This is a genomic window from Formosa haliotis, assembly GCF_001685485.1.
Taxonomy (GTDB): Bacteria; Bacteroidota; Bacteroidia; order Flavobacteriales; family Flavobacteriaceae; genus Formosa; species Formosa haliotis.
Window position 1 is genome coordinate 3,565,172 of sequence record NZ_BDEL01000001.1, and the last position, 57,671, is coordinate 3,622,842.

A 57,671-nucleotide genomic window follows, 5' to 3' on the forward strand; every position below is an offset into this window, starting at 1 on the left:
ATAAAAAAGGCTTGTCGTGAATGACAAGCCTTGTTATTTTGAGTTTAAAATATACGATAGGTTTAGTTCACGAAGATTGAATTTCGAGCGTTCCACCACCAAGTAAAATTTAAAGTTGAATTCATTTTTTTATTATCTGATTCAAATATAGGAATGTAAATTTAGTTATCAAATTTTTTTTGAAAAAATTACAAAAGAGAATTCCTGTAGGTCAGTAAATTAATACATACACCACAGGAATTTCACTCACTCACACATTGCTATTAATAATAGAATTAGGTCTATTAGAATTTTAAAGTCACATTTAAATCGAAATCATTGTAAATGGCTTTGTCTTTTAAATCGTCGAAGAAACTAGCCGACTTATATTTAATATCGTATTTTGTTCTGTCTATTTTTAAGGCAGCAGTTGCTGTATCTTCGGTTACAACCATTTTAAATGTTACAGGTTTTGTAATATCTTTTATAGTTAAATCGGCATTAATAGTGTAGTCCGTTTCATTTTTTTCGATATCTGTAAAAATTAAAGTTGCTGTTGGATGCTTATCAACTCCAAAAAAATCTTCAGATTTTAAGTGTCCATCTAATTTTCCTTTAGAATCTCCTTTTAAATCTGTGGTATTAATGGTTGTCATATCCATTACAAACGACCCTCCAACTAAGGTTTGTCCTTTAAATTCTAAGCTCCCAGATTTAAGGGTAATCGTACCGTCGTGTTGGCCGGTAACTTTATGTCCAATCCAGTTTATTTGACTTTCTTTTACGTCTACTTGTTTAACTTTTAGGGTTGTAAATGCAGCAAATGCTATGGCTAGAACTAAAATAGCGGTACCTTTAATTGTGTTTTTCATGTTTAAATGTTTAGGGGTTTTTATTATTATATAATTGAAAATAATTCGTGTTCAGGTTTTCTTACTTTTTTGTAATGCTGGGTGTCATCGTCTTCGGCTCTATACCCCAACGTAACCACAACAGCAGCATTTAAATTTTGTTTATCTAGCCCTAAGATGCTATTGTAAGCAGCATGATCAAAACCTTCCATTGGGCAGGCATCTATATGTAGGGAGGCAGCTGCCGATAGCACATTGCCTAAAGCAATATACGCTTGTTTAGCAGTCCAATTGTTTCTAGCTTCTGTTGGTAAAGCGACCACGTTAGTTTTCATCATATCGGAATAGCCCACAAGATTTTCTTTAGGAATATGTCTCGTTTTACTAACATTCTCTATATAATCGTCTACTAAAGTATCGTTAGCATCGGTCATATTCGCTAATACAATCATATGCGAGGCTTCTGTAATTTGTGGCTGATTCCAAGATGCTGCTTTTAATTGCTCGCGGATGCTTTCATCTTCAATAATAAAAACCTTGTAAGGTTGTAAGCCGAAAGATGAAGCCGATAATTGAATGGCTTCTTTCAAAATTTCTAAATCAGACTTAGAGATTTTTTAGAAGTATCAAATTTTTTTGTGGCGTATCTCCATTGTAATTGTTCAATATATGTGTTCATAGGGTATTCTTATTTTTGTGTTAATTGTATATACAAGTGTTATGTTTTAAAAATTACGATCGTAATTTTGTTAAAAGAAGGTTTAATGTTTTTAGTTCGTCCTCTGTTAAGTTACGAGTAATTTCTTGTTCTGCTTGGGTTATTATAGGGTCTATGTCTTTTAAAAGTTTTAAACCTGACTTTGTTATAAAAATTTCGACTTTTCGTCTGTTTTTTTCGCAGGTAAAACGTTCAACCAATCCTTTTAAAATTAGCTTATCTACCAGCCTAGTGGTGTTACTCATTTTATTAATCATGCGATCTTGGATGTCTTGTAAATTAGCAGGACTACCTTTTTTGCCTCTTAAAATGCGAAGTACATTAAATTGTTCGTTAGAAATATCGAATGGTTTTAAAACCGCAGTTACAGTATCTTTAATCCAAATACTTGAGTACGAAATGTTTAATACTGTTTTTGTATTTAAAGGAATAGGCTTTGTTGTTTTTAAGATGTCTTCTAACTGTTTCATGTACAATAATTGTATATACAAATGTATAATGTATTTTTAAACTAGGAACTATGGATTGTATAATATTTTGTTAAATTTTAATGATGAGAAATTGCGTTGATTATTTTTATAACATGAAAAATATTTTAGTATTACTAGTATTATGTTGTTTGGCTTGTAAAAATGAGCCCAAGCAAGGACAAATAAAAGAAGAGAATCATCAGGTTGAAACTGTAGCGAAATCTGTTGCCGATGTTAACTTACCTATTTATAATTTTGATGAATTGGAGCCGCTTTTACATAAAGCAGATGATAAAGTACATGTGATTAATTTTTGGGCAACTTGGTGTGCACCCTGTGTAAAGGAATTACCTCATTTTGAAAAATTAAAGGCAGAGTATGCTTCAAAAAATGTAGAACTACTTTTAGTTAGTCTAGATTTTGAAAAGGCTTACGAAACAAAATTGAAACCTTTTATAATAGAACATAATTTACAATCGAAAGTCGTTGCCTTAAACGATCCAGATTCTAATACATGGATTCCTAAGGTAAACGATATTTGGTCGGGGTCTATACCTGCAACCATTATATATAGTAAAGATAAGCGTGAGTTTTACGAACAATCTTTTACGTACGAAGAATTAGAAAAAGAACTTAAAACATTTTTAAAATAACTACCTATGAAAACACTAAAAACAACTACCGCATTACTATTATTACTAATAGTATCTGCTTTTACTCCAGTAAACACTGCCGCCGGAGGATATAAAGTAGGCGATATTGCAACCGATTTTAAATTGGAAAATATAGACGGCAAGATGGTGTCACTATCAGACTACAAAGATGCCAAAGGTTACATTGTTATTTTTACCTGCAATACTTGCCCGTATGCTGTCGCTTACGAAGATCGTATTGTTGCTCTAGATAAAAAATATGCAGCCCTAGGGTATCCTGTAATTGCTATCATGCCAAATAATACGAGTGTAAAACCTGGAGATAGTATGGATGCTATGAAACAAAGAGCCAAAGAAAAAGGATTTACATTCCCGTATTTAATAGATGCAAAACAAGAAATTTATCCTCAATATGGTGCTACTAAAACGCCTCATGTATACCTTTTACAGAAAACTAAAAAAGGAAACGAAGTAAAATATATTGGTGCCATTGATGATAACTTTCAAGATGCTTCTGATGTAAAAACTAAATATGTAGAACAGGCCGTAGACGCCTTGTTACAAGGGAAAGAAATTAAAGAGAAAGAAACTAAAGCCATTGGATGCTCTATTAAGGCATAACAAAAAAGCATACTTTAAACGAAAAAAAATCCGAATGTGTAAGACTTCGGATTTTTTTTCGTTTAATACCTAAGAAATTATAAATTTGTAAACAAAGTTAATAAGACATGGCAGATTTAACACAAGAAGAGTGGGCAGAGCAATTAGAAAACGATAGCAATGCCGTTATTTTAGATGTAAGAACAGATGAAGAAGTAGATCAAGGCTTTATCCCAAACTCGAAACATATCGATTTTTATTTAGGACAAGAGTTTGTAAATCAGGTTGACGAACTAGATAAAACTAAAAATTATTATGTGTATTGTCGTTCGGGCGTAAGAAGTGGAAAGGCTTGCGATATCATGGATCAATTAGGTATAGAAAATTCATATAATTTACTAGGCGGATTTAACGATTGGACCGGCGAAGTAGAAGAGCGTTAATACCTTATAAATGAAAAAAATCAGTTTTATTTTTTGCATGGTTTTGCTAATGTTTACAGCTTGTAGTGAACCTCATGAAGCGCGTATTGTAACGATATCTCCAGAAGAAATGCAATCTTTAATTAGCGCAGACGATGTACAGATGGTAGATGTTAGATCTCATGAAGAACGTTTGTCTGATGGCTATATTAAAGATTCTCAGCATATTGATTTTAGTTCGGAAACTTTTGAGGAGGATATAGAAAATTTAGATAAAAATAAACCCGTAGCCTTGTATTGCAGTACCGGAAATAGAAGTTCTGAATGTGCCGAAAAACTGAAAGCGGCAGGTTTTGTAAAAATTTTCGATTTAAAAGGAGGTATGTCCGAATGGAAACATCAAGGCAAGGAAGTTATAAAATAACCCAAGAATTTGGTTGAAAAAAGGCATTCATTGAGCACTCAATTAATGCCTTTTTTTAGGTTTATATCTTCATTAAATATCCGGTAAGACTCTCTTTGCGTTGTAAGTTTAGTTTTTTTCGTAATCTGTAGCGCGCTAATTCTACGCCTCCTGTAGAAATATTCATAACCTCTGCAATTTCTTTCGTAGACATATTTAAAAGTAAATAGGTCGATAAATCTAATTCCCGTGGTGAAATATTGGGGTGCTTTTCTTTAAGGCGTTTTAAAAAGTCGAAATGCACATTTTTAATGTGCTTTTCTAATTCCCTCCAACTACTATCATTATTTATTTCCTTTACAACACTGCGTTTTAATTTGCCTAATTGTTGTTTGGTATGGTCGTCTAACCGAGCTTCATCTATCGCTTTAAGTTTAGAAACAATACCATTTAATAGTTTGTTTTTCTTAGCAATTTGCAGAGAGTTATTTACCAACTGCTTATCTTTAGTTAGTATTCTGGTTTGTAGCTTTTCATTTTTTAGTGTCTCAATTTCTTTTTCTAATCTGTGTTGCTGCTTAATAATTTTAGATTCCTTTTCTAAGTAAATCTTACGTTGTTCTATAGTTTCGTAGTATTTATTTTTTCTAATTTTCATTTTTACATTTTGAGATATCAAATAAATTGTAAGTAGAAATAATACCAAATACCCCAAATAAGCTAAAATATTGCGGTACCATGGAGGTGCTATAGTAAATGAAAGGCTGGCTTCGTTAGATAGTATACCATAACTGTTTTTAGCTTTGATTCTCATGTCATACGTGCCTTCTCTAAGATTGGTGTATTCTTTCATGGTCTGTGGGCTCCAGTCGCTCCAATCGCTATCGTAGTTAATTAGTTTATAGCTGTACAGTACATTTTCTCTGTTTTCAAAAATAGATGCAGCGTATAAAATTTTTATGTCATTCCATTTATAAGGGAGGTCGAGGGATTGCGATTCAGAATTCGGATTTCCAAAATGTATGGTTTGATCTCCATAAGAGAAACTTCGGAAATTGATAATGGGTTTGACTTCATAATCTTTCTGAAAATCGAAATCGAAATGTGCTAAACCATCTGTAAGTCCAATAAATACATTGTTTTGGTCTAAAGTGTTTATGGATATGTAGTTAGAAACGAGATTATTGGTTAAGTTAGAAAATGGTGCGGTAATATCTTGAAATTGATTCGCACCGATTTTCTTTAACACGCCTAAAGATTCATTGTAATTGTACCATAAATTGCCTTCAATGTCTTCTTTTAAATAATTTATTAATGGTTTTTTTTCGAAAACTTGGCTTAATTGTTCATTTTTAATAAATGTATCTTGAAGTTTGTTATAGCTATAAAAATGATTTTTATTTTGAAAGTAGATGGTGTCGTTTATTTTTTGAATACTGTGAATACCTTTAATTTCTGGGGTTAATTCCGAAATAACACGTTGTGTGTCTATGTGCTCATGATTGGCAGAAAGTTTTAGCTGATAAACAACCTCGTCTTTATTAACCCACAAATAGGTGTCCGATAACTCAAAATTGGTAGATTCCTTATTGAAGCCCGGAATCTGGTTTATAAATTGTAAGCCGTTATCCGACTTTTGGAATAATGCAAATCCGCCGTAATTAGCTCCAATATAATAGTCATGTTGATTAGGAATTTGTTTAAAACCATAATAGCCTTTGGCGTCTAACGTTTTGGTAACCGCATTCCCCTCAATTATAAGAGCACCACGGTTATTAGAACATACTAATTGATTACCTATAATTTGAATATTCCAACTTTGTGCACTGGTGCCTTCAACTAAGTCAAAATTTTCCTCTTCGTTAAAATTAGTATTCCAAGGGTGATAGAATACACCTTGATTTGTGGCAATATATAAATTGTCATTATAAATAACAGATGCATATACAGTACTAATATTATAACTCATTCCAAAGTAAGACAAGGGAGAGTTTTCGTATATATAAGAAATTCCATTGTCTAGACCTAACCAGATATTTTTTTCGCTATCAATAAATGAACTTAAAATAGTATTGTTTTGTAAACCATTTTTAAGGTTAATATGTTGAAGTATTTCTCCCTTAAAATTAACTATAATCATACCGTTTAACACCGTGTTTAAAACAATACTTTCGCTGTTATAAGCTGTGCCACCCAAGCAGTTATTAGCTTTTAAAAACGTATTTGCTTCAGAGTTCCAGGGCTTAACTTGATTGAAGTCGTAAATAAAAGCACCATTTTTTAAAGTCGAAATGATAAGGTTATTGTTAGGCATTTTAAACATGCCCCATATTTCCATGTCGTTAAATAGTTGAGTGTTTGTGAGTGACTTTAATCTGCCGTTTTCGTATAGTTGTAAGCCTAATTTTGCGTCCTGAAGATATATAAGGCCGTCGATGTTAAACGAAAATTGGAATTGATTTGGAGCTTCAAGATATGTAAGTACCTCGCTATTTTTATTATAGATAAATGCACCTTTAAACGATTGAAAAATAATTTCACTATCTGTATTGTGTATTTTCCATATATGCCCAAATTCTAATTTATTTACATCCTTTATAAGGTCGCTAAGATTTGTAAATTCTAAGTCGCCGGTGTTATTCGTCTTAAAGTAACCAAACTTATTATAGCTTCCTACATAAATCCTACCCGTTTCAGTATCTAAATCTATTGCTCGAATAGAACCATTATTTGGCAGTACATATTTGTTCCAAGATACACCGTCAAATTGAAGTAAGCCTTGATTGTTGGCAAAGTAAATGTTGCGTTCCTGGTCCTGAATAATATTCCAATTTTGAGTGCCTCCTTGGTATTCTGTCTTTTTGTAATTTTTAATATTGGGCACTCCTAGAGTCTTAACCTGACCCTGCAAAACAATAGAATTTAAAATAAGTAGAAGTATAACAAAATGTCGACTACAAGGTTTCATGAGTTTCCTTTTTATGTGAATGTAAGTTGTAAAAACACATGTTTTTGTGTGTTATTTAAACAATATACAGCAAATCTTCATTTTGTAGTAGTATTTAGTGAGTTAATATTTAATTAACATGGTTTTTTAGTTTTTAAGTTTCTGTAAATCAGGAGTTTAAAATTTGTTTGATGTGTTTTTGTAAGTTTTAAAATTTGTTTGATGAGTTTTTGAAAGGGTGTTTTGTTTAAGGATATCTCAAAATTAACCCTATAATTGTTCGAGATTAACAAACATTAACTTGAAAAATTATGAAATTAAGATTACGACAATTAGTGGTACTTGGCATTTTGAGTTTACTTTATTCTAATACATTATGGGCGCAAGCGCTGCATGTAACAGGAGAGGTTTACGACGAAAGCGGTTTGCCCGTAACCGGGGCAACAATCTTAGAAAAAGGAACGTCTAATGGAACGATTGCCGACTTTGATGGGCAATTCGAAATTGATGCTCCCTCTAATGCAGTATTAGTGGTAAGTTCTTTAGGGTACTTAACACAAGAAATTCCTGTTTCAGGACAAAGTAAATTGAAAATTACATTAGTAACAGACATTCAAAACCTAGATGAGGTTGTTGTTGTAGGTTATGGTGTACAGAAGAAAAGTGTGGTTACTGGAGCAATTTCAGGAGTCAAAGAATCCGATCTTGAAAGTTTACCTATTACTAGAGTAGAACAAGCTTTACAAGGTAGGGCATCTGGACTTACTATAGCTGCGAATTCTGGGCAACCTGGTTCGTCTTCTACTATTCGTGTACGTGGTATTACAACTTTCGGTAATAACGAACCGCTTTGGGTTGTAGACGGTGTTGTGGTAGATGCTGGAGGTATTGGATATTTAAACCAGTCCGATATCGAATCTATAGAAGTGCTTAAAGATGCTGCTTCTCAAGCTATTTATGGAGCAAGAGCAGCGGCAGGAGTTATTCTTGTTACAACTAAAAAAGGTAGTAAAGGAAGGTTATCTGTAAATTATAACGGATTTACAGGTGTTTCTGCTCCGGCAAGAAAATTAGATTTATTAAATGGAACACAATATGCCACTTTAATGAACGAGAAATACGCTAATGGCTATAACCAAGCAATACATGGCGATTTCGTTTTACCTTTTCCTAACCCAGAGGCTTATGGTGAAGGTACAGATTGGCAAGATGCCATTTTTAATAAAAGTGCTAGAAGACAAAATCATGAAGTAAGTGTTAGTGGTGGTAATGAAACGTCTTCCTTCTATGCCTCTTTTGGTCTTTTAGAACAAGAAGGTATTGTGTCTTCAGATATTTCAAACTACAACAGAAAAAGTATTCGTCTTAATTCAACTCACAAAATCACCGATAAAATTACTTTCGGGCAAACCTTAGGTTTTTCAAGAGAAAAAAATGTTGGATTAGGAAATACAAACAGTGAATTTGGAGGGCCTTTAAGCTCTGCGATCAACCTAGATCCTTTAACGCCTTTAGTAGAAACAAATCCGGCTTTAGCTAATGCGGCACCTTATAATAGAGCAGAAGGAGGGATTTTTAGAGATGCTAACGGTAACCCTTATGGAATTTCCTCTTTAGTAACTCAAGAAATGTCGAATCCTTTGGCCTATGCACAAACGCGATTAGGAAATTATGGATGGGCAGACAATTTTGTTGGTAATGCTTATGTGCAATTAGAACTTATAGAGGGTTTAAAATTAAAAAGTACTCTTGGTGGTAAACTAGCCTATTGGGGAGAAGAAAATTTTACGCCAGTAGCATATTTAAATTCAACATATATTGTTCCAGTTAATAGCTTGTATAGAAGTTCTAATAAAGGTTTTGGTTGGAATATAGAGAATACCTTGTCTTATACTAAAAGCATAAAGAAACATAATTTTAGTGTTTTATTAGGTCAAGGAACTTATGTAGACAATATTACAGACGGACAAGGTGTAACTTATAATGGCTTACCCGTAGATGATTATCGAGATGCGTCTTTTAATTATGATATTCCTGAAGATCAAATTACTGCCTACGGTTACACAAGTGCAGAACATGTTGTAACCTCTTTATTTTCGAGGTTAACTTACGATTACGATGAGAAATACCTATTTACTGGAATTATTCGTCGCGATGGTTCATCACGATTCGGGTCTAATAATCGTTACGGCGTATTTCCATCGTTCTCATTAGGATGGGTGCCTTCTAAAGAAGCGTTTTGGCCAGAAAATAATGTTGTAAACACCTTGAAGTTTAGAGGAGGTTATGGAGTTACAGGTAGCGATGCTATTGGCGATTTTAGGTATTTAGCAACTATTGGCGATGGTAGAAATTATACCATTGGTAACGGTCATGAAGGTTCTGTAACCATCGGGAATAGTCCAAATGCACCGTCTAATCCAGATTTAAAATGGGAAGAAACCTCGCAAACCAACATTGGTTTGGATGCGCGATTTTTTAATACGCTAAGTTTTAGTTTCGACTGGTATATCAAAGAAACTGTAGGTATTTTACAAGATATCACTTTACCGGGATATGTAGGGTCTGGAAATCCAGCAGGAAATGTGGCCGATATGGAAAACCGTGGTATAGATATGGAGTTGGGTTACGATAAAGTTATTGGTGACTTTAGTATATCATTTAAATCGAATCTTTCTCTTTTAGAAAATGAGGTTACGTATTTAGGTAGAGATGTCGCGTACTTAACCGATGGCGATCAAACCATTCAGTCTAGTAGTTATCCTATTACAAGAACCCAAGTTGGGCAACCATTTAATTCGTTCTTCGGATTTAGAACAGATGGTATTTTTCAAAATCAAGCAGAGATTGATGCCTATGTAGGTGAAAATGGATCACGAATTCAACCAGATGCTGTTCCGGGTGATTTTCGCTGGCAAGATATTGATGGTGATGGAACCATTACTGCCGACGATCGTGATTTTCTGGGAAGTTCTATACCAAAATTCACTTACGGTATGACCTTAAATTTAGCCTATAAAAATTTCGATTTGTTAATCTTTGGTCAAGGTGCTGGCGGCAATAAGATTTTTCAAGGTCTTAGACGTTTAGATATTGGTAATGCCAACTATCAAACAGCTGCCTTAGGACGTTGGACCGGAGAGGGGACTTCTAATACATACCCAAGGTTAACCACTAACGATACCAATAAGAACTTTAATAATCCATCTGATTTCTATTTAGAAGATGGCGATTATTTTAGAATAAAAACGGTTCAAGTAGGTTTTTCAATACCTGAAAATACCATTAAGAAAATCGGGATGCAGCAATTAAGATTTTATATAACCGGAGAAAATCTATTCACATTTACCAAATACACAGGTTACGATCCAGAAATTGGAGGTGGCGTAATGGGAATAGATAGAGGATTTTATCCACAAGCAATTTCAGGATTATTAGGTATAAATGCACAATTTTAAAAACATGAAGATTATGAAACGACAAAATATTATTTTAAGACTAACCGTTTGCATGCTTCTCGTATTAGGAGTGTCTTGTAGCGAAGAATTTTTAGAAGTCGAACCTAAAGGAACGCCTTTAGAAGACAATTATTATAAAAATGAAGATCAGGCCTATTCTGGGTTAGTAGCCGTTTACGATGTTATCGGTAAATTTTCAAGAGGATTTGAAAATATGGTAACATTTTTTAATGCGGGATCAGACGATTTCTTCGCCGCAGGAGGAGGAGCAACCGATGGTGCTGGAATCCATGCTTTCGATGATTATTCTATAGATCAAACAACAATTCCTGGGAGTTATTGGAATGATTATTATGCTGGAATTTTTAGAGCCAATGTGCTATTGCAAAAGCTTCCAGACGTGCCAATGGACGATGATGTAAAGGCGCGTTTTATTGCGGAAACAAAAGCATTAAGAGGGTATTACTATTTTGAATTGGTAAGAATGTTCGGGAATATTCCATTAATTCTAGAGCCAATTCCTACAGCAGATATTTACAATGTATTACAAGCTACACCAAGTGAAGTTTACCAACAAATAGAAGCCGATCTTACAGAGGCTTTACCAGGTTTACCAATGCAAATAACAAATTTAGCCGACGAGGCAGCTCGTTTTAGTCAAGGTGCTGTAAAGGCCTTGTTAGGAAAAGTGTATTTATACCAAGGTAAAAATAGTGAAGCAGCGACACAATTAGCAGACGTTAACGGAACACCGGGAGAGATGAGTGCTTACGGCTATAAATTACTTGATAACTATTCAGATTTGTGGGTGGTAAGCAATAAGTATAATTCAGAATCCATTATCGAAATTGCCCATACCGATAAAAGTAATGCCGATTGGGGCTGGTGGGGAGCAGGTAACGACGAGGGTAATACTGTAAACATTATGGTGGGACCAAGAGGATACTCTAGACCAGATGGTTCGTCAGCACCAGATTATGTGTCTGGTTGGAGTTTTAATACCGTTACACAGAATTTGTACGATACCATGAAAGGAGACCCTAGGTTTGATGCCACTATTTTAGATATGAAAGCATTAAAAGCGGCAGGTCTTGCAGATTGGGCTCCAAACTATCAAGATACTGGGTATTTCTTAAAGAAATTTATGCCTTTAAATTCAGATACTTCTACTGGTGGTGGCGCAACGGCATTAAACTATAAACAAAATATGTATGCCTTACGTTTGGCAGATTCCTATTTAATGGAAGCCGAAGCTTTAGGCGGAACAGGGGCTAGAGCTCAAGCTTTATTAGATGCTGTTCGTGCTCGTGTAAGTCTTCCGTCTACACCAGTGTCATTGCAGGCAATTGCCAAAGAACGCCGTATAGAGTTAGCAGGCGAAGGACATCGTTGGTTCGATTTAGTACGTACAGGAAATGCTGCTAATGTTTTAGGCGATAGAGGGTTTACTGCAGGGAAAAACGAAATTTTGCCAATTCCTTTACGTGAATTAGAAAACACGGCAATTGTTCAAAATCCAAATTATTAATCTTAAAACGTAATCAAATGAAGTTTAAAATCAATTTGAAAAGATATATAATCCTAAGTATTTGTATGGTAGGCGCTCTAGTAGCTGTAAGTTGTCAGCCAGATGAGGTAGGTGAGGGTAACGGATTAACAGATACTAATGTGGATGCTACATTTACGGTTACACCTGTAGAGGGTAAAATAAATACGTATCTATTAGAGGGGGCAAACGATATTATAACCTCGCATTGGAGTGTAGATGGTGTAGATTATTATGGAAAATCTGTTTTAGAAGTATCCTTACCAGATGCAGGCGTATATCCTGTAAGACATATTGCCGTGAGTAGAGGAGGTGCAACAAAAGAAGCTATCGAGGAGATTGTGGTAGAAACATCAGATCCGGTAGCAGGGAATCTCATCGTAGGAGGCCGATTTACATCTGAAGAAGATTATTCTAAATGGACCATTTTAAATATTAGCGATTCTGGAGCTGCTTGGACGTTTAATGAAGGAAGCGCCACCATAAATGCTTCGGGTTGGGCACAGCAAGGAATTTATCAAGCCATAGATATTCAGGCAAATAAAGACTATAAAATAGATATGAAAGTATGGGGAAGCGGATCTACTGATACTTGGTTTGAAGTATACCTATCTAAAACTCCACCTGTTCAAGGGCAAGAATATAATGCCGATGGTCGTCGTATGGGATTAAGCACCTGGGATGGTTGTGCTACAGCACCTTTCGAAGGTAAATTATCGCTTGTGGGCTGTGTTGGATCAGGAAATATCGTTCGGTTTGATGAAGCAGGAACTGTATATCTTGTGGTGAGATGTGGAGGTGCCGATGTTGGAGCAACAGGGATATCGATGACAAACGTGGAAGTTCGAGGAGTAAACTAATTGTGTGTTAGTCTGTGTTTTAATATCCCATTGCCCAAGTGGTAATGGGGTATAATAAACAGGATAAAACGATAAAAAATAAATTATGAAAATTATATTTAATCAACTTTCTAGGCTTGTGTTTTTGTTTTCGTCTGTGGTTTTTGCTCAGCAATCAAAACAAGAATTACCAGGCGTGAAAGCCCAGAGTATTACAGTATATACTACTGCAGAGGACTCTTCGATGCGTCTTAGTAAATCTAAGAGTTTAACATTTACTAAGGCCGTACAACCGGTAGAAACGGAGATTTCGGTTTTTGTAGAACCTAATAAGAAGTTTCAAGAATTTATAGGTATAGGAGGCGCTATTACCGATGCAAGTGCAGAAGTCTTCGCAACCTTAAGCAAAGCAAAACAAGAAGAATTATTAAATGCTTACTACGATAAAGATAAAGGTATTGGATATACTTTATTAAGAACCACAATCCATAGTTCAGATTTTGGGAGTGGAAGTCATACCTATATCGAAGACGGTGATGCCGATTTAAAAACCTTTTCTATCGATCAGGATAAAAAATTGCGCATCCCCATGATAAAACGTGCTACACAAGTTGCTGGTGGAACCTTAATGTTATACGTGTCGCCTTGGAGTCCGCCTGCCTTTATGAAAAGTAATAAAAGTATGCTAAAAGGAGGGAAGTTATTGCCAGAATTTTACCAGTCTTGGGCAAGTTACTACGCTAAATTTATAAAAGCTTACGAAGCAGAAGGCATGCCCATTTGGGGTTTATCGGTTCAAAACGAACCTATGGCGACTCAAACATGGGAATCTTGTTTGTATACGGCAGAAGAGGAACGCGATTTTGTTAAAAATTATTTAGGACCAACTTTAGAAAAGGAAGGTTTGGGTGATAAAAACATTATTGTTTGGGATCATAACAGAGATCTTATGAACCAACGTGCGAATGTAATTTATTCCGATCCTGAAGCCGCAAAATATGTATGGGGTTTAGGATTTCATTGGTATGAAACTTGGGCAGGAGGCGAGCCTATGTATAATAACGTTGGTAAAGTGAATGAGGCCTATCCTGATAAAAAATTAATGTTTACCGAAGGATGTAACGAAAAATTTGATGCTGCGAAATATCAATATTGGCCAAATGCAGAGCGCTATGGTGCATCTATGATACACGATTTTAACAACGGCACCGTAGGTTGGACCGATTGGAATATTTTATTAGACCAAAACGGAGGACCAAACCATGTTGGAAACTTTTGTTTTGCACCAATACATGCCGATACGACGACGGGTGAACTTATATACACACCTTCTTACTATTACATAGGGCATTTTTCAAAGTTTATTAGGTTGAAAGCAAAACGGATTAGCACTGCAGTAAGTAGAAGTAACATTATAAGTACAACATTTCAGAATACAAATGGCGAACTAGTAACGGTGGTGATGAACAAGTCTGATGAACTTGTAAATTATAATTTAATAGTTTCAGAAAAACAGACTAAAGTAACCATTCCGGCTCGTGCCATTCAAACCTTGATTTATTAAAAATGAAATTTAAAATGCAATTATATCCGTGTTTATTTGTTTTGTTTGTTTTGTTACAGGTAGGATGCTCATCGTCTGGCACATCTTCAGATGATATTACAGACGATGACATTGTACCTCCAGTTCAAACAAACGATGTCGATTTTTGGTTAACAACTGGAAATAAAAGTAAATTGTTAGAAAAGCAAACCGATGTTTTGAGTTTTGGAACTTCAGAAAATAATTATCCCACTATTGAGGTAAAACCAAGTGAGGCTTTTCAAGATATTGATGGTTTTGGTTTTACTTTAACAGGAGGAAGCGCCGAGGTTATTAATTCTTTAGATGATTCAAAAAAAGAAGCTTTGCTTCAGGAGTTATTTGGAACTTCAGAATCGTCTATTTCTATAAATTATCTGCGTGTTAGTATTGGGGCTTCCGATTTAAATGCAGCACCTTTCACTTATAATGATTTAGCTGAAGGAGAAACCGATGTAAACTTAGAACAGTTTAGTTTAGAACCTGATCGAGCTGGAGTTATTGCTGTTTTAAAAGACATCTTAAAAATAAATCCGAACATTAAAATATTAGGTTCGCCATGGTCGCCACCTGTTTGGATGAAAGATAATGGAAGTTTTATAGGTGGCGAATTACAGAAAAAATATTATGGGGTTTACGCCCAATATTTTGTAAAATATATTGAGCAGATGCAGGCAGAAGGCATTACTATTGATGCGATTACCATTCAAAACGAACCCTTGCACGATGGAAATAATCCCAGTTTATATATGCCCGCGACCGATCAAGCTGAATTCATAAAAAATAATTTGGGACCCGTGTTTGAAACGGCTGGAATTCAAACAAAAATTATTATTTGGGACCATAATTGCGACAATCCGCAGTATCCCATTACAGTTTTAAATGATGCCGATGCCAATACATACATCGACGGCTCAGCCTTTCATTTGTATAATGGAGATATCAGTGCCTTATCTACGGTAAAGAATGCATTCCCGAATAAAAACTTGTATTTCACAGAGCAATACACCTCTTCAGACGGGAGTTTTTCCGGCGATTTAAAATGGCATTTAAAAAATGTAATTATAGGGGCGACTAGAAATTGGAGCCGTAATGCTTTAGAATGGAATTTAGCTAATAATAGCGATTTTGGTCCGCATACAGATGGGGGTTGTACCACTTGCAAGGGCGGTTTAACTATAAGTAATTCAGGAAATATTACACGAAATGTAGGGTATTATATTGTGGGGCATGCCTCAAAATTTGTGCCTTCAGGATCAAAACGTATAGCGAGCAATATTGCAGGAAATCTTCAAAATGTTGCCTTTCTTACTCCTGAAGGTAAACAGGTTTTAATCGTAGTAAACGATAGTGAAAAGGCTGAATTTTTCAACATTAAAGTCAACGGGAAATGGGTAACAAGTTTCTTAGATGGTGGTGCTGTAGCAACTTATGTCTGGAAATAAATCGTGGATAATATAATGAGGAAAATCTTTTTTATACTTTCAGTTTTGTGCTTAACAAATGTCTTCGGGCAAGGATTTTTGCACCGCGATGGCCAACGTATTGTAGATGGTGGGGGTAAAAATGTGTTGCTGCGCGGTTTAGGACTTGGTGGTTGGATGGTTCAAGAAGGTTATATGCTAAAAACGCAGCCTTTTGCTAGTCCGCAGCACGTTATTAAACAGAAGATTGAAGACGTTATAGGAAAAGAAAATACGGCAGAATTTTATGAGGCCTATCTAAAAAACGGCATTACCAAACGCGATATCGACTCGCTCGCCGCTTGGGGTTTTAATTCGGTGCGTTTACCTATGCATTACAATTTGTATACCCCAGCGATTGAAGATGAAAAAAACGGAGACATTACTTGGTTAGAAAAAGGTTTTAAAATGACCGACGATGTTTTAAAATGGTGTGAAGCTAAAAATATCTATCTCATTCTAGATTTACATGCTGCACCAGGCGGTCAAGGCAAGGACGCTGCTATTTCAGATTACGATGAAAGTAAACCGTCTTTATGGGAAAGCGACGCAAATCAGAAAAAAATGATTGCTTTTTGGAAAAAAATAGCCGAACGCTATAAAGATCATCCTTGGATTGGCGCTTATGATATTATAAACGAACCCAATTGGAATTTTACAGGAACTAATAAAAATGGTTGCGACGAAAAGCAAAATGGGCCGCTAAAAGATTTAATGGTTTCGGTAACAAAAGCCATTCGGGACGTAGATAAAAATCACTTAATTTTTATAGAAGGCAATTGCTGGGGGAATAATTATAGCGGGGTGTTTCCGCTTTGGGATGATAATATGGGGTTGAGTTTTCATAAATATTGGAATTATAATGACACAGCTTCCGTTCAGCAATTTTTAGATTACCGCGAGATGTTAAACGTGCCTATTTGGTTAGGAGAAAGCGGCGAGAATTCTAACGTTTGGTTTACCGATGCAATTGCTTTGGTGGAATCGCATAACATAGGTTGGGCATTTTGGCCTATGAAAAAGATCGCGAATACGGCAGGTGTAACTTCAGTAAACATAACCGAAGATTATAAGGCTTTGCTAAATTATTGGAAAGATGGCGGCGAAAAACAGTCGATTGAAGCTGCTAAAACCACCTTAATGCAAATTGCCGAAAACTACAAAATGGAAAACTTAAGCATCAATAAAGATGTTATAGATGCCATGTTTAGGCAGGTGTACACTAAACAAACCTTGCCGTATGCCAACCACGAATTGCCAGGTAAAATAATTGCATCGGCTTACGATTTAGGGCAACATAACTACGCGTATTTCGATACCGATTTCATTAATTACCACGTGGCTACGGGAAAAGAACGCACGCCATGGAATACAGGACACGTAATGCGTAATGACGGGGTAGACCTTCAGGCGTGTTCAGATAAACATACTAACGGATTTTCTGTAACCGACATCAAAGATGGCGAATGGTTGGTTTTTACAGTTTATGTAAAAAAAGCAGGGCATTATAGTGTGCATGCACGTGTAGCAAGTGAAAATTCTAACGGAATCCTTCATCTAGAAACGGAAGCAAATACGCGTTCAAAGGCCGTCAGTGTTCCAAATACAGGCGGATTAAATTCATGGAAAACCATTGAAATGTCTAATGTAAATCTACAAGAAGGCGCTCAAAAGATTAAGGTAGTTTTTGATAAGGGCGATTTTAATTTGAATTACCTAGAAATTAAATAAGTCAGATTTGTAAATATTTATATCCATTTTTTCTAATAGCAGAAGCCTCGAGATGAAAGTCTACGGGGTTTCATTTTATTTGGAAAATGCAATAGAATCGCCAACTTTTAAATTCCATTTATCTGTTAAGCCATTATGCACTCCATGTGCTAAATGGTTATAGTATTAAAATGGCTACCCGGAGTGTCTGTAAATTCTAGATTTATAGTGCAGGTTTTATTTAGTAATTAATTATTTTTAAAGCATATTAAAAATTATGCTGAGATTTCTATACTGTTTTTTTCTAATTTTTACCTGCAATTTTATAGCGGCTCAAACTTCGCCTGAATCTTTAATAGATAGCTTAAATGTTGTAAAAGAGCCTTCTAAAAAAGTAGCTTTATGTAACAAAATAGCATCGACTTTGCAAAGTACAGATTGGGATAGAGCGCTACACTATTTAGAGTTAGGAGAAAACGAAGCGTTGAAAATTTCAAAAAAAGGAGAAGATTTAGCTTCGGTTTATGAAACTGCGGGACGAATATACAGCGCTAAAGATGCTTACGATATTGGCTTAGATTACTATTTGGAAGCATACGATATTTATAAAGAGCTAGGAGCGAAAGATAAACTAACCGATGTGGAAATAAATTTAGCCATTCTGTATGCTCAAGGTAAGAATCATAAAGAAGCCTTTCAATATTTTAATAAAGCATATGTCTATCAAAAGGAACAAAAAGATTCTTTAGCATTGGTTAGAATATTAAATAATATGGGAACCTTATTCTTGAAAAAGGATAAAGATTCTGCGATTTATTATTATAAAAAAGCCATTGCAATAAATAACAAGATTCAGAATAAAAAATTACAAGGGTATATCACTACAAATTTAGGTAGAGCGTATAGTTTAAAGCAAGATACGATGAGCGCGAATCGCTTTTTTAATGTGTCTAAAAATATGTTGGGTACAGAAAACTTAGATCAGGACTTAACTATTTTTATTAATCAGTCGCTTGCTAAATACAACCTCTCAAATAAACATTATCAAAAAGCGATTACTTGGGCGCAACAAGGATTAGAATTAAGTAAGCATTATCCGAACAGTTTTGTAAATCAGGACTTAAACAAGGTGCTTTATGAATCTTATATTCAATTAGAAGATTATAAGCATGCGGTTCATTATTTTCAGCAGTATAAAACCATTAGCGATACCATAAATATTGAAGAAAAGGCGGTAAATCTAGAACGGGTAAAGTTAGAAGAAGAATATAACAACCGCATTAAAATTAAGGATTTAGTAGAGGAAAAGAAGCGTTTAACGCTTTATTCTTATGGGTTAATTTTAATTGTTGGTATTTTAATCCTCGTAATTTCTTTAATTAAAATTAGAAATAAGAACATAAAAATTGCTTTAGAACAAGAACGCTTACAAAGACGTCAGCAAGAATTACAACAGAGTTTAGAGACTAAAAATAAAGTGCTTATAGGGAAAGCTATGACCGAGATTCATCGTACAGATGTTATTAATGATATTTTAAACGATTTAAAGCAAATTAAATTAAAGGCCGTTAAAAAAGAAACACAACAAGCCATTGACTTTATCTTAAAACGCTTACAAAAAGATATGAATTCTGATATTTGGCAAGAATTTGAAGTTAGTTTCGAGCAAGTCCATCAATCGTTTTACGACGACCTCTCTAAATATCATCCAGATTTAACGCCAAAAGATCGCCGTTTATGTGCCCTTTTATATCTCGATTTAACGACAAAAGAAATTTCTCAAATTACCGGGCAATCCTTTAAATCGGTTGAAAATGCCCGTACAAGACTTCGTAAAAAGTTGGATTTAACCAACGGAAAAGTAAATTTATCTACCTATTTAAATAGCTTCGCTTCAAATTAATTAAAATTAGCTCTTGTTGTTAATTGGTTTTGTGTCAATCAATTATCTATTTATGAGTGGTAAAAAAAGGGTGTTTTTTTTACTGTAAGTGTTTTTACAATAGTCTAATATTTTTAGAAGCCTACCTCTTCAATTAGTTTCGTAAACAGATTTTATAAATAGCTGTTTTGAACAAATCAAAAAAAAACAAACAGGAAACTTTAAACGTAGAACAATTGTTAGATCGTGCACAAATTAAAAAGAGTGCACTAATTAAAATTGTAGACAAGCTTAAAGCCGAACAAACGAAACATTCCAAAAAAGGATGACTAGTTTGTCATTGATTTATTCGCATGGTATTTATCGAAATCACTGTTACCAATCTTATATATTAACTTAATTAATTTCTACAATGAAACACGATTACAGTAAACTGAAGTCTTTGTGGTTTGTACTAGGATGTCTTATTTCTGTCACGGGAATGGCACAGTCTCCTTTTCAAATTAAACAAAAAACGAATGTGAGTACAGCTGTTACAGCACCAGTCTCCCCTTCACAAAAAAATAGTGCAACGACAACTAAGGGAGCAAAAACATTGGCTTCTGCTAATGCCAATTCTGGATTTAACCCAAGTATGTTACTTACAGAGCCAAGTGTGCCTGCACATGCAAAGCAAATTTCGGAGGAAGAAGGGCGTTTAATTAGTTCGATAGCCGAGCAGACTATGCAGTTAGCACAAAATGATTCTAATTATTATACTAATACGACTCAAGATTCTACAAAAACAAAAGTGAAGACATTTGCTAAAACTGCTAATGTTACAGCAAGGAATTTATTTGTTGCTAAAAAAGAAGCTTTTACTTTAAAGGAGGCCGACAATATGGAGTTGAGATCGACTTCTACCAAATATGGTCGTGTTCTGGCAACTTACCAACAACGCCATAATAATGTGCCTGTAGAAGGTGCTGTTTATAAAGTAAAGGAAAGTCAGGATAAAATAGAAGCTTTTGGTTTTATTGCTGACAAACTTACTATTTCTAGTAATTATCAAGTTAATGCAGAACGTGCCCTTGATGTTGCTTTAAATAAAGTGAATGCAAAGGAATATTTATGGCAATCTGAAAAATTATCAAGTTTAGTTCATAAAAACATCAGCGAAAAACCAACGGGAGAATTGGTGTATGTTGGTCCTAATTTCTCTAGCCAACTTAAAACGTTTCATTTAGCATGGAAATTTAATGTTTACGCTACAAATCCACAGTCAAGTCAAGTTATATATGTAGACGCCAATACGTCAAAAATTATTTTAACTATCGATTTACAGCGAGATACTCAAGGACATGGTGAAGGAAAGGGAAGATATTCTGGAGAAGTTACTTTTAATACAGAACAATACGAAGATGGGTTTAGGTTAGAGGCCTTACAAGGTAAATTTCAAGTCCCTGTGTATACTTTAAACATGAATCATGCTAGTTTTCCTAGCGATGAGGTTATTTCAGATTTTATTGATGAAGATAATATTTGGAATGATTTGCATAACGAGAACCGAGATGAATCGGCTATCGATATCCACTGGGGTATGCAAAAAACTATAGATTATTATACCGATAAATTTGACAGAAATAGTGTCGATGATAATGGAATGGTTGTTTTTGGTTTAGCTCATTTAGGTGAAAATGTAAACAATGCCTCTTGGACAGGAGGATGGGCTCAGTTTGGAGATGGAGACAATGCCCCTTATGTGGGATTAGGAATTACGGCTCACGAATTAACGCATGCGGTAACTCAGTTTTCAGCTAATTTAATATATCAAGGAGAATCAGGAGCTTTAAATGAATCGTTTAGCGATATGCTTGGAGTTGCTGTAGAGTTTTATGTAGGAAAGGATTCTGAAGAAGATATTTGGTTATTAGGAGATGAACTGTATGCACATGGTTCTATGAGAAATATGAAAGATCCTAAGGCAGAAGGCCAGCCAGATACTTATGGTGGAGAATATTGGGTAAATCCAACATCTTCTTACGATTATGGAGGCGTACATTTTAACAGTGGCGTATCAAATTATTGGTTTTATCTTTTAAGCGTTGGTGGCGAAGGTGTTAACGATAATAATAATGCGTATAATATTTCTGCTATTGGGCTAGAAAAGGCAGAGCGAATTGCGTATACTACTTTAACAGAGTATTTGTCGCCTGCTTCTAACTTCTCAGATATGCGTCAGGCCACTTTAATGGCTACAGAAGATTTATTCGGTTTAGTTTCCGAAGAATATAAACAAGTTACCAATGCGTGGTATGCCGTTGGAGTAGGATCTGCATATAGCGAAAAACAAATCGCGATTACTTCGGTAGAAGATCCTGTGGCAGCATGTGGTTCGCTAACAGGAACAGAACCGTTTAAAGTTACAATAAGAAATACAGGGACTAGTACTTTAAAAGCAGACGAGCCTTTGCATTATAAACTTAGAGTGTTAATACTTGTAAGAGGACGTTATTACGAGGTTTATACTAATGCCGATATGCTTAGCCTTGAAAAAGATTTAGCCATAGGTGAAGAAGGTGTGTTAACGATTGCAGATAATTTAGAGTTTTTTGAAAACCCTACCGTTATTAATTATGTAGAGGTGAAAATAGATACCGAGCCTGTTGAGACCTTCGATTCCACATCTGGAGTATCATTTGTATCAAATTTTACTATTTCAGAAAACCCATTAGCGTTTGACTTAGCAGTAGCAAGTGTTAACTTGCCAAAGTCAAATGGCGAATTGCAATCTGCTAATGCTCCTTTATCGGTGACTATAGAAAATATAGGGTGTACCGAAATACCTTCAGGTTCTGTTTTAAAAGTAGGATATGCGCTTATAGAAAAACAAACAGACTCTATTTGGAAGAACATAACTTTAGCCGAAAACTTAGCTGGAGGCGCATCTTTACTAGTTAATTTAGATGAAACCATAGACTTATCTACACACGGATTACATACTGTTGAAGCGTATGTAGAATACGAGAACGATACCAATGAATTAAACAATACGAATTCGGGAGCTGTGTATAGTGGAGAAATAAATCAATTCCCTTATACAGAAACTTTTGAAAAAACTCCAGGAGGATGGACTACAGAAAGTTTAAAAGGAAACCAAAAATGGTATTGGCAAAAAATCCCATATTTTGAATTTAGAGATATACCATCAGAATATATGTGGACTTCTAGGATAAATGAAAATTTAGCTGTCATGGAGCCATCATCAGATTTTACGCTACAATCTCCTATCTTAGATTTTACCAATGTAGAATCGCCTTTTATGCAGTTTGATTTGGTTTGGGTTTTCTTTAGAGGAACCGATGGATTGATTGTAGAATACTCAGAAGATTTAGGAACAACATGGCATACCGCACCTGATATGCAAGGCGCTGTAGATTTTCATTATAATGATTTAGTAGAAGGACCTTGGTACACTGGTATTAATAACCAGACAAATAAAGATCCATTAGTTTTACCATTACACCATTTGGCAGGTAAAAAAGGGATGGTTCGTTTTCGTGTTTTAACCGATGAAGATGTAGATAAATATATTGGTGCCTTTGTAGATAATATTATTATAGGCGAAGCACCTTACGATATCAATCTTTTAGAAGCGAATCTTAGTGCAGGAACCTGCGATAAAGATTATACAAATGGAACTCTTAATGTAAGTATAGCTAACAACTTCCCAACAACTACTGAAAAATTAGTGTTTACAACTCAGATTTTAAATAGTGTTGGCGAAGAAGTGTTTTCGCATTCAGAAACAAGTCAAATAGATTTCACAACCTATAAAGATACTGTTAACTATAGCTTTACTCCTAATATTAATTTGTCTGATGTAGGCGTATATGAAATTCTAGTCAATGTATTTCCAGAACAGGCCGATGTAGATGAAGCTCCAGAAAATAATAGTGTTACCTTCTTCGTTGATGTTTGGGAGCAGGACGATTATAAAGTGTCTGCCTTACCATATATTATGGATTTTGAAGGTGAAGGCGGCTATAAAGGTTGGAGTACCTCCGAAAAAAATGGTGCAAATGGATGGATGCATGGAGAGCGTCAGGATTTAGGAAGTCCAGGTTGGTTTATTGCGGAGCACACAAAGTTTATGGCTAGTAATGATGATGCTTGTAATTGCGACTCGTCGAATGATATGCTAATTTCTCCAGTTTTTGATTTATCAAACTATGAAAAAGCTTACTTATCTTTTGATGCTTTTGGCGATGTATTTCAACTATCCGATGGTTATGTAAAGGTTAGTGTAGACGGTGGTATTACTTGGGAAACAGTGTTCCAAATGCCATATATAAGCTCTTGGCAAGAGTACGATGTCGATTTAAGTGCATTTGCAGGTAATGCTTGTGTACAGTTTGCTTTTGTACATACAGACAACAACTTGTTTGCAAGTGGTTTTGCTGTAGATAATATTGAAGTGACTAACACAGCTATAGATTTAGAGGTTCAAAATTTAAGTTTTGCTAGTGCAATGTATGGTAATTCTGCTCCTCATGATTTCTTTTTGAGTGTTAAAAATATTGGTTACGATATTGTGGATACCACTACTATTACATATCAAATTTATCAAAATGGAAATCTTATAGGTGACCTTATTTCGGTGGAAAAAAACGCAGCAATTTTAAGAAACGAGACTATCGTATATATTGTTAATGAATTTCCAGAATTAGCCGCTGGTACTTATAGTATAGAAGTTGCTGTTAATGTGGAAGGTGAAACGTTATTAGCAAATAATACAGTAACTGCCGATTTTATTGTAGATTCTAACATTCCAGAATTACAAAACATACCGTTCACCGGCTTTGTTACAGGAGCTCTATTTGGAGAGCAAGGTTGGGTGTCTAACGAAGGTGGTATTAATTCCCCTTGGAAAGTATTAAATCAGGCAGAAAATCTAAATTTATCTATTCCAAAAACAGATCATACTGGCGATGAGAAAGCATTAATGCTTTACAACCAATTAGAATCTGATAGCTATTACGGAGAGGTTATGACATCGTTCTACCAGTTAGCAGACAATGCAACTGCATTAGAATTTTACTATGCCTTACAGTCTAATTACTTAAATGCTCTAATCTTAGACGTTCAAATGGAAGGCGAAACGTCTTGGACAGAAATATGGAGGGTATCTAACCAAGGGGATTCTAGAGATAGAGAATGGCAAAAAGCTGTTTTAAATGTTGATAAATATAAAGGAACCTCGTTAAGATTCAGACTTAGACATGCTAAGGCAGGCGGGTACTCTTATGCTATAGTAGATGACTTTAAAGTAGGATCATCACTTTTAACAGATGTAAGTGTGGAAGTAATCGCTCCAAAAGATGTTTGTGGATCTGGAGAAGAAGTTATTATTAGATTAACTAATCTTGGTCAAGTTGCTATCCCGGCAGATGCTATAACATTGCATGTGGACTATATGAATTTAGAAAAAAATATTTCTGAAGTTGTAGATGTTGCTCTAGCTGTAGGAGAAAGTGTTGAATATAAAATTAAAGAGGAGTTGGTGTTGGATAATACAGAAGATTCTCATGTATTTAATATTGAAGCTGTATTAGAAGCAGACGAAATTCAGGGGAATAACAAAATCAGTAATTATTTATACCAAAAATTAGATACCGATTTTAAATTATTCGATAGTTCAACAATATATGGGTATGCAGGTCAAACTTTATATGTAGATGCAGAAACAAATGTAATTTATAACGAGTTAAGCGCAAATAGTTACCAATGGAGTACAGGAGATCATACCAATGGGATTTATATTAATCAGCCAGGAGATTATACCGTAACAGTTAAGTTTGGTAATGGTTGCGAAATCTCAGAAACAGTAACAGTAGTTTTTGATACGTTTGACTCTCAATTGCTAAGTGGTGATGTTTGTGGACCAGAAGTAGCATTATTTCCAGGAGATTACGATTCGTATTTATGGTTCGATGGTTCTACAGAGCCAACATATATGGCAACGCAAAACGGAGCTTACTATGTAACTGTATATAAAAATGGTGTCGGGAAAATGTTAAGTACAACAATCTCAATCGTAGGAAACGAGACGCCGGTAATAAGTAAATTCAATAATAAGAAGCTAGGAACAAATATGGTAGCTGAATCTTACCAATGGTATTTAGATGGCCGTCCAATTCCAAATTCAAATTCGAACTCGGTTCTTGCTTTATGGGAAGGTAATTATACCTTAGAGGTAACCAATAGTAATGGTTGTACTGCAATGTCTGAATCGAAGTATCTTGATGGTTCTATTATTAGTAAAATAACCAATCCATTTAGAGTATTTCCTAATCCAACTTCAGGCGACTTAAATCTTTTCTTTGCAGAGGCAATTTCTGGCGAAGCTACGGTAATTGTTTATTCTGTAGATGGGCAAACCGTGTTTAATGAGTCTTATACTATGCTGCCAAATAAAATTAATTTAAGCGAATTAAATAATGGCGTATACATTGTAGAATGTCGTGTTGGAGGCGAATCTTATAAGTCTAAAATAATTAAGAAGTAGTAACAGATTAAAAAAGTAATACCCGTACAGGGTATTACTTTTCTATAATTTTAAATTAAAATTAATATGAAAAAATATATGCTTTTTTTAAGTGCTTTAATGGTATGTCTTACCATAAATGCACAAACAACAGCTGATATAGATAATAGTGAAGCCACAAAACAAATTAAATTTGGGGTGAAAGGAGGCGTGAATTTTGCGAATCTTAACTATGATGGGGATGATTTAGATTTCTCAAGTAAAACCGGATTTTCTGTGGGTGTTATGGCAGAATTGCCGCTTTTTGAAAATGCTGTACTTCAACCAGAAATCATGTACAGTCAAATGGGAGCAGAAACGTCTTATAGAAATGAGCATGTAGACAACAGTTCTTACGATGGTACTATGAGATTAAATTATATTACTGTTCCTGTAATGTTTAAGTATTTTGTTATTGAAGGTTTAAGTCTTCAGGCTGGTCCACAAATTGGGTTCTTAGTAGCGTCTAAGAATGAATATCAAGATGATTTTTTTGGTTTTGAAAATAATGATGAAATGGATTTATCCGATCTTACTAATTCGGTAGATGCCGGTGTTAGCTTCGGGATAGGATATCAATTCATGAGTCATTTTTATTGCGATGCCCGTTATTATTTAGGAATTTCAGAAGTATTTGAAAACGATATTGAAATGTCTAATCGCGTATTTCAACTGTCTTTAGGATACTTTTTCTAAATGTAAATAGCGTATTCGCAAAGGGTTTAATTAATTAAACAGGATGTAATTAGAAATAATTACTCCTGTTTTTTTTATGTTTAAAAAGGGCTTATTGTGGTGTCCTTATTACTTCGTATATGCTATAGAATCGCCAACTTTTAAATTCCATTTATCTGCTAGGCCACCATTCACCTCAAGGACATACATGGCAGGCTTTTCAGAAAACACAGAACTTTCGTCCATTGGTTTTGCATTTTTCCCGATGCTTACTATGGTTTTGTTTGTAGCGAGGTAAATAATATCTAAAGGAATCTGAGTATTCTTCATATAAAACGAACGCGGTGCTTCATCCGGGAAAATAAAGAGCATGCCACGGTTATCTTTCATAGTAGAGCGATACATTAATCCTGTTTCTCTGGCGTATTCTGTATCGGCTATTTCAATATCTAGGGTTTTGATTATAGAATCTGTTTTAGCCTTAAATATCTGTAACTCTCCGTCTTTTCTAAATGAAATTTCGGTAGGTGTAATGTCTACTTTTTTTTCTTCTTTACAAGAAAAAGTAAGTGTTGCCAATCCTAAAACAAGAGCATATATAGTGCGTTTTAGTAAATTCATACCCATTATTTTTAAGCTGTTTTAGAGGTTCCCTTGTACACAAACATAAAATAGAATCCGATTAAAATAAACGGAATACTTAACCATTGCCCTGTGTTTAATGCCCAAGTGGCACGTTCGTCTACTTGTGCTTCTTTAACAAATTCTACAAAGAATCTAATAGTCCAAAGTAAGACTAAAAAGAAACCAAATAGAAAGCCTGGGTTATCTGCCTTTTTGGTTTTTGTATATAAATACCATAAAATTAGAAACACAAACACATAACAAGCCGATTCGTATAATTGAGCAGCATGTCTGTAAGGCACAGCATCTAAAAGATTTTGAAACTGAGGATTGTTTGCAATAGCATTATACGCGCCTTTAGGATTTTTAATTCCTGTTAATTGCATGGCTTCACGCTTGCTATATTCGTCTTGAATAAAACGAACGCCCAAGTTGGAAGTGGTTACTTTTCCTATGATTTCTGAATTTATAAAATTCCCTATTCTAATAAAAATGGCACCTAGAGACACCGGAATAACTATACGATCTAAAATCCACATTAATGGTTTATATTGGTATTTCTTCTGATATAAATACAAACCGAAAATAACACCAATAGCAGCACCATGACTTGCTAAACCTTGAAAACCTGTAAATTCAAATGTAGGATTTGTACGTATTGGTAAAAAGATACTTAAAAAATCTTGCTTAAATAATTCTGGCTGATAAAAGATAACATGTCCTAAACGTGCTCCTATCATGGTTGCCAAAACAGTATAAATAAAAAGCGGATCTAAATACTCTAAAGACACTTTTTCTTTTACGTAAATACGTTTCATAACATACCATCCTAAAAGGAAAGCAGTAACCCACATAAGGCTGTAAAAATGTAGCTGAAAATTGCCAATGATATCAATTCCTGTGGTAGGATTCCAATCGAATTTTAAAAAATGCATAGAATATAGTTTTCAATGGGTAAATATAGACATTTGGATAAGGATTAAAAAAGAATAGGGTGTTAAGGACTATTAAAATTTTAGAAATAAAACCAGGCCTATTAGGGTACTGGATCGTAACCAGAGCCACCCCACGGATGACAGCTAAAAATGCGTTTTACACTTAGCCAACCTCCTTTAAATAAGCCGTGTTTTATAAGTGCTTCTTTGGTGTATTGCGAACATGTTGGATGGTACCTGCACGAGGCAGGAGTAAGGGGAGATATAAAGGTTTGGTATATCTTTACGAGAAATAAAAATGGGGCAATTAATAAGCGCTTCATTTGTATATAAAAAACGGACAAGTAAAAATGCTTGTCCGTGTTATGAGTTTAATTTGTCGAGAATGTAGTGCCATCCTTACCATCGTTTAGCTGAATACCAACCGCAGCGAGTTCATCTCGAATCTTATCAGAAAGTGCAAAATCTTTATTTGCTCGTGCTTCCTGACGTAATTTTATGAGTAAATCGACCGCTCCAGTTAATTTGTCTTCTCCCGTTTCTGCTTGCGATCCGTGAACAAGACCTAGAATATCGAAAGTAAAGGTCTGCATGGTTTCTTTAAGTAGATTTAAATCTGCTTCAGAAAGTGTTGCTTTTCCTTCTTTAATTTGATTGATAAATTTTACGGCTTCAAATAAATGAGCTATTAAGATTGGCGAATTGAAATCGTCGTTCATAGCATCGTAACATTTCTGTTTCCATTCTGAAATGTTAATTGATGAGGTGCTACTAACTTTTAGATGGTCTAAGTCTGAAATAGCATCCATCAATCTGTTAAACCCTTTTTCGCTAGCTAATAAACCATTATTTGTAAAATCTAAAATACTTCTGTAATGTGCTTGCAACATGAAAAAACGAGCTACACTAGCACTAAAGGCTTGAGAAATGTTCTTGTTGTCTCCCGTAAAAATTTCTTCAGGTAGAATATAATTTCCTGTAGATTTTGCCATCTTTTTACCATTCATAATTAACATATTGGCATGCATCCAATAGTTAACAGGTGTTTGATGGTTACATGCTTCTGCCTGAGCAATTTCGCATTCGTGATGAGGGAATTTTAAATCCATTCCGCCACCATGTATATCAAAATGATCGCCCAAATATTTGGTGCTCATGGCGGTGCATTCTAAGTGCCAACCTGGGAAACCGTCGCTCCATGGCGAAGGCCAACGCATAATGTGTTGCGGTTCTGCTTTTTTCCAAAGTGCAAAATCTTGAGGATTTTTTTTGTCGCTTTGTCCGTCTAATTCACGGGTGTTGTGAATTAAGTCTTCTACTTTTCGCTTACTTAATTTTCCGTAATCGTTAGTTTCATTAAATTTTAAAACATCAAAATATACAGAGCCATTAACTTCGTAGGCAAAACCGTTATCGATAATCGTTTTTATTAATTCAATTTGTTCAATAATATGCCCGGTAGCCGTAGGTTCTATACTTGGTGGTAAAAAATTGAATTTATGTAGTATGTTATGAAAATCTACAGTATAACGCTGTACCACTTCCATAGGTTCTATTTGCTCTAAGCGTGCTTTTTTAGCAATGCGGTCTTCGCCTTCATCTGCATCATTTTCTAAATGTCCGGCATCTGTAATATTTCGAACATAACGCACTTTATAACCCAAATGTTTTAGGTAGCGAAAAATAGTATCAAAAGACATAAAGGTTCTTACATTCCCTAAATGTACATTGCTGTAAACGGTAGGTCCGCAAACATACATGCCAACATAACCTTCGGTTATAGGTGTAAACGCTTCTTTTTGACCTGTAAGTGAATTGTAAATTTTAATACTTTGTTGCTTATATAGCTGAGGCATAATTTGGATGATTTAAAATTGCGTCTCTAATTTAATGTAATCTAAGAATTCCCGGCGTGTCTCTTTTTTCTTGAATTTTCCGCCAAATTCGGCAGTTACCGTACTGCTTTCAATATCTCTAATTCCTCTAGAGTTTACGCATAAATGTTTTGCATCTATAACACAAGCCACATCGTCTGTACCTAATACAGCTTGTAATTCTTTTACAATTTGTATGGTTAAACGCTCTTGAACTTGTGGTCGTTTCGCGTAATAATCAACAATACGATTCATTTTAGATAAACCTACAACACTACCATTAGAGATGTATGCCACGTGGGCACGACCTACGATTGGTAATAAATGGTGCTCGCAAGTAGAGTAAACCGTAATGTTTTTTTCAACCAACATTTCACCGTACTTATATTTGTTATCGAAAGTAGACGCGTTTGGTTTTCTACTAGGGTCTAGACCTCCAAAAATCTCTTTCACAAACATTTTAGCGACACGATTTGGAGTGCCTTTTAAACTATCGTCGGTAAGATCTAGTCCTAATGTTTCCATAATATGGCGAACATCGTCTTTTATAATATCTATTTTCTCTTCGTTCGAAAGTTTAAAAGCATCGGCACGCATTGGAGTTTCTGTAGAGCTTCCAATATGGTCGTCGCCTAATGCATCGAACTCTTCTATATTATTATCAAATTTCATTTATCTAAAAAAATAATACTGTTTTAATCCGCAAAGATAAGTAATTCCGTTTTCTTTGAGTTTGAATTAGTAAACAATTAATAGTTGTTTAGGTGGTAAAGAAAAAACAGGTCGTGTTTCTAATTAAAAACCGACCTGTTTTTTTGTAATGTATATAAACGTCTTATAAAGCGAAACTTAATGAGAAGGTTACGTTTGAGTTTCTGGTGTCTAACGATGCTGCATCGACTAAGCCAACGTTATATAGTTGGTATTCGGAATTGCGTTGAGACTGATCGAAAGTAACATCTAATTTAGTGGCTCCGAAACTATACCCCAGTCCTACAGAATATCCTGTTAAATCGCCTAGAGTTTCTCCGTTTTTGTACGGACTTTCCTCAAAACGATATCCACCTCTAAAACTAAGTTGTTTTAATCTGTATTCCCCACCTACGGCAAACGATGATGCCCCTTTTAGCTGATTGTTAATTATGGTGTTTTGTTCTCTAAAATAATCGAGATTAGTTTTAAACTTTGTATTGCCGTAATCTTTATAAGCGTAATCTAAACTAATTAACCCATGAGTTCCAAAAATATAGGCTAAACTTCCCGATAATTTACCAGGTGTTTGTAATTGGTAATCTGGGTGAATATTAATAACGTGCGGATTTATATTTTGATTGTAAGTATTGTCGTTTTCGGTTCTAATAGTAGCAATAGATTGCGAGGTCTCTTCTTGTATGGTATACCATGTTGGAGAATTATACGTGAATCCTACTCTTAAATTATCGGTAGCTTTATAAATTGTTCCTAACTGAAAAGAAAACCCTCCACCAACAGTAGATAATCTGTTTTGGAAATCAACATGATTAACAATAGAACCGCTGTTAGAATTTGCCTCTTGTAAATAGGTAATACGATCGTAATTTATAAAATGAGTATTTAAATTAAGTCCTAAATATAATCTGTCGTTAGCTTGAGTCGCAAAGTTTACGGCTATTTTTCCGTTGTAGCCTGTAGCAGAATAGGAATAATTTTGATTGAAATGCCCCGGCGCTATGTTCGATGTGTATTCTGTGTTTTCATCGGTATTATCTACGGGGTCTATAATATAAGACTCGTAACCTAAAAAGGCTTGCTGATTACCAGAACCATATAACCGACCAATTTCTGAATATGCCTGAGCAATGGATTCGTTACCCAAGGCCGATATTTCGTCTAAGCGCTGCCCTTGCGCATACGCCATAAAATAACTGTCAATAGAGTTTGTATTGACGCCATGTGCAAACCAATTTTCTCTGTAATCCTGAGTTTTATCGTAAGAAATTGCCATGGTGAATTTCTGGAACGAACTGTTTATATTCGGATTGTAAAATACAAAGGCTGTCCCGATTTGAGTAAACTCTGTAAATGAATCGGAATTAGAATCGTATCCGTCAAAGAATTGAGATTCATTTTTTGTATTTATATTGGTTAGTGTTACCGACATATAGGTATCGTTAAACACAGCAGATCCGGCAGGGTTTAAACTGGCGGCAGATAAATCTCCTCCTAATGCACCAAAAGCACCACTTAAAGCTCTAAATCTAGCTGTTCCTACTATGTTATCTTGCGAATACCTCACGGCATCGGTAATGTCTTGAGCGTAAAAAGCAGGCATTGTTAAGATGCCTGCTAGTATAAAAACTATCGTTTTAAAATTCATTCTGTGAATTATAAGATTTATTATCGACCTCGAGAAATACTTCCAGATCTACCACTTGAGCCTCCAGATGTTCTGGCAGGAGTAGAGTAGCTTCTGCTTGGTGTAGAAGTACGTGTACCACTGTTGTACGATCTGTTTGTAGACTGTTGTGTTCTACTAGAAGAATTACTGTTTCTAGTTGTATTATAATCTCTAGAACTTCTATTAGTCTGGTAGCTTCGTCTTGTAGTCGTGTTATTTGTTCTAGATGTCGAGCTACTATTTCTTGTTAGGTTAGGGTATCTGCTACTGCTAGTTGCTCTAGATGTTGTTCTAGAATTCGATGTGCTATAACGGTTACTATTTAAGTATCTGTTGTTTGGGTTGTAAGCAAGACCTCTTCTGTAGCCCATATTGTTACCTTGGTATCTGTTATAACGACCATGGTTCCAATAGCCAGGATGACCCCAGCCGCCGCCCCAGCCCCATCCTGGACCGTAGCCCCAGCCCGGACCATAAGCCCAACCTGGGTAACCCCAGCCAAAGCCCCAGCCACCGTAGTAAGGAGGGTAGAAACCGCCACCCCAACCCCAGCCCCAACCGAAGCCATAATAAGGGTATCCAAATCCACCATACATAAATGGGTCGTTATAAATGGTTACAGAAACACTTCCAACTTCTTGTCCCCAACCACCATTACCGTTGTAATCGTTTTGGCCGTTATAAGTGTCAGTATAAGCGTTACTTTGGTAAGAGTCTACATCTGTAAAAACAGAATCTTGTTCTGCCTCGGCATTATAGCTTTCAATTTCAAGAGTTTTTTCTCTGAAATAATTTTTATAATATACATTATCTGCAGTATCGTTGTCTTCGTAAACTACAACTCTACCGTTATTAGACGTTCCGTAAATGCCATCATTGTTTTGTTGTGCATAATCTTGAGAACTTCCACAAGAGGAAAGGATAAACAAGCTAGAAAGCACAAAAAAGAACGGGGCATTTTGTTTTATAATATCTTTATATCTCATATCGGGATTAAATTTATTGTTGAACATAACAAAAATAGTTAGTTTTGCCGAACTATTTCATGTATTTAACATAGCGGCAATATTTATGCCAAAACAATAATATGAGTAAAAAACTTACAAGCAGAGCAGAAGACTACTCCAAGTGGTATAACGAATTAGTAGTAAAAGCAGATTTAGCTGAAAATTCGGCAGTTAGAGGATGTATGGTTATAAAACCATACGGTTATGCGATATGGGAAAAGATGCAAGCAGAATTAGATCGCATGTTTAAAGAAACCGGTCATCAAAATGCATACTTTCCGCTATTCGTTCCTAAAAGTCTATTTGAAGCAGAAGAAAAGAATGCAGAAGGCTTTGCCAAAGAGTGTGCCGTTGTTACGCATTACAGATTGCAAAATGATCCTGATAAGCCTGGTAAACTACGTGTAGATCCAGAAGCAAAGTTAGAAGAGGAGTTGGTGGTTAGACCAACTAGTGAAGCAATTATTTGGAATACGTTTAAAGGTTGGGTACAATCTTACAGAGATTTACCTCTTCTTATTAACCAATGGGCAAATGTGGTGCGTTGGGAAATGCGAACACGTTTATTTTTACGTACAGCTGAATTTTTATGGCAAGAAGGACATACGGCTCACGAAACTAAGGCCGAAGCATTAGCAGAGGCAGAGTTAATGAATAATGTATATGCCACTTTTGTGGAAAACTTTATGGCCATTCCTGTGGTTCAAGGTTTAAAAACAGCAAGCGAGCGTTTTGCAGGCGCAGACGAAACCTATTGTATTGAAGCTTTGATGCAAGACGGGAAAGCATTACAAGCTGGTACATCGCATTTCTTAGGCCAGAATTTTGCAAAGGCATTCGATGTGAAGTATACTTCTAAAGAAGGTAAGCTAGATTATGTTTGGGCAACATCTTGGGGGGTGTCTACGCGTTTAATGGGGGCTTTAATTATGACGCATAGCGATGATCACGGATTGGTATTACCTCCAAAATTGGCACCTAATCAAGTGGTAATTGTACCTATATATAAAACCGATGAGCAATTTGAAGAGGTCTCTAAAATGGCTAATGTTATTATGACCGACCTTAGAGCGAGACATATTTCGGTGAAATATGATAACAGAACTACGTTTAGACCGGGAGCCAAGTTTGCGCAACATGAATTACAAGGTGTGCCATTACGAATTGCTATAGGACCTAAAGATCTTGAGAACGGCACTGTAGAATTGGCTAGACGAGACACCTTAACGAAGGAAGTTGTCGCTTTAGATGAGCTTACAGATGTTGTTGAAGGATTAATGACAGAAATTCAAGATACCTTATTTAAAAAGGCATTACAATATAGAGCAGAACACACAACTTTGGTAGATACCTTTGAAGAATTTAAAAAAGTTTTAGAAAATACAGGAGGATTTATCTCGGCACATTGGGACGGAACTGAAGAGACTGAAGACAAGATAAAAGAACTTACTAAAGCTACAATTCGCTGTATTCCAGTGGACTCTGTAGAGGAGGAAGGCGTGTGTGTGTTTAGTGGAAAACCATCAAGCAGAAGGGTGTTATTTGCGAAAGCGTATTAAAATTAAAAATTTTTTCAAAAAACTTTAAAAAGGTGTTGCAACATTCAAAAAAGGTTGTATATTTGCACCCGCAATGCGATAAATAATAACAAAAATCACATTGAAAGTTTTTTGAAAAAATGTTTTGCAAATTAAAATAATAAGTTTTAAATTTGCACACTCAAAAAAAACAATGGCCCGTTCGTCTATCGGCTAGGACGCCAGGTTTTCATCCTGGTAAGAGGGGTTCGATTCCCCTACGGGCTACAATCATTTAATAAGAAAAGATCAAATGGCAAATCATAAGTCATCGTTAAAAAGAATTAGAAGTAACGAAGCTAAACGTTTAAGAAATAGATATCAGCATAAAACGACTCGTAATGCTATTAAGAGATTACGTGACGCTGAAACAAAAGAAGAAGCAGAAGCGTTATATTCTAGCGTAGTTTCTATGATCGATAGATTAGCGAAGAAAAATATTATTCACGCTAATAAGGCATCAAACTTAAAGTCTGGTTTAACTAAGCATATCGCTGCGTTATAAGGATAACAACATACTATATTAAAAAGCTCATCAATTTTGATGAGCTTTTTTTTTGCTTTTATTGTAATAAAAGCAATAGGATACATCGGTCAAGAGCAGAAGTTCTACATGTTTTCTGACTAACCTTCCTAAGTTAATACGCGTTCAATTTATTTTGAAATTAATTTTCTTCATGTATTACAATTGATATTTTGTGCGATTTCAATAACTTTGAGAATCTAGGCCTTTTTAAGTGTAATCTCCATTAATAAATGTGGTTTACAACTTTTATAAGCCTGTTCAAATATTATATCTACAATTTCAATGAAGAAAGTCAATATACACTCCGTTGCTTTAGGTTTAGCACTGGTTCTTTTTATAGTCAATTTAGTTTATATTTTAAGTGGAAATTTACAACAGGCAGGTCCGTTAATGGTTTTGTTTTTCTGTGTACTCGCAATAGGGTTTAAAGGCTATAATGCGTTAAGCGGTTTTGTGTTTACTGCTATGGTTTTTGCAGGAGTTACCTTGGCTTTGTATTATCCCGAATATTTTTTAAGGGTTGGCAATGTCGAATTAACCGTACTTATAATACCACTCATCCAGGTTATTATGTTTGGTATGGGAACCTCTATGAGTGTTAAGGATTTTGGAGCCGTTATTAAATCTCCTAAAGGTGTTTTTGTAGGGGTAACAGCACAACTAGGAATTATGCCAATTATGGGATACTTTTTAGCAAACATAAGCGGATTTCCTCCAGAAATTGCTGCAGGAATTGTACTTGTAGGTTCTTCTCCAAGTGGTGTGGCCTCCAATGTTATGGCGTATTTAGCAAAAGCTAATTTAGCGCTTTCTATTACCATAACTTCTATTGCTACGCTCATGGCGCCTTTTGTAACTCCGTTATTAATGAAATTTTTTGCCGGTCAATTTGTTGAAATAGACGTGCTTACCATGATGTGGAGTATAGTGAAGATGATTATTATACCTATTGGAGCTGGATTATTAGTAAATCATTTATTTAATCATAAAATTGATATTCTGAAGAAAATATTACCAACTATATCTATGTTGGGAATTGGGTTAATCATTGTGATTATAACTGCTGCCGGACGAGATAATCTTTTAGATATTGGTGGACTATTATTGGGTTTAGTTTTGATTCATAATGTATTCGGATACTTTTTAGGCTATTGGTATGGTCGATTATTGAAATTGAGTGAGCAAGACTCAAGAACGATTGCTATAGAAGTTGGGATGCAAAATGGAGGATTGGCTTCTGGTATAGCAAATTCGTTAGGAAAAATAGGAACTATGGGATTAGCGCCGGCCGTTTTTGGACCTTTAATGAACGTGACAGGATCGATTCTGGCTTCGTATTGGCATAAAAAGCCACCGTTAGATTCTAAATCCGATTAATTTGTTGGCATTTAAGGTAGGGGCAGAGAATTTTTGATAGCTATTTAATTCTACATCTTTAATCTAGTTTTATGCATAGTTTGTCTTTGATAAACCATGTTGAGATATAATTAAAAATAACTGAAAAATGACACCAAAGCAAGTCGAAAGAATTCAAAATAAAATAAAGAAAATCAAACGTGAACTTGCTGCAGATAAAAAACATTGGGGAGGATTTTACCATGACGGTAGAGGACTTAGATATTTACCTCCAGAATTGTATTTAAAACTAAACGATTATTCAGGAGCTTTGAGATATTTTAATTGGTTCGACAAAAATTTTCCTGAGGACTCCGGATTTCCAATATTTCTCTTTGAATGGACAATTACGCTTTTCAAGAAGAAAAAAATTAAACTTGCTGAGAAAAAAGCTTTAGAAACATTTTACTCTAATACTTATTTAATTGACATTTTTTTAGAAAATGAAATGCTACATTTCGACAGATCTGAAAGTTCAAATTGGGAATACACAAGCCTAGTAGAAAATTTAGAATATTCGAAAAACCAGGAAGAACTGAGTGATTTCGCTAATTGGCTGACTGACTTTACAACAACGAAAACATTTTATGTTTTTGCTAATAAATACATTGAAATTGAGACAGAATTAAAACATGAACCAATAGGCGAGAAAAGATCAAAGCTAGTTAATGAAAAATTCCAATTACGTGAAAATCTAAAATAATAAACTTCTTCCAACGCCATTTATAAAAAATGCTACTTTATTTCTTGCCTAAAGTCTTGCGTCTTTTTATGAACTTCTGATTTTCCTTCGTGAAATCCTGGCTGCCAAAAACGGATACTTCCTAAATAAAACCATGGGCAATTTCTCTAAACTAAAATGCTTTACTTGCTTGGTATTTTAAAGCGCATTCCTATATATAATTCTCTACCACGAGTTGGTCCCCAAACAGAACTGGTGTCGAAATAGGGACCAAAAGGATCTTGCCAGCTAATAATAGGTTGTTCTTGTCTAAAATCGAAAATATTTTCGCAGCCGGCATACAATTCAAACTTGTTTAAATTATACGTAAACTGAGTGTTTACTAGCATATAGGTTTCAGAAAAATCTGGCCTTTGAAATTCTATTGGATTACTTTGGGTATTTGGTAAACGCTGTTCTCCGTACCAATGAAAATTCAAATCTATCCTAAACTTATTCGATAAAGGTTTATAACCTAAAGATGTTACTACTTTGTGCTTCGGATTAAAAGGTAACTGTTCTTTTTGGTTGTCTATAACCCGATATACATCAAGAAAACTGTAGCCCGTTTTAAATTCTAACTGTTGCCAAAAATTTAAATACACCTCTGTCTGAAAAACATTACTTCTACTAGTTCCTGTAAAATTTGAAATATAGGCTTTAGTAGGATCTGTGTCGTAATCGGGAAATATCTGATTTTTAAAGCTTGTTCTATAGTAATCGGCACTTATAAAACCAGACATATTATCGGTGTCGAATTTCTGGGTAATATTTATTCCCATATTCAAGGCTTTTTCCGGTTGCAACTGTTCTTCAAAAATAATATCTCTAGAGCTAGCTAATAAACCAATGTTTTCGCTAAATAGGTTTACCGTACGCCACCCGGTACCGATATTTGCCCTTATAATGGTGCTTGGTGTAAGGTCGTATTTTAGAAGTGTTCTTGGTGTTACTTGAGTTCCAAATTGGTTATGGTTGTCTAAACGAATCCCTAGAATCCAAGTCAGTTTATCATTCAGTAAACTCATCGTGTTTTCTGCAAAAGCACCAATAATGTTTTCGTTTCTAAAATAATCTCCGTCATAAGTACGTTGCAGCGTATTATCTGTAAATGCTATGTCTTCATCTATATCTAAATGACGGAAACTCAGTCCTGTTTTTAAGGCATGATTCCCGTAATTTAATTCATATTGAAGGTTAGCATAAAAGTTGGTTTGGTTGGCATCATATTTTACTGTTCCAAAATAAGATTTCTGGTCTTGATAAAAGCTTGAGGCATAAAGAACAAAATGATGTTGGTCGTTTAAGCGCAAGCCTGTCTTCGTCCAAATTTCTGGTTGATTAATGTTTACCGTCTGACCGTAAACCGTGTTACTCCCTTGATCTGTATCGGCATTAAAATTGGTTTGCCCGCCTATACGCTGTTCGTTTACATAGCGTACCGTTACTTTACTGTGCCATCCCCAATGGGCTTCATTTCCGTAGTTTAATTTATTATATACCATATAGCGCGTTAGCTTTGGCAAGTCTAAAAATGTATCTTCATCTTTGTCGAAAGCATTGGCCGGTTGTACGGTATGAACCGCTGTAAGATTACTCCATTTTCCTTTTTTAAACGCATAATTAGCATTAAAATGTTTTTCCGAAAAACTATTTATATAGGCGTTTAGCAAGAGTTTATCTGTATTTGTCGGGTCTTTGGTTTCAACATTTATTTGTCCGCTTATGCTTTCAAAACCTTGTAGCACGCTATTGGCACCTTTCGAAATAAAAATATTATCTACTAAAGTTCCAGGAATACTACTTATGCCGTAAGTGTAGGTTAAACCTTGTATCATAGGAAAACCATCTATTAGCACTTGGTTATATACACCAGAAAGCCCTAGAATTCGTAGTTCTTTAGAGTTTGTAATAACATTTGTGGTTTGTGGCTGCACGGTGGTTTGCGTTTCAAAACACCCTGCTAAATCGCAACAGGCCGCCTTACCTAATTCGGTTTGCGTAATATGCTCCGTTTTTATAGGATTTAAATTAGAAATGAGCACGCCGTCTCGCTGGCCTTTTATAACTACTTCATTTAGTGATTTTGAAGCCTTTAATGTAAAGTTCACAAAGGTCTGATTTGTTACTTTTAGGGTGTCTGAAGTGTGGCCAACATAACTTGCAACAAGTACAGATGTTGATGTGCTTTTTGTACTTAAACTAAATTCACCATTAATATCGGTGGTTGTTCCGGTTGTTGTATTTGCCCAATAAACACTTGCACCAACAAGCGGCTCATTAGTATCGTTGATTACTTTTCCTGTTATATTTTGAGCGAACAAAACATACGGGAATAGCAAACCAACAATGAATATGTAGTTTTTCATTGTTAACTAAGTTGTAAAAATTTAAGCGAACTAAAAGGACGCTTTAAAAACGCTGATTACTGTTTTACTTTGTAAGGTCTGTCGTCAGGATTTTCACAACCTGGAGTATTCTGAATGGCAGAAAAAATATCTTCTTCTGTAACAAGTTCTGGGTTATACGCAATATCAAACGCAGTTGTAGGGCCAGTTTTACCTGCAGTACATGTGGTAACGCCTTCTAGTTTTTCAACGTTGGCAGCTATTGTTTTTAAGTCATTTGCACAGGTAATTCCCTTAACTTTAGTTGTTATGTTTTTAATATTAGCAGTAGTTTGTGCTTGTGTAGCATTTGATTGTGCGAAAGTTGCTGTAGTAGAGGCTAACATCATAGTAATAGCCAATGCGAAAATATGTGATAATTTCATGTGTTCTGATTTTGAATTGTATAATAAATTGAAAACCCTAAGTTAGGTACTTTTTAATGTAGATAGAATAATTATACAAATTGTGGCGGTTGCCAAAAATCAGAAATAAATTGTGATGCTAAAAAAGATTGATAATTAAAATATTGTTCTGTCGAAATATCGATTTGTGGTGCTGGTAAAAAAGGCGAGCTTATACAAATTAATAAACAAGAACAACACGCCTGAAACGGGTTGCACGTTTCGGTATTCTCGGAATGATCTTCAGTGTTTTTAGTTTCGGGAGTTAAATTGTGGTTGCTTACAGAACAGCACGGCTTCTCTGCATTTGCAACAAGCGATGTAGAACCTATTCCCGATTTAACAGAAAGGCAGAATACCAAAAGGGTTAATATGTAGGCTACTAATTTCATTAATGGTTGTAAATTTAATAAAAATCTTTTTACTTTTTTAAGGGTTGCGAAAATACCTTGATAAGACGACTTTAGGATTTTTTATACTCAAAGAAATTGAACCTAACTTTTAGGCGCTCAAAGCAATTTTAAGAATTATAAATAGTATTTTTGAAGCTTTAATCCATTTAATTTAAGGTCATGAAAGTTTTTGTTTCTGGTTGTTTTGATATGTTGCATAGTGGTCACGTCGCTTTTTTTAAAGAAGCTTCTACCTATGGCGATTTATATGTTGGTTTAGGGTCTGATAATACGATCATGGATCTTAAAGCAAGACACACTATTAATTCGGAGCAGGAACGCTTATATATGGTTAAGTCAATTCGTTATGTAACAGATGCATTTATTAATCGAGGAAACGGAATCTTAGATTTTGAAATGGATATTAAGGATTTAAAACCGGATATTTGTTTGGTTAATGAAGACGGACATTCATTCGCGAAAGAAAAATTGTGTGAAACTTTAGGCATAAAGTACATTGTTTTAGCCAGAATTCCTGAAGCAGGATTGCCAGCACGTTCAACTACCCAAATTAGAGGTGGAGTTGGAAGTCAGTTACCTTATCGACTGGATTTAGCAGGAACTTGGATCGATCAGCCTGATCTTTCAAAAATCCTACCGGGTTGGGCCATTACAATTTCTTTAGAACCTATTTTAGAATATAACGAACGTAGTGGCATGTCTACGTCTACTAGAAATGCGGCAAAGACTATTTGGCCTTATCAGTTACCTTTAGAGAAACCGGAAAAATTAGCCGAAATATTATTTCGATACGAAAACAGACCTGGTAATACTCTTGTTTCGGGGGCTCAAGATGCCATTGGAATATGTGTTCCCGGATTAACACGGCATTACTATAATGGAGATTATTGGCCAGAAACCATCGAGAAAGTTTACGATGAAACAATTTTAGATTGGTTGGAATCGCATCTTTATATGGTAACCCTGTGGCCGCGTCCAGAAGGTACAGATTTATTGACAGACACACAGATTACTAAAGAAGCCATTACAAAACTAACTCAAGCTTCAGATAAATGTTGGAACGGTATTATGAATCGTGACTTAAAAATGTTTGGAGAAGGTTTTTCTGAATCTTTCGATGCGCAAACAAGCATGTTTCCGAATATGTTAACTAACGATATTCAAGCTGTGATAGATCAATATAAAGACACGGCAATTGCATGGAAATTATCAGGAGCTGGTGGAGGAGGCTATTTAATATTGGTGTCTGATAAGCCTATTAAGAATACCATGAAGATTAAAATTAGACGTTGGGATTTGTAAAAGGAATTATTGCTAATTGAAATTGTATATTTAAGCGAATTACTTAAGTGTAAGGCGTAAATAGATGATTTATTTGGTGTAACTCATTTGTTATCAGTGTAATGATGGTGAAGGAACAAGTCTTGTTGTGATAAATAATGGATAAAGTTAAAGGAAGTGATCGAATGTTATTCAAAGTATGGAAAATAAAAAAGGTAACAAAACAAAACATGTTTCATTACCTTATAAATTAAAGAATATTAAATTTTACTTCTTAATAAAGCGTTTACTTACTCCATTAAGTTTAGATATATATGTGCCATTTGCTAAGTTTGAAATATCAATTTTAAGATATTCTCCATCTGTGTTTTTAACTTCTTTTTCTATAACAATTGCTCCAGTAGTATTATAAATTTTTAAAGTACCAAAAATTTGACTACCTAAAGAATTAGCAATATTTATATTTGCTGAGGCAGGATTAGGATATGACAATGCTGTTTTTCGAGTTATTAAGTCAAGCTGTTCGTTAGATAAAGTACCTGCTTCGATATTGTACACATCTTTAATGGTATACTCTCTATTGTACTCATAAAAAGCATCATGATAAACAAATAATTTATAGTTGTTATTTAGTCCTTTAATTATTTTTGCATCCTCTCTATTTCCAAAATCCATTAATAGCTCTGCGTTTTCATTAAATAAAAGTAGTTTGTTTTCTGTACTGTTTAATTTGATTCTAACAATAAATTCAATCAAGTCGTTAGAGTTGAATAATTTGTCGGTAAACATGTCAATCCATATAAGTTCATAACTAGGGTCAATAGGTAATGTGATTGTTTTATAAAGAGTATGATCTTCATTATATATTTTAAGAACATAATCTGTAGCAGTGTCATATGTATAATGAAAAGCTTTATCTTCAGTTTTAAAATAACCTTCATTAGTGTCGTGAATGTTTCCCCCAATTTCATATGTGTGTTCAAGGGTTAGTTGTGCAAAAGAAAGAGATGAAATTAGTAAAGCAAATACAGTGGTAGTAATTTTTAGCATATTAAAGATTTTTATGAATTTATAGTATTTATTGATGTTGAATTAGGTTTAGATATTATTACGGAAAAATAATTGTTTTAGGCTTTATTAGTGCTTTTTTATATTTCCTAAAGAATAATTAAATTACTATTTAAAGAGCTTATTATAGTTTATTTATAATAAGTGAACTATGGTGTTTTTTTTATTTCATAATTTTTTTAAGACACGAAAGTAATACTTCATTTTGTATTTCCTTTACGGCTACCCGTAATGGAGGAAATAAAAGGATAGCACATTTTTAATTACAAGTAGAATAGGTAGATTATTTACTAAAAAGAAAAGGTGTATTTTTTTTAAGAAACATCTCTTAAATAGCTTTAAAATTAGATTAGAGGAAATAATTTTCCCTCTAAGTTCTATTTTGTAGCAGAGAAAAAATCCTTAAGGATAAATTAAAAAGAAAACTTAAGAGCTAAATGCTAGTTTTTCTGCAAACGGAAATAAAAAAAGGGTTTCAATTTCTTGAAACCCTTATAAACAGTAGTGACCTCGACAGGATTCAAACCTGTAACCTCTTGAGCCGTAATCAAGTGCGCTATTCAGTTGCGCCACGAGGCCTTTTTTGTGGGTGCAAATATATGAGATATATTAATACGTACCAAATTATTCGCAGGTCTTTTTTTATTTTTTTTGTCCCTATAAAATCGTTAAAAAACAAGGGGTATTGTTCTGTTGGAAAAGATGGTGTTTAACGCGTTAACAATCAGTTTAATTGGTGTGTTGTTATACAATTTCTGCACTCAAACCAGCTTCTAATAACATCGTACAACGCGGCTCTAATTCTTTATACGGACCTGTTTTAACTGTGCATTTTCCTTTATAATGAACAATTATAGAACATTGTTCAGCTTGTTCTGCAGTATGGTCGCAAGCATAAATAAGTGTATCTATTACATGGTCGAAGGTATTAACTTCGTCATTATATAACACAATTTCATTTTCCTTTTTTGTGACCGTTTCAACGAGAACTTCCTCTAATACTTCTTCCTTAGTACTCATTTCTAATAGTTTTTGTTACTAATTTAAAAATTTTAATGCAACCCAATTATTTCGTTCTAGTTTTTCGCTTAGTTTTAACATATTTTTGTTGCATTCTGCTTCAATTGTAGGAATATCTCCATTATAAAATCCGCTTAAAAATAAGCTGCCGTTTTCATTAAGGCATGACGCATAGGTTTTTATGTCGTTTAATAAAATGTTACGGTTAATGTTAGCAATAATAACATCGTAAGATTTTCCTTCTAATAAACTAGCATCTCCCTCGTAAACCGTGATGTTTGTACAATTGTTACGTTCTACATTTTCTATACTGTTTAAATAGCACCAATTGTCGATATCTATAGCATCTATTGGTTTTGCACCTTTCATTTCTGCTAAAATGGCTAAAACTCCAGTACCACATCCCATATCTAACACCGATTTACCTTCAAGGTTAGCATTTAATATATGTTGAATCATCATGTGAGTGGTTTCGTGATGTCCAGTACCAAAACTCATTTTAGGCTCGATAACAATATCGAAAAGCGTATCGAATTTATTATGAAATGGTGCCCGTACGGCACAAATATCATCTACAACTATCGGGTTAAAATTCTTTTCCCATTCTTCATTCCAATTGGTTTGTTCTATATCTTCAAAAGTATAGGTGATTTCAAACTCATCTGAATCTAAAATTTGAATGTCTTCAAGAATATTGGCGTTCCATTCTGCTTTTTGGATATAGGCGGTGACACCCATTTCGGTTTCAACAAAACTTTCAAAACCAGCATAGCCAAGTTCTGCGATTAATATTTCTACTCCAGGTTGTAAAGGAGATACCTTAAACTCGTATCCTATATATATTTCGGCCATCTTATTTTTTTGTCAAATTTACTAAGTATATCGCAGATACGATTGAATTTGTATCAAAATTAGGAATTCAAAAGTTGAATTCTTGTTGATGGCGTGTGGAATGGTTTATATCTGCTGAAAATAGAACATAAAAAAAGAGACTCTCTAAAAGTATTAAAATCCGTCATTCTGAATTTATTTCAGAATTTTTTCACATGGATAAACAAATATGTGAGAACCTGAATCAAGTTCAGGTTGACGAAAATTCAATTTCTTTAGACAGTCTCTTTTTAAATAAAACTTTACCTTTTTATTTCAGATTAAAACGCATTTACAATCGCAAAGAAATCATCTGCATTTAAAGCAGCACCTCCAATTAAACCACCATCTACGTCTGGTTTAGAGAAAATTTCTTGAGCATTTCCTGGTTTTACACTTCCGCCGTATAATATAGAAACGCTATCTGCAACGTCTGCACCATATTTGTCGGCTAAAGTTTTTCTAATAAAAGCATGCATGTCTTGTGCTTGCTCTGGGCTAGCTGTTTCTCCAGTACCAATTGCCCAAACAGGTTCGTAGGCTAAAACTATATTTTTAAATGCAGCAGCATCTAAATGAAATAAGGCATTTTTAATTTGACTACCTACAACGGTTTCATGATTATCGGCTTTTCTGTCGGCTAATTCTTCACCAAAACAAAATATAACACGCATATCGTTTGCTAAAGCAGCATCAACTTTTTTAGCTAATAATTCGTCGGTTTCGTTAAAATAAGCACGGCGTTCGCTATGTCCTAAAATTACAGTTTTAACGCCCACACTTTTAAGCATACTAGCACTTACTTCTCCTGTATAGGCTCCGCTTTCTGCAAAGTGCATGTTTTGAGCAATCACTTCAATACTAGTGTTTTTTAGGGTATTATAAGATGCCCAAAGATTAGTAAAAGTTGGTGCAATCATAACTTCGGCATTAGAAGTTATGCTTTTGTTTTTTAATGCCGTTAGCAACGTTTCTGTTTGTGCTAAATCATTATTCATTTTCCAATTTCCTGCAACGATGTTTTTTCTCATAATATAATATCTTTTAAAAGTTTATTGAAGTTTTACTTTCGGATCTAACCAAGCATATAGTATATCTACAAAAATATTGATTATTATGAATAACAGCGCAATAATTAGCACAGATCCCATAATAACTGGTAAATCTAAAGTATTTAAAGCATTTACTATTTCTTTTCCTAAGCCGTTCCATCCAAATACATACTCTACAAATACGGCTCCAGCAAGCATAGATGCAAACCATCCCGATATTGCTGTAACCACTGGATTTAAGGCGTTTTTTACAGCGTGTTTAGTTATAATTTGAAATTCGGTTAAGCCTTTTGCACGTGCTGTTCTTATAAAATCTTGATTAAAAACTTCTAACAACGAATTACGCATTAATTGTATAACTACAGCTAAGGGGCGTATGCCGAGCACGATGGCCGGAAGGATTAGGTTTTTCCATTTTATATGCATGGCTTCTCCAAAATCGTCTAGTTCGTATAAGCTTCCTGTCATTTCTAAATGGGTAACATTATGAAGCAGATATCCAAAAATCCAAGCGAATAAAATAGCACTAAAAAACGACGGGACACTCATGCCAATAGTGCTTAAAAACTGTATGCTTTTATCGAGAAAGGTATCTATATATAAAGCCGAAATAATACCTAGAAAGACTCCTAAAATAATGGCAATAACAATGGCAGAAACGGCTAAAATGAATGTGTTTGGCAAGGTTTCTGCTAAAACGCTACTCACTTTTTTACCTTGTTTAGTAAACGATTCTCTTAAATAAGGCTTTTTTAAAACGATGTTAGTATGGCCTAAACGAAATAGCGTGATAGCACTGTATTTTCCTTCTCGTAAATAGGTGTAATCTTCAGGATTTGAAGAATGAAAAGAGAGCGGTGATAAATCGTTTAAATAATATCCGTACTGTGTACTTAGCGGTTTATCGAAGCCATATTTTTGTTTAATAATGGCCAGTTGTTCGCTGTCTTCATTCTGCCCTAACATCATTTGAGCAGGATCGCCAGGTAACACATTAAATAAAAAAAAGATAACGGTAACTACTCCAAACAATGTTAGCAATGCATAAAACAATTTATTTAGAGTGTAGTGTATCACAGATTAATTCACTTTGTTAAGATTTAAATCGTCTACGTCGTTCCAATGGACTTTTTGCGTAACCGTTCCTTTTTCTAAAACAAGAATTCCAGGATTAGAACGTATTATGGTTTTTAAAGCGGTTTCATCGGTAAAATAAAAATCGAATTTAAAATGTAATTCTTCTTTTAATTTATTTTGAATTTCATCTCCAGAAGCGGTTAAGCCTATAACTTTATACCCGTTTTCCAGAGCCTTATCCGATACATTTTTAATCGCTTGTAAACCTAATTTTTCAGATTTTTCTAAATTGTACGCTACTAATAATACCACGTGGTCTTCGTGTAAAATTTGCTCGGTAAAATCTTCGCCATTACGTTCTATTGTAAAATCGTGAATTGGAGGTTCGTATCCTGGGTCGATAACTTCGGTGTCTACACTAACAAATTCGCCATCAACAGTAGGGTAGGAGCCTTTGGTTTTAATAACTTCTTCCTTTCCGTTTACATTAAATGTCCATAAATAATCAATATCTGCTTTTGGAGCATCTTCAGGAACTATCATGTTCTCCCATAAATTAGCACCTATTTTATAGGGTCTAAAATCTTTTACAGGCAAATGCATAAGCACGTGATATCCGAAACTTAAGCAAGCTATAAAACCTAAAAGCGCAACAATTGTAAGTCCGAATCGGCCAAATATTGGTTTTATATGTCTCATGCCCGCAAATAGAATTAAGATAAAAAATAAGAGCACGATATCTTTGGTAAACGATTCCCAAGGCGTCAGTTTAATGGCGTCTCCAAAACATCCGCAATCAGTAACTTTATTAAAGTATGCCGAGTAGAAGGTTAAAAACGTAAAAAAGATAATCATGAGTAGTAAGCTCCATACCGTAAATTTTGGTTTATACCCTATGAGCAGAAAAATTCCCAGAAGCACTTCAAAAATAACGACCATTACCGAAATCATAAGCGCATAAGGCTCTAATGCAGTTAAGTTAAGCACGGCAGCGCTAAAGTACTCTTCTAATTTAAATGAAAAACCTATGGGGTCGTTAAGTTTTATTAAACCTGAAATAATGAATAATACACCAACGAAAATTCTACTAATATTTACTAATACTTTCATGAACTGGGGGAACTTTGTATACTCTTAATTTAATCTATTTTGCGTCTAAATGAATTAATGCAAATACCGAATAGTTTATCATATCCTGGTAATTGGCATCTATACCTTCACTCACTAATGTTTTGCCTTTATTGTCTTCTATTTGTTTTACGCGAAGTAATTTCTGAAGAATTAAATCGGTTAACGAACTTACCCGCATATCACGCCACGCTTCGCCATAATCGTGATTTTTGTCGAGCATTAATTGCTTGGTTTGGGCAATTTTTTGGTCGTATAAATCGGAGGCTTCTATCGTGCTTAGGTCGGGCTGATTGGCGACACCTTTTTCTAGTTGAATTAAGGCCATAATACAATAATTAATCACACCAATAAATTCTGAAACTTCATCTTCATCTACTTTATGAACGTCATTTTCCTGTAAACCACGAATACGTTGTGCTTTTATAAAAATCTGATCTGTTAACGAAGGCAGTCTTAAAATACGCCAAGCACAACCGTAATCTTTCATCTTATTGATAAACAAACTTCTACACATGGTTATTACAGCGTCGTATTGTTTTGAAGTATCTTGCATAAATTGAATTGAATTTTCCGTAAATTTCGCATAATTTAATTGAATTACAAACTTAAAGCTTTTCTATATCTGTTTTGACAAAAACTATTAATTGCAACGGCCAACTCGTAGATATTTCAACCCCTCGTGTTATGGGGATTTTAAATCTTACTCCCGATTCGTTTTACGACGGTGGAAACTATAAAAATGAAAAAGATGTTTTATTTCAAGTAGAACAAATGCTAAAAGATGGGGCTACATTTATTGATGTAGGCGCGTATAGTTCGCGACCAAATGCCGATCATGTTGGTGAAGCTGAGGAGTTACAACGGATTTTGCCAATTGTAGAATTGCTTTTGAAGACATTTCCAGAATTAATCTTGTCTATAGATACTTTTAGAAGTAACATTGCTAAGGCCTGTGTTGAAGCTGGCGCCGCGATAATTAATGATATTTCGGCAGGACAATTAGATGATTTAATGCTTGAAACTGTAGGACAATTAAAAGTCCCTTATATTATGATGCATATGCGTGGTACACCGCAAACCATGCAAACACATACGCAGTATACCGATTTGCTAAAAGACCTATTGTTTTATTTTTCAGAGCGTATCGCTTCTGCAAGGCAACACGGCATCGTGGATATGATAATAGATCCGGGCTTTGGATTTTCTAAAACGCGAGAGCAAAATTTTGAATTACTAAGAAAATTAGAGCTCTTAAATATTACCGAATTACCTATGTTGGTGGGTGCTTCTAGAAAATCTATGATTTATAAAACCTTAAACACTTCGGCAAAAGAAGCCTTAAATGGAACCACTGTAATTAACACTCTTTGTCTTCAAAAAGGCGCTTCTATTTTAAGAGTTCACGATGTTAAAGAAGCTATGGAATGTGTCACTTTATATAATGCCTTAAATCTCTAATATGAAACAGTTTTTTTTACTCCTAATATTTTTGGTTTGCATAAGTTGTAGTGGCGAGAAAGAATTACAACTTTCAGAAATAATGCATTCTAAAATTTTCGATATAAAAGATGTGTCTCCGGCCTATTTGTTTTACGATCTGGAAGCAGAAGATAGTATCTCTTTAAATAAGCAAAATTTAATTAGTACTACTAATTGGTTGGTTAATGTAGATAAGCGGCTTACGCTTAAGCAAGCCATTCCTGTTTTAATAGGATTGCAAAACAAAAAGCGCGATGCCTCTCATAAAAATAAAGATGCCAAAAATTATTTTACAGCCTTTAATCCCGAAAAGAAAACCTTATGTTTTATCGAGTTTACAAATGTGATATATCATGCAGACACTTCGGTAAATCAATATATTAAAGCCGGAAACATTACTCCCGATATTGTAACCGTGGGCGTAGAGGGAATTCGTTTTCAGGATACAACTTATTCCGCAGAAAAATTTATATCGTTACTAAATTCTACGCCAGATAAAGACTATAAATTTATTTTAAATTTAGATAAACAATTACCATTTCAAGAGTATATGCATATAAAAGATTTGTTATTAACGGTTACAAATTCTTCAATTTTAATCAATACCAACGAGTTTATATTTTAATCTTAAAGTGTTACATTTACAAAAAACAACTGCCCTTTGGAAATCTTTAGAGATCTTTTAAAATTCACATTAGTCGACATAATAGATGTCTTTTTAGTTGCCCTGCTGCTTTACTATGTATACAAATTGGTAAAAGGTACAGTGGCTATTAATATTTTTATTGGTATTGTAATAATTTATATTATCTGGAAAATTACCGAAGCCTTGCACATGCAGTTGTTAAGTAATATTCTTGGCGGATTTATAAGTGTAGGAATGTTTGCCTTAATTGTAGTATTTCAGCAAGAACTCCGTAAATTTTTATTAATGATTGGGTCTACCAATTTTAGTAAAAGCCGTCATTTATTTAATCAGCTTAAATTTTTGCATACAGAAAGTAGCGATGAAACCAATGTTGATGTTATAATTTCTGCTTGCACCAAAATGGCCTCTACAAATACCGGAGCTTTAATTGTTTTTGAACGTAATAATAATCTCGATTTTCTTGCCCATACGGGAGACGAAATGAATATTACGGTAACACAGCCTATTATAGAAAGTATCTTTTTTAAAAATAGTCCGTTGCACGATGGGGCAATAATTATAGCCAATAACATTGTAAAAGCCACTCGTGTTATTTTACCTGTAAATAACGATAAAAACTTGCCACAACGTTTTGGATTACGTCACCGAGCTGCGGTTGGGGTTTGCGAAAAAACAGATGCCCTAGCATTAGTTGTAAGTGAAGAAACTGGGCAAATTTCTTATTTTAAAAATGGCGAATTTATAATGTTCGACTCTATAGAAGAGCTAACAACCTTAATTAAAAACGATTTGGCTTAGGCCGAAAGTTCTTTTAAGAATTGAACTTCGTATAAATTTTTATAGAATCCGTTTTCAATTTTAAGAAGTTCGTCGTGAGTGCCTTGCTCTACAATTTCACCAGCATCCATAACTATAATTTTATCGGCTTTAATAATGGTTGCTAAACGGTGTGCAATGACGATAGATGTTCTGCCTTTGGTTATTTTATCTGTAGCATTTTGTATTAACTGTTCTGAATACGAATCTACAGACGATGTCGCTTCGTCTAAAACCAAAATACTAGGATTGGTTACATAGGCGCGTAAAAATGAAATTAACTGACGTTGGCCAGAAGACAACATAACACCACGTTCCTTAACATTGTATTGGTATCCGCTAGGTAGACTTGAAATAAAATCATGCACCCCAATATCCTTAGCCGCTTGTATAACTTGCTCCTCGGTAATGTTTGGATTATTTAATGTGATGTTGCTTAAAATGGTATCGGCAAACAAAAATACGTCTTGTAAAACGACAGCGATTTGAGAGCGTAAAGAGGAAAGTGTAAACTTTTTAATATCGGTAGAATCTATAGCAATTACACCTTTGTCTATTTCGTAAAAACGGTTTAATAAATTTATAATTGTCGATTTTCCAGCACCTGTAGCGCCAACAATAGCAACGGTTTGGCCTGCTTTTACTTCGAATGAAATATCTTTTAAAACCACTTCGTTTTCAACGTAACTAAAGCGTACTTTTTTAAATGAAATATCGCCTTTAAATTGATTGGCAATTAAGGTTCCAGAATCGTCAATTTGCGAGGTAGTGTCTATCACTTTAAAAACACGTGTTGCGGCAACCATACCCATTTGGAAGGTGTTAAACTTATCGGCAATTTGTCTTAATGGTCTAAATAACATCGGAATCATCATTACAAAAGCTGTTAAATCTCCTAGCGACGAGGAGTTTCTCATTACCGCGTCAATACCACCATACCATGCTACAAGTCCAATTGTGATGGAAGCCGATAATTCGGCAATAGGGAAGAAAATCGAGTTGTACCACACCGTTTTTAACCAACCTTTTTTATGGCGTTCGTTAATGGTTTTAAAGTTTTTATACTCGGTTTGCTCGCGTGTAAATAATTGTAGAATTTTCATTCCTGTTACACGTTCTTGAACAAAGGAATTTAAATTAGAGACTTCGGTTCTTACTTCCTCAAAGGCCTTTTTCATATACTTCTGAAAAAGTCTTGTGGCATATAAAACCAGAGGCAACATTAAAAATACGATGATGCTTAATTTCCAATTCATAATCACCATAACACCGGCTACCACAACCATGGTTAAGGCATCTCTAAAAATCATAAATAAGCCTTCTCCAAAAATATCAGCAATCCGTTCCATATCGGTTACAGAACGCGTTATAAGAACACCTACCGAAGAGTTATCGTAATACTTCATTTTAAAACGAAGCATATGGTTAAATAATTTTACACGAATATCTTTTACAACACTTTGTCCTAACCAGCCCGAATAAAAAATAAAAATTAACTGAAAAACAACTTCGCAAACCAATAACCCAATCATAATTAAAATATAGGGTAGAAAGCCCTCGAGTTGTTTGGTGGCAATATTATTATCTATGGCTTGTTGTAAAATATAAGGTCTAACCGCTCCAAAAATAGCCAGTAAAATAACAGATAAAAACACCGTTATAAACACCTTGTTATAAGGTTTTATGTATTGTAGAAGGCGTTTAAACAAACTAAAGTTTATGCTATTTTTTTTTGTGTTATCCATTTAAAGTAAAATCGATTCTGGGTAAATAATTTTTGTTAAATATAAGCCATGAGCAGGAACAGAGTACCCGGCTTCACTTCGGTTTTTAGATGAAATTATACGATGTATATCTGCTACTTCAAGTTTCCCTAAACCTACGTTTATTAGAGTCCCTACTATAGCGCGAACCATATTTCTAAGAAAGCGATCGGCTGTAATTGTAAAATGCAATTCGCCATCTAAGGTTTCTAAATTTACAGCCATAATATTACAATTATACGTTTTTACATCGGTATTACTTTTAGAAAAGCATTGAAAATCTTTATACTGCAATAGTAGTTTTGCTGCGGTTTGCATGTTTTCAATATGTAATGTGGGTTTTACCCAATACGAATCATCAAAATTAAACACATTTTTTTGTAATGCAATACGGTATAAATAGGTTCTGCTTATGGCATTAAAACGCGTGTGCGCATCTGGTTGAACCGCAAAAATGCGGTGTAAAGCCACGTCTTTTGGTAAATACGAATTGAGTTTATAAAGTAGCGTCTGCTCTTCGAATTCGCCATCAAAATCGAAGTGCGCAAACATTTGTTTGGCATGTACTCCCGTATCGGTTCTGCCAGCTCCCATAATGGAAATGTTTTCTTTTAAAATTACCGATAAAGCCTTTTCAATAACCTCTTGTACAGAAATGGCATTGGGTTGATTTTGCCAACCGTGATAGGCTTTTCCGTTATAAGAAAGTTCTAAAAAATATCTCAAGAATAATCGTATTTTTGTTTTTGCAGCCACAAAGATAATTAGTTTTACTAGTTTGAACTCACAATATTCTCTTAATGACAAAAATCCTTTTACTTTCTGATACCCATAGCTATATAGACGACGATATTTTAAAGTATGTAAAGCAAGCCGATGAGGTTTGGCATGCCGGCGATATTGGCGATTTAAAAGTTACAGATGCTATTAAAGCCTTAAAGCCTCTACGCGCTGTTTATGGTAATATTGATGACGCTAAAGTACGTCAAGAATTTCCTGAAAATAATAGATTTATGTGCGAAGGTGTCGATGTATGGATTACCCATATAGGAGGTTACCCTAATCGGTATAATGTCTTGATAAAAGAAGAAATTAATGCCAATCCGCCAAAATTATTTATCTGCGGACATTCGCATATTTTGAAGGTGATGCCCGATAAAAAATTAAACCTGCTACATATGAATCCAGGTGCTGTTGGGAAATACGGATTTCACAAAGTGAGAACCATGTTGCGTTTTACTATTGATGGTACCGATATTAAAGATTTGGAAGTGATCGAGTTTAAAAAGTAGTATTTTCAGTAATAGGTAACTAGCCTAAAACATAACGTCAAGAAAAAATAAAACCCGAAGCACAACCTTCGGGTTTTTACACGCACTAATACTACTAAGATAAAAGGTTTTTTAACGTAACCTGTCTACAGATTTTACAAGATCCTCATCCTTTTTAATGGCTTTATTAGCTAACACTAATAATACGATAGAAATTATAGGAAGGAACATCCCAATACCTTTCTCAGAAACTTGCGTTTCTCCAGATACATTTAGAGACTGATAAACGAAAAATCCTAGTAAAATAAAGTTTAATATGATGTTAAGTCGGCCCAAAACAAATTGAAGCTTCCTGTTTGAATACAAAAAAATGGTGATTATAGATAATAGCCCAGACGCCAGAAATAAGCCAAAAGCGCTGTAAACATCTTCGGCATAAATTAAAACCCCTTCTTGATTTGTCCATAAATTGAACACAAAAATAAGTCCGCAAGATACGATTGCGGCTAAAAGAAGGTAAATGGTTTGTATGCGTTGTATCATTTGTACTATTTAATCTTGACAGCAAAAATAGTAGTTTCTTTGAGAACATTTGTATAAAAAATTAAAATAAAAGTCGTATAATTGCATTAACAACGTACAACCTCCACGGTTTTAGGTCGTTAATTCTTCAGAATAAGATTATATTTTCTTCAGAATAATTCAATATTTAAATTCTAACTCAAATATTCAATTGAACATCAATGTTTGAAATCACTCAATTAAAAGAAATGAAGCTTCCTGAGTTACAGGATATTGCCAAAAAATTAAACATCCCTAAGTTTCGTACTCTTAAAAAATTAGATCTAGTTTATCAAGTATTAGATCATCAAGCAGCAAACCCGAAAGCGGTTATTGAAGCTAAAACAGATACAGCAGTTGCTACTCCCACAGAAGATAATACACCAAAACCAAAGCGCGAACGTGTAAAAAAACGTGTTCCTGCAAAGGCGGTAAAACCTAATGTAAAATCGGAATCAGCGCCTGTGGTTGCTGAAGAAAAGGAAGACCCTAAAGCTGAAAAAGCGACTCCGGCAAAAACACCGCAACCAAAACATAAACCTAATCCTAGACCTGCGTCTGCAAAAGCAGCACAGGCTAAGACAGAAAAATCGGCTGCCACGAGTAAAGACGATAAGGCTTCTAATGCCCCTAAGCGGGAGAGTCAATCTAATCGTCCTAAACGAGAAAATCCGAATCAGAAAAAAGATTCAGGCAACCAAAGACAAAATCATAAAGCCAATAATACTAACGGGAATCAGCATAATTCTAATAACGGAAACAAAGATAACAGAAACCGTTACAGAGAACCAGAATATGAGTTCGATGCTATTATTGAAAGTGAAGGAGTTTTAGATATTATGCAAGACGGATACGGTTTTTTAAGATCGTCTGATTATAATTATTTATCGTCTCCAGATGATATTTACGTATCTCAATCTCAAATTCGTTTATTCGGTTTAAAGACTGGAGATACGGTTTTAGGAAATGTGCGTCCGCCAAAAGAAGGCGAGAAGTATTTTCCGTTAATTAAAGTAAATAAAATTAATGGTTTAGATCCTCAAGTTGTAAGAGATCGCGTGTCTTTCGAGCATTTAACACCATTATTCCCAAAGAGAAATTCATTTTAGCAGAAAAGCAAAGCACGATTTCAACTCGTATCATGGATTTATTTTGCCCTATTGGTAAAGGACAACGTGGTATGATTGTGTCGCAACCTAAAACAGGTAAAACAATGTTGTTAAAAGACATTGCTAATGCTATTGCTGCAAACCACCCAGAAGTTTATCAAATTATTTTATTAATTGATGAACGTCCAGAAGAAGTTACCGATATGCAACGTCACGTTCGTGGAGAGGTAGTAGCTTCTACTTTTGATAAAGAAGCTCACGAGCACGTAAAAATTGCTAATATTGTTTTAGAAAAAGCAAAACGTTTAGTAGAATGTGGCCATGATGTGGTTATTTTATTAGATTCGATTACGCGTTTAGCAAGAGCTTATAACACGGTTCAACCGGCTTCTGGTAAAATATTAAGTGGAGGTGTAGATGCTAATGCTTTACATAAACCAAAACGTTTCTTTGGTGCCGCTCGTAATATTGAAAATGGTGGATCTCTGTCTATAATCGCTACAGCACTTACAGATACAGGTTCTAAAATGGACGAAGTTATTTTCGAAGAATTTAAAGGAACGGGTAACATGGAATTACAATTAGACAGACGTATTTCTAACCGAAGAATTTTCCCTGCTATCGATTTAATCTCATCAAGTACGCGTCGTGATGATTTATTATTGGACGATACAACCATACAACGTATGTGGATTATGCGTAAATATCTTGCCGATATGAATCCTGTTGAAGCCATGGAGTTTATAAACGAAAGGTTTAAGCAAACAAGAAATAACGAAGAGTTTTTAATTTCTATGAATAGTTAATTAAAAACTTAAATTTAAATACACAAAAAAGGCCCATCTCGTTTAAAAGATGGGCCTTTTTCCATATATGGGTTATGCTGTAGCAGCTAACGTATTTTGGTTGTCCTGGTATTGTTTTGGACTACAGTTATATTTTTCTTTGAAAATTTTAGAAAAATAACTTCTACTTGTTAAGCCTACAGTGTAGACAATTTCAGAAATATTTAAATCGGTTGTTTTTATAAGATTCTCGGCAGTTTCTACACGTACATTTCTAATAAAATCGGTTACCGTTCTATCGTGTAATAATTTGAAACCTTCTTGTAATTTTGAAGGCGATAACCCCGATTTTGAACTTAAATATTTTAAAGTGTATTGTTTTTCTGGGTAGTTTGTAATAAAGGTTGAAAGATCTTTTATCATTTCCATTTCATCTTTATTCAACGAACCAAATTGGTTATTAGCATGCTCTAAATCGTCTGTATGTTGTTGAATTTCTAAAGCTAGAATAGTTTGAACCGTACTTTCTATTAGTAAACGTCTAACCACACCTAATTGATTAATGGCTTCTAATTGTTTAATTTTTTCTGAAATTTTTAAGTTATAAGATCCAAAATAGGCAAAATGTTCACCTGGGTTTGGAGTACTAAAAATTTGATTCAATTTAGCATTCAGTTCGTTCTTTTCTAAAGAAACATCGTCTGTACTTACAACAATAGTCGAGAAATTAAACGGG

48 protein-coding genes, 2 tRNA genes and 1 pseudogene (1 of these 51 cut by a window edge) are annotated in these 57,671 nt (G+C 34.7%); 25 read left to right on the top strand and 26 right to left on the bottom strand.

Features of this window, described 5'->3' with window-relative positions:
* Positions 1-284: 284 nt before the first annotated feature.
* From A9D35_RS14995 to A9D35_RS15005, 3 genes are all read right to left on the bottom strand, one after another.
* Positions 285-851, bottom strand: coding sequence for a YceI family protein (locus A9D35_RS14995; protein ID WP_066224418.1), 567 nt, complete (start codon positions 849-851; stop codon positions 285-287).
* A 26-nt stretch (positions 852-877) separates the two neighbouring features.
* Complete coding sequence (locus A9D35_RS15000; protein WP_369692179.1) at positions 878-1,420, bottom strand: NAD(P)H-dependent oxidoreductase; 543 nt, start codon at positions 1,418-1,420, stop codon at positions 878-880.
* Positions 1,421-1,562: 142 nt separating this feature from the next.
* Positions 1,563-2,018, bottom strand: coding sequence for a MarR family winged helix-turn-helix transcriptional regulator (locus A9D35_RS15005; RefSeq protein WP_066224421.1), 456 nt, complete (start codon positions 2,016-2,018; stop codon positions 1,563-1,565).
* 113 nt (positions 2,019-2,131) lie between these two features.
* Here A9D35_RS15005 and A9D35_RS15010 point away from each other — a divergent pair, with 113 nt between their 5' ends.
* The 4 genes from A9D35_RS15010 to A9D35_RS15025 all read left to right on the top strand — a co-directional run bounded on the left by A9D35_RS15010 (position 2,132) and on the right by A9D35_RS15025 (position 4,117).
* On the top strand, positions 2,132-2,671 hold the full coding sequence (locus A9D35_RS15010) for a TlpA family protein disulfide reductase (protein WP_066226154.1): 540 nt from the start codon (positions 2,132-2,134) through the stop codon (positions 2,669-2,671).
* Between the two features lie 6 nt (positions 2,672-2,677).
* A complete protein-coding gene (locus A9D35_RS15015) occupies positions 2,678-3,292 on the top strand; it encodes a thioredoxin family protein (protein WP_066224424.1) in 615 nt (204 codons plus the stop codon).
* 107 nt (positions 3,293-3,399) lie between these two features.
* Complete coding sequence (locus tag A9D35_RS15020; protein ID WP_066224428.1) at positions 3,400-3,714, top strand: rhodanese-like domain-containing protein; 315 nt, start codon at positions 3,400-3,402, stop codon at positions 3,712-3,714.
* 10 nt (positions 3,715-3,724) lie between these two features.
* Complete coding sequence (locus A9D35_RS15025; RefSeq protein WP_066224431.1) at positions 3,725-4,117, top strand: rhodanese-like domain-containing protein; 393 nt, start codon at positions 3,725-3,727, stop codon at positions 4,115-4,117.
* A gap of 61 nt (positions 4,118-4,178) precedes the next feature.
* Here A9D35_RS15025 and A9D35_RS15030 read toward each other — a convergent pair whose 3' ends face one another.
* Positions 4,179-7,064 (bottom strand): triple tyrosine motif-containing protein, encoded by a 2,886-nt coding sequence (locus A9D35_RS15030; RefSeq protein WP_066224433.1) that lies wholly within the window; start codon positions 7,062-7,064, stop codon positions 4,179-4,181.
* 290 nt (positions 7,065-7,354) lie between these two features.
* Between A9D35_RS15030 and A9D35_RS15035 the strand changes: the two genes are divergently transcribed.
* The 10 genes from A9D35_RS15035 (at position 7,355) to A9D35_RS15075 (ending at position 26,784) form a co-directional block, all read left to right on the top strand.
* A complete protein-coding gene (locus A9D35_RS15035; RefSeq protein ID WP_066224435.1) occupies positions 7,355-10,501 on the top strand; it encodes a SusC/RagA family TonB-linked outer membrane protein in 3,147 nt (1,048 codons plus the stop codon).
* 13 nt (positions 10,502-10,514) lie between these two features.
* Entirely contained in the window at positions 10,515-12,029 is a 1,515-nt protein-coding gene (locus tag A9D35_RS15040) for a RagB/SusD family nutrient uptake outer membrane protein (RefSeq protein ID WP_066224437.1), read from the top strand.
* Between the two features lie 17 nt (positions 12,030-12,046).
* Positions 12,047-12,907, top strand: a complete 861-nt coding sequence (locus A9D35_RS15045; protein ID WP_141675550.1) for a hypothetical protein — start codon at positions 12,047-12,049, stop codon at positions 12,905-12,907.
* Between the two features lie 85 nt (positions 12,908-12,992).
* Positions 12,993-14,450 (top strand): glycoside hydrolase family 30 protein, encoded by a 1,458-nt coding sequence (locus tag A9D35_RS15050; RefSeq protein WP_066224443.1) that lies wholly within the window; start codon positions 12,993-12,995, stop codon positions 14,448-14,450.
* 2 nt (positions 14,451-14,452) lie between these two features.
* Positions 14,453-15,913 (top strand): glycoside hydrolase family 30 protein, encoded by a 1,461-nt coding sequence (locus tag A9D35_RS15055; protein ID WP_066224446.1) that lies wholly within the window; start codon positions 14,453-14,455, stop codon positions 15,911-15,913.
* A 45-nt stretch (positions 15,914-15,958) separates the two neighbouring features.
* Positions 15,959-17,662 carry a cellulase family glycosylhydrolase gene (locus A9D35_RS15060; RefSeq protein ID WP_235817909.1) on the top strand — a complete coding sequence of 568 codons (1,704 nt, stop codon included), beginning with the start codon at positions 15,959-15,961 and terminating at the stop codon, positions 17,660-17,662.
* Between the two features lie 256 nt (positions 17,663-17,918).
* Entirely contained in the window at positions 17,919-19,544 is a 1,626-nt protein-coding gene (locus tag A9D35_RS15065; protein WP_066224452.1) for a tetratricopeptide repeat protein, read from the top strand.
* A gap of 167 nt (positions 19,545-19,711) precedes the next feature.
* Complete coding sequence (locus A9D35_RS18715) at positions 19,712-19,852, top strand: hypothetical protein (RefSeq protein ID WP_159427069.1); 141 nt, start codon at positions 19,712-19,714, stop codon at positions 19,850-19,852.
* Between the two features lie 83 nt (positions 19,853-19,935).
* Entirely contained in the window at positions 19,936-26,070 is a 6,135-nt protein-coding gene (locus tag A9D35_RS15070) for a M4 family metallopeptidase (RefSeq protein WP_083191725.1), read from the top strand.
* Positions 26,071-26,136: 66 nt separating this feature from the next.
* On the top strand, positions 26,137-26,784 hold the full coding sequence (locus A9D35_RS15075) for a porin family protein (protein ID WP_066224457.1): 648 nt from the start codon (positions 26,137-26,139) through the stop codon (positions 26,782-26,784).
* A gap of 108 nt (positions 26,785-26,892) precedes the next feature.
* Here the strand turns inward: A9D35_RS15075 and A9D35_RS15080 are convergent, their stop codons facing one another.
* The 7 genes from A9D35_RS15080 to A9D35_RS15105 all read right to left on the bottom strand — a co-directional run bounded on the left by A9D35_RS15080 (position 26,893) and on the right by A9D35_RS15105 (position 33,559).
* Entirely contained in the window at positions 26,893-27,384 is a 492-nt protein-coding gene (locus tag A9D35_RS15080; protein ID WP_066226157.1) for a DUF192 domain-containing protein, read from the bottom strand.
* An 11-nt stretch (positions 27,385-27,395) separates the two neighbouring features.
* Positions 27,396-28,322 carry a prolipoprotein diacylglyceryl transferase gene (gene lgt, locus A9D35_RS15085; protein WP_066224460.1) on the bottom strand — a complete coding sequence of 309 codons (927 nt, stop codon included), beginning with the start codon at positions 28,320-28,322 and terminating at the stop codon, positions 27,396-27,398.
* A gap of 101 nt (positions 28,323-28,423) precedes the next feature.
* A complete protein-coding gene (gene yidD, locus A9D35_RS18440; protein WP_083191726.1) occupies positions 28,424-28,645 on the bottom strand; it encodes a membrane protein insertion efficiency factor YidD in 222 nt (73 codons plus the stop codon).
* 48 nt (positions 28,646-28,693) lie between these two features.
* Positions 28,694-30,178 carry a cysteine--tRNA ligase gene (cysS, locus tag A9D35_RS15090; RefSeq protein ID WP_066224463.1) on the bottom strand — a complete coding sequence of 495 codons (1,485 nt, stop codon included), beginning with the start codon at positions 30,176-30,178 and terminating at the stop codon, positions 28,694-28,696.
* 12 nt (positions 30,179-30,190) lie between these two features.
* A complete protein-coding gene (gene folE / locus A9D35_RS15095) occupies positions 30,191-30,868 on the bottom strand; it encodes a GTP cyclohydrolase I FolE (protein WP_066224467.1) in 678 nt (225 codons plus the stop codon).
* Positions 30,869-31,031: 163 nt separating this feature from the next.
* Positions 31,032-32,507 (bottom strand): OmpP1/FadL family transporter, encoded by a 1,476-nt coding sequence (locus A9D35_RS15100; protein ID WP_066224469.1) that lies wholly within the window; start codon positions 32,505-32,507, stop codon positions 31,032-31,034.
* A 65-nt stretch (positions 32,508-32,572) separates the two neighbouring features.
* Positions 32,573-33,559, bottom strand: a complete 987-nt coding sequence (locus A9D35_RS15105; RefSeq protein ID WP_218017745.1) for a hypothetical protein — start codon at positions 33,557-33,559, stop codon at positions 32,573-32,575.
* Between the two features lie 101 nt (positions 33,560-33,660).
* On the opposite strand from A9D35_RS15105, the gene proS reads away from it, so the two are divergent.
* From proS to A9D35_RS15130, 5 genes are all read left to right on the top strand, one after another.
* Entirely contained in the window at positions 33,661-35,139 is a 1,479-nt protein-coding gene (proS, locus tag A9D35_RS15110; RefSeq protein WP_066224476.1) for a proline--tRNA ligase, read from the top strand.
* Positions 35,140-35,313: 174 nt separating this feature from the next.
* Positions 35,314-35,385, top strand: a tRNA-Glu gene (locus A9D35_RS15115).
* Between the two features lie 25 nt (positions 35,386-35,410).
* Complete coding sequence (gene rpsT, locus A9D35_RS15120; RefSeq protein ID WP_066224479.1) at positions 35,411-35,662, top strand: 30S ribosomal protein S20; 252 nt, start codon at positions 35,411-35,413, stop codon at positions 35,660-35,662.
* 303 nt (positions 35,663-35,965) lie between these two features.
* Positions 35,966-37,060 carry a bile acid:sodium symporter family protein gene (locus tag A9D35_RS15125; protein ID WP_066224482.1) on the top strand — a complete coding sequence of 365 codons (1,095 nt, stop codon included), beginning with the start codon at positions 35,966-35,968 and terminating at the stop codon, positions 37,058-37,060.
* Between the two features lie 127 nt (positions 37,061-37,187).
* Entirely contained in the window at positions 37,188-37,781 is a 594-nt protein-coding gene (locus A9D35_RS15130; RefSeq protein ID WP_066224485.1) for a hypothetical protein, read from the top strand.
* 161 nt (positions 37,782-37,942) lie between these two features.
* Here the strand turns inward: A9D35_RS15130 and A9D35_RS15135 are convergent, their stop codons facing one another.
* The 3 genes from A9D35_RS15135 to A9D35_RS15145 form a co-directional block, all read right to left on the bottom strand.
* Complete coding sequence (locus A9D35_RS15135) at positions 37,943-40,168, bottom strand: TonB-dependent receptor (protein WP_066224490.1); 2,226 nt, start codon at positions 40,166-40,168, stop codon at positions 37,943-37,945.
* A gap of 56 nt (positions 40,169-40,224) precedes the next feature.
* A complete protein-coding gene (locus tag A9D35_RS15140) occupies positions 40,225-40,572 on the bottom strand; it encodes a hypothetical protein (RefSeq protein WP_066224493.1) in 348 nt (115 codons plus the stop codon).
* Between the two features lie 71 nt (positions 40,573-40,643).
* Positions 40,644-40,982: a hypothetical protein gene (locus A9D35_RS15145; RefSeq protein WP_066224496.1), complete on the bottom strand. Its 339-nt coding sequence runs from the start codon at positions 40,980-40,982 to the stop codon at positions 40,644-40,646.
* Between the two features lie 180 nt (positions 40,983-41,162).
* Between A9D35_RS15145 and A9D35_RS15150 the strand changes: the two genes are divergently transcribed.
* On the top strand, positions 41,163-42,305 hold the full coding sequence (locus A9D35_RS15150) for an adenylyltransferase/cytidyltransferase family protein (RefSeq protein WP_066224499.1): 1,143 nt from the start codon (positions 41,163-41,165) through the stop codon (positions 42,303-42,305).
* A 246-nt stretch (positions 42,306-42,551) separates the two neighbouring features.
* Here A9D35_RS15150 and A9D35_RS15155 read toward each other — a convergent pair whose 3' ends face one another.
* The 8 genes from A9D35_RS15155 to A9D35_RS15190 all read right to left on the bottom strand — a co-directional run bounded on the left by A9D35_RS15155 (position 42,552) and on the right by A9D35_RS15190 (position 49,055).
* Positions 42,552-43,334 (bottom strand): T9SS type A sorting domain-containing protein, encoded by a 783-nt coding sequence (locus A9D35_RS15155; RefSeq protein ID WP_066224502.1) that lies wholly within the window; start codon positions 43,332-43,334, stop codon positions 42,552-42,554.
* A gap of 523 nt (positions 43,335-43,857) precedes the next feature.
* Positions 43,858-43,931 (bottom strand) — tRNA-Arg (locus A9D35_RS15160).
* A gap of 165 nt (positions 43,932-44,096) precedes the next feature.
* Positions 44,097-44,372: an ATP-dependent Clp protease adaptor ClpS gene (locus tag A9D35_RS15165; RefSeq protein WP_066224504.1), complete on the bottom strand. Its 276-nt coding sequence runs from the start codon at positions 44,370-44,372 to the stop codon at positions 44,097-44,099.
* A gap of 18 nt (positions 44,373-44,390) precedes the next feature.
* Positions 44,391-45,224, bottom strand: a complete 834-nt coding sequence (gene prmA, locus A9D35_RS15170; RefSeq protein WP_066224507.1) for a 50S ribosomal protein L11 methyltransferase — start codon at positions 45,222-45,224, stop codon at positions 44,391-44,393.
* A 299-nt stretch (positions 45,225-45,523) separates the two neighbouring features.
* Positions 45,524-46,273 (bottom strand): triose-phosphate isomerase, encoded by a 750-nt coding sequence (gene tpiA / locus A9D35_RS15175; RefSeq protein WP_066224510.1) that lies wholly within the window; start codon positions 46,271-46,273, stop codon positions 45,524-45,526.
* A 21-nt stretch (positions 46,274-46,294) separates the two neighbouring features.
* Positions 46,295-47,371 (bottom strand): ABC transporter permease, encoded by a 1,077-nt coding sequence (locus A9D35_RS15180; protein ID WP_066224514.1) that lies wholly within the window; start codon positions 47,369-47,371, stop codon positions 46,295-46,297.
* 3 nt (positions 47,372-47,374) lie between these two features.
* Positions 47,375-48,481 carry a BT_3928 family protein gene (locus A9D35_RS15185; protein WP_066224516.1) on the bottom strand — a complete coding sequence of 369 codons (1,107 nt, stop codon included), beginning with the start codon at positions 48,479-48,481 and terminating at the stop codon, positions 47,375-47,377.
* A gap of 34 nt (positions 48,482-48,515) precedes the next feature.
* Positions 48,516-49,055 (bottom strand): DUF1599 domain-containing protein, encoded by a 540-nt coding sequence (locus A9D35_RS15190; RefSeq protein WP_066224518.1) that lies wholly within the window; start codon positions 49,053-49,055, stop codon positions 48,516-48,518.
* 131 nt (positions 49,056-49,186) lie between these two features.
* On the opposite strand from A9D35_RS15190, the gene folP reads away from it, so the two are divergent.
* The 3 genes from folP to A9D35_RS15205 are packed head-to-tail and all read left to right on the top strand — an operon-like array spanning position 49,187 to position 51,428.
* Positions 49,187-49,960, top strand: coding sequence for a dihydropteroate synthase (gene folP, locus A9D35_RS15195; protein ID WP_066224521.1), 774 nt, complete (start codon positions 49,187-49,189; stop codon positions 49,958-49,960).
* Between the two features lies 1 nt (position 49,961).
* The gene (locus tag A9D35_RS15200; protein WP_066224523.1) at positions 49,962-50,606 is read left to right on the top strand and encodes a hypothetical protein; all 645 of its coding nucleotides are present in this window, start codon (positions 49,962-49,964) and stop codon (positions 50,604-50,606) included.
* Between the two features lie 36 nt (positions 50,607-50,642).
* Complete coding sequence (locus tag A9D35_RS15205; protein WP_066224525.1) at positions 50,643-51,428, top strand: diadenylate cyclase; 786 nt, start codon at positions 50,643-50,645, stop codon at positions 51,426-51,428.
* Here the strand turns inward: A9D35_RS15205 and A9D35_RS15210 are convergent.
* Positions 51,425-53,191, bottom strand: a complete 1,767-nt coding sequence (locus A9D35_RS15210) for an ABC transporter ATP-binding protein (protein WP_066224527.1) — start codon at positions 53,189-53,191, stop codon at positions 51,425-51,427. The genes A9D35_RS15205 and A9D35_RS15210 overlap by 4 nt on opposite strands.
* Positions 53,192-53,935, bottom strand: a complete 744-nt coding sequence (gene truA / locus A9D35_RS15215; protein WP_066226160.1) for a tRNA pseudouridine(38-40) synthase TruA — start codon at positions 53,933-53,935, stop codon at positions 53,192-53,194.
* A 74-nt stretch (positions 53,936-54,009) separates the two neighbouring features.
* Between truA and A9D35_RS15220 the strand changes: the two genes are divergently transcribed.
* Entirely contained in the window at positions 54,010-54,501 is a 492-nt protein-coding gene (locus A9D35_RS15220) for a metallophosphoesterase family protein (protein WP_066224529.1), read from the top strand.
* A 111-nt stretch (positions 54,502-54,612) separates the two neighbouring features.
* On the opposite strand, the gene A9D35_RS15225 is transcribed toward A9D35_RS15220, so the two are convergent.
* Positions 54,613-55,023 (bottom strand): DUF4293 domain-containing protein, encoded by a 411-nt coding sequence (locus A9D35_RS15225; protein ID WP_066224532.1) that lies wholly within the window; start codon positions 55,021-55,023, stop codon positions 54,613-54,615.
* 200 nt (positions 55,024-55,223) lie between these two features.
* Between A9D35_RS15225 and rho the strand changes: the two are divergent.
* A pseudogene (rho, locus tag A9D35_RS15230) lies at positions 55,224-56,956 on the top strand (transcription termination factor Rho).
* Positions 56,957-57,028: 72 nt separating this feature from the next.
* Here the strand turns inward: rho and A9D35_RS15235 are convergent.
* On the bottom strand, positions 57,029-57,671 hold the 3' portion of the coding sequence (locus A9D35_RS15235; protein ID WP_066224534.1) for a helix-turn-helix domain-containing protein. It continues 380 nt past the right edge of the window; only the last 643 of its 1,023 coding nucleotides appear in the window; the start codon falls outside the window, past its right edge; its stop codon occupies positions 57,029-57,031.

Coding starts and splice junctions, on each gene's coding strand:
- rpsT (WP_066224479.1), top strand. CDS start 35,411: ATGGCAAATCATAAGTCATCGTTAAAAAGAATTAGAAGTAACGAAGCT.
- A9D35_RS15020 (WP_066224428.1), top strand. CDS start 3,400: ATGGCAGATTTAACACAAGAAGAGTGGGCAGAGCAATTAGAAAACGAT.
- A9D35_RS15220 (WP_066224529.1), top strand. CDS start 54,010: ATGACAAAAATCCTTTTACTTTCTGATACCCATAGCTATATAGACGAC.
- A9D35_RS15055 (WP_066224446.1), top strand. CDS start 14,453: ATGAAATTTAAAATGCAATTATATCCGTGTTTATTTGTTTTGTTTGTT.
- tpiA (WP_066224510.1), bottom strand. CDS start 46,273: ATGAGAAAAAACATCGTTGCAGGAAATTGGAAAATGAATAATGATTTA.
- A9D35_RS15010 (WP_066226154.1), top strand. CDS start 2,132: ATGAAAAATATTTTAGTATTACTAGTATTATGTTGTTTGGCTTGTAAA.
- A9D35_RS15070 (WP_083191725.1), top strand. CDS start 19,936: ATGAAACACGATTACAGTAAACTGAAGTCTTTGTGGTTTGTACTAGGA.
- A9D35_RS15065 (WP_066224452.1), top strand. CDS start 17,919: ATGCTGAGATTTCTATACTGTTTTTTTCTAATTTTTACCTGCAATTTT.
- prmA (WP_066224507.1), bottom strand. CDS start 45,224: ATGGCCGAAATATATATAGGATACGAGTTTAAGGTATCTCCTTTACAA.
- A9D35_RS15130 (WP_066224485.1), top strand. CDS start 37,188: ATGACACCAAAGCAAGTCGAAAGAATTCAAAATAAAATAAAGAAAATC.
- A9D35_RS15045 (WP_141675550.1), top strand. CDS start 12,047: ATGAAGTTTAAAATCAATTTGAAAAGATATATAATCCTAAGTATTTGT.
- proS (WP_066224476.1), top strand. CDS start 33,661: ATGAGTAAAAAACTTACAAGCAGAGCAGAAGACTACTCCAAGTGGTAT.
- folP (WP_066224521.1), top strand. CDS start 49,187: ATGGGGATTTTAAATCTTACTCCCGATTCGTTTTACGACGGTGGAAAC.
- lgt (WP_066224460.1), bottom strand. CDS start 28,322: ATGCATTTTTTAAAATTCGATTGGAATCCTACCACAGGAATTGATATC.
- A9D35_RS15075 (WP_066224457.1), top strand. CDS start 26,137: ATGAAAAAATATATGCTTTTTTTAAGTGCTTTAATGGTATGTCTTACC.
- folE (WP_066224467.1), bottom strand. CDS start 30,868: ATGAAATTTGATAATAATATAGAAGAGTTCGATGCATTAGGCGACGAC.
- A9D35_RS15035 (WP_066224435.1), top strand. CDS start 7,355: ATGAAATTAAGATTACGACAATTAGTGGTACTTGGCATTTTGAGTTTA.
- A9D35_RS15190 (WP_066224518.1), bottom strand. CDS start 49,055: ATGCAAGATACTTCAAAACAATACGACGCTGTAATAACCATGTGTAGA.
- A9D35_RS15015 (WP_066224424.1), top strand. CDS start 2,678: ATGAAAACACTAAAAACAACTACCGCATTACTATTATTACTAATAGTA.
- A9D35_RS15150 (WP_066224499.1), top strand. CDS start 41,163: ATGAAAGTTTTTGTTTCTGGTTGTTTTGATATGTTGCATAGTGGTCAC.
- A9D35_RS15140 (WP_066224493.1), bottom strand. CDS start 40,572: ATGAAATTATCACATATTTTCGCATTGGCTATTACTATGATGTTAGCC.
- A9D35_RS15225 (WP_066224532.1), bottom strand. CDS start 55,023: ATGATACAACGCATACAAACCATTTACCTTCTTTTAGCCGCAATCGTA.
- A9D35_RS15040 (WP_066224437.1), top strand. CDS start 10,515: ATGAAACGACAAAATATTATTTTAAGACTAACCGTTTGCATGCTTCTC.
- A9D35_RS15165 (WP_066224504.1), bottom strand. CDS start 44,372: ATGAGTACTAAGGAAGAAGTATTAGAGGAAGTTCTCGTTGAAACGGTC.
- A9D35_RS15135 (WP_066224490.1), bottom strand. CDS start 40,168: ATGAAAAACTACATATTCATTGTTGGTTTGCTATTCCCGTATGTTTTG.
- A9D35_RS15210 (WP_066224527.1), bottom strand. CDS start 53,191: ATGGATAACACAAAAAAAAATAGCATAAACTTTAGTTTGTTTAAACGC.
- A9D35_RS15080 (WP_066226157.1), bottom strand. CDS start 27,384: ATGAATTTACTAAAACGCACTATATATGCTCTTGTTTTAGGATTGGCA.
- A9D35_RS15200 (WP_066224523.1), top strand. CDS start 49,962: ATGAAACAGTTTTTTTTACTCCTAATATTTTTGGTTTGCATAAGTTGT.
- cysS (WP_066224463.1), bottom strand. CDS start 30,178: ATGCCTCAGCTATATAAGCAACAAAGTATTAAAATTTACAATTCACTT.
- A9D35_RS15025 (WP_066224431.1), top strand. CDS start 3,725: ATGAAAAAAATCAGTTTTATTTTTTGCATGGTTTTGCTAATGTTTACA.
- A9D35_RS15105 (WP_218017745.1), bottom strand. CDS start 33,559: ATGAGATATAAAGATATTATAAAACAAAATGCCCCGTTCTTTTTTGTG.
- A9D35_RS15155 (WP_066224502.1), bottom strand. CDS start 43,334: ATGCTAAAAATTACTACCACTGTATTTGCTTTACTAATTTCATCTCTT.
- A9D35_RS15005 (WP_066224421.1), bottom strand. CDS start 2,018: ATGAAACAGTTAGAAGACATCTTAAAAACAACAAAGCCTATTCCTTTA.
- A9D35_RS15100 (WP_066224469.1), bottom strand. CDS start 32,507: ATGCCTGCTTTTTACGCTCAAGACATTACCGATGCCGTGAGGTATTCG.
- A9D35_RS15185 (WP_066224516.1), bottom strand. CDS start 48,481: ATGAAAGTATTAGTAAATATTAGTAGAATTTTCGTTGGTGTATTATTC.
- A9D35_RS15125 (WP_066224482.1), top strand. CDS start 35,966: ATGAAGAAAGTCAATATACACTCCGTTGCTTTAGGTTTAGCACTGGTT.
- A9D35_RS15050 (WP_066224443.1), top strand. CDS start 12,993: ATGAAAATTATATTTAATCAACTTTCTAGGCTTGTGTTTTTGTTTTCG.
- A9D35_RS14995 (WP_066224418.1), bottom strand. CDS start 851: ATGAAAAACACAATTAAAGGTACCGCTATTTTAGTTCTAGCCATAGCA.
- yidD (WP_083191726.1), bottom strand. CDS start 28,645: ATGAAGCGCTTATTAATTGCCCCATTTTTATTTCTCGTAAAGATATAC.
- A9D35_RS15030 (WP_066224433.1), bottom strand. CDS start 7,064: ATGAAACCTTGTAGTCGACATTTTGTTATACTTCTACTTATTTTAAAT.
- A9D35_RS15145 (WP_066224496.1), bottom strand. CDS start 40,982: ATGAAATTAGTAGCCTACATATTAACCCTTTTGGTATTCTGCCTTTCT.